This is a genomic window from Enterobacter cloacae complex sp. IR5402, assembly GCF_049238125.1.
GTDB lineage: Bacteria > Pseudomonadota > Gammaproteobacteria > Enterobacterales > Enterobacteriaceae > Enterobacter > Enterobacter hormaechei_C.
Genome location: NZ_JBMKHO010000019.1, coordinates 1 through 55,554 on the forward strand (window position 1 = coordinate 1; position 55,554 = coordinate 55,554).

53 protein-coding genes, 2 tRNA genes, 1 pseudogene and 1 riboswitch (1 of these 57 only partly in view) are annotated in these 55,554 nt (G+C 54.2%); of the genes and pseudogenes, 26 read left to right on the forward strand and 30 right to left on the reverse strand.

All coding sequences use genetic code 11. The features are described 5' to 3' along the window. Window positions 1–89: 89 nt before the first annotated feature. The 4 genes from ACOTXL_RS21345 (at window position 90) to ACOTXL_RS21360 (ending at window position 4,486) form a co-directional block, all read left to right on the forward strand. On the forward strand, window positions 90–638 hold the full coding sequence (locus tag ACOTXL_RS21345; RefSeq protein WP_045350188.1) for a recombinase family protein: 549 nt from the start codon (window positions 90–92) through the stop codon (window positions 636–638). Window positions 639–753: 115 nt separating this feature from the next. Then, window positions 754–1,176: a hypothetical protein gene (locus tag ACOTXL_RS21350; protein WP_032665393.1), complete on the forward strand. Its 423-nt coding sequence runs from the start codon at window positions 754–756 to the stop codon at window positions 1,174–1,176. Window positions 1,177–1,944: 768 nt separating this feature from the next. Then, window positions 1,945–3,411 (forward strand): flagellin, encoded by a 1,467-nt coding sequence (locus tag ACOTXL_RS21355; RefSeq protein WP_032665395.1) that lies wholly within the window; start codon window positions 1,945–1,947, stop codon window positions 3,409–3,411. Window positions 3,412–3,559: 148 nt separating this feature from the next. Then, window positions 3,560–4,486: an RNA-guided endonuclease InsQ/TnpB family protein gene (locus ACOTXL_RS21360; protein ID WP_039271176.1), complete on the forward strand. Its 927-nt coding sequence runs from the start codon at window positions 3,560–3,562 to the stop codon at window positions 4,484–4,486. 258 nt (window positions 4,487–4,744) lie between these two features. Here ACOTXL_RS21360 and ACOTXL_RS21365 read toward each other — a convergent pair. Continuing rightward, a pseudogene (locus tag ACOTXL_RS21365) lies at window positions 4,745–4,989 on the reverse strand (DinI-like family protein). Between the two features lie 415 nt (window positions 4,990–5,404). Between ACOTXL_RS21365 and pepN the strand changes: the two are divergent. Further along, window positions 5,405–8,017, forward strand: a complete 2,613-nt coding sequence (gene pepN, locus ACOTXL_RS21370; protein ID WP_022650731.1) for an aminopeptidase N — start codon at window positions 5,405–5,407, stop codon at window positions 8,015–8,017. Between the two features lie 103 nt (window positions 8,018–8,120). On the opposite strand, the gene ssuB is transcribed toward pepN, so the two are convergent. From ssuB to ssuE, 5 genes are read right to left on the reverse strand one after another with little or no spacing between them, the layout of a single operon-like run. Further along, entirely contained in the window at window positions 8,121–8,891 is a 771-nt protein-coding gene (gene ssuB, locus ACOTXL_RS21375) for an aliphatic sulfonates ABC transporter ATP-binding protein (RefSeq protein ID WP_003858186.1), read from the reverse strand. Next, window positions 8,888–9,679, reverse strand: coding sequence for an aliphatic sulfonate ABC transporter permease SsuC (gene ssuC / locus ACOTXL_RS21380; protein WP_003858185.1), 792 nt, complete (start codon window positions 9,677–9,679; stop codon window positions 8,888–8,890). Before ssuC ends, ssuB begins: the two co-directional genes overlap by 4 nt. Window positions 9,680–9,688: 9 nt before the next feature. Next, window positions 9,689–10,834 (reverse strand): FMNH2-dependent alkanesulfonate monooxygenase, encoded by a 1,146-nt coding sequence (gene ssuD / locus ACOTXL_RS21385; RefSeq protein WP_017384817.1) that lies wholly within the window; start codon window positions 10,832–10,834, stop codon window positions 9,689–9,691. Further along, window positions 10,831–11,793 carry a sulfonate ABC transporter substrate-binding protein gene (locus ACOTXL_RS21390; RefSeq protein WP_032657957.1) on the reverse strand — a complete coding sequence of 321 codons (963 nt, stop codon included), beginning with the start codon at window positions 11,791–11,793 and terminating at the stop codon, window positions 10,831–10,833. The genes ssuD and ACOTXL_RS21390 overlap by 4 nt, the downstream gene beginning before the upstream one ends. Further along, window positions 11,786–12,361: an NADPH-dependent FMN reductase gene (ssuE, locus tag ACOTXL_RS21395; RefSeq protein ID WP_003858180.1), complete on the reverse strand. Its 576-nt coding sequence runs from the start codon at window positions 12,359–12,361 to the stop codon at window positions 11,786–11,788. Before ssuE ends, ACOTXL_RS21390 begins: the two co-directional genes overlap by 8 nt. A gap of 248 nt (window positions 12,362–12,609) precedes the next feature. Here ssuE and pyrD point away from each other — a divergent pair, with 248 nt between their 5' ends. After that, window positions 12,610–13,620, forward strand: a complete 1,011-nt coding sequence (pyrD, locus tag ACOTXL_RS21400; RefSeq protein WP_015570907.1) for a quinone-dependent dihydroorotate dehydrogenase — start codon at window positions 12,610–12,612, stop codon at window positions 13,618–13,620. 166 nt (window positions 13,621–13,786) lie between these two features. After that, complete coding sequence (zapC, locus tag ACOTXL_RS21405) at window positions 13,787–14,329, forward strand: cell division protein ZapC (RefSeq protein WP_045350160.1); 543 nt, start codon at window positions 13,787–13,789, stop codon at window positions 14,327–14,329. Here zapC and ACOTXL_RS21410 read toward each other — a convergent pair. After that, window positions 14,326–15,435: a YcbX family protein gene (locus tag ACOTXL_RS21410; RefSeq protein ID WP_003858174.1), complete on the reverse strand. Its 1,110-nt coding sequence runs from the start codon at window positions 15,433–15,435 to the stop codon at window positions 14,326–14,328. The genes zapC and ACOTXL_RS21410 overlap by 4 nt on opposite strands. Before the next feature lie 98 nt (window positions 15,436–15,533). Here ACOTXL_RS21410 and rlmKL point away from each other — a divergent pair, with 98 nt between their 5' ends. The 6 genes from rlmKL (at window position 15,534) to rmf (ending at window position 23,459) form a co-directional block, all read left to right on the forward strand. Then, window positions 15,534–17,642, forward strand: coding sequence for a bifunctional 23S rRNA (guanine(2069)-N(7))-methyltransferase RlmK/23S rRNA (guanine(2445)-N(2))-methyltransferase RlmL (rlmKL, locus tag ACOTXL_RS21415; protein ID WP_003858171.1), 2,109 nt, complete (start codon window positions 15,534–15,536; stop codon window positions 17,640–17,642). A 12-nt stretch (window positions 17,643–17,654) separates the two neighbouring features. Further along, on the forward strand, window positions 17,655–19,562 hold the full coding sequence (locus ACOTXL_RS21420; RefSeq protein WP_045350158.1) for an ABC transporter ATP-binding protein: 1,908 nt from the start codon (window positions 17,655–17,657) through the stop codon (window positions 19,560–19,562). A 13-nt stretch (window positions 19,563–19,575) separates the two neighbouring features. Continuing rightward, entirely contained in the window at window positions 19,576–20,829 is a 1,254-nt protein-coding gene (pqiA, locus tag ACOTXL_RS21425; RefSeq protein ID WP_022650739.1) for a membrane integrity-associated transporter subunit PqiA, read from the forward strand. Between the two features lie 4 nt (window positions 20,830–20,833). Continuing rightward, complete coding sequence (gene pqiB / locus ACOTXL_RS21430) at window positions 20,834–22,474, forward strand: intermembrane transport protein PqiB (RefSeq protein WP_045345687.1); 1,641 nt, start codon at window positions 20,834–20,836, stop codon at window positions 22,472–22,474. Beyond that, window positions 22,471–23,037, forward strand: coding sequence for a membrane integrity-associated transporter subunit PqiC (gene pqiC, locus ACOTXL_RS21435; RefSeq protein WP_017384809.1), 567 nt, complete (start codon window positions 22,471–22,473; stop codon window positions 23,035–23,037). The genes pqiB and pqiC overlap by 4 nt, the downstream gene beginning before the upstream one ends. A gap of 254 nt (window positions 23,038–23,291) precedes the next feature. Continuing rightward, entirely contained in the window at window positions 23,292–23,459 is a 168-nt protein-coding gene (rmf, locus tag ACOTXL_RS21440) for a ribosome modulation factor (protein WP_003858162.1), read from the forward strand. Window positions 23,460–23,530: 71 nt separating this feature from the next. Here rmf and fabA read toward each other — a convergent pair whose 3' ends face one another. Together fabA and ACOTXL_RS21450 are read right to left on the reverse strand one after the other, a co-directional pair. Continuing rightward, a complete protein-coding gene (gene fabA / locus ACOTXL_RS21445; RefSeq protein ID WP_000227926.1) occupies window positions 23,531–24,049 on the reverse strand; it encodes a bifunctional 3-hydroxydecanoyl-ACP dehydratase/trans-2-decenoyl-ACP isomerase in 519 nt (172 codons plus the stop codon). A 68-nt stretch (window positions 24,050–24,117) separates the two neighbouring features. Beyond that, complete coding sequence (locus ACOTXL_RS21450) at window positions 24,118–25,878, reverse strand: AAA family ATPase (RefSeq protein WP_032608967.1); 1,761 nt, start codon at window positions 25,876–25,878, stop codon at window positions 24,118–24,120. Window positions 25,879–26,064: 186 nt separating this feature from the next. Here ACOTXL_RS21450 and matP point away from each other — a divergent pair, with 186 nt between their 5' ends. Beyond that, window positions 26,065–26,517 (forward strand): macrodomain Ter protein MatP, encoded by a 453-nt coding sequence (gene matP, locus ACOTXL_RS21455; protein ID WP_003858158.1) that lies wholly within the window; start codon window positions 26,065–26,067, stop codon window positions 26,515–26,517. A 65-nt stretch (window positions 26,518–26,582) separates the two neighbouring features. Here matP and ompA read toward each other — a convergent pair whose 3' ends face one another. After that, complete coding sequence (ompA, locus tag ACOTXL_RS21460) at window positions 26,583–27,635, reverse strand: porin OmpA (protein WP_017694761.1); 1,053 nt, start codon at window positions 27,633–27,635, stop codon at window positions 26,583–26,585. A 356-nt stretch (window positions 27,636–27,991) separates the two neighbouring features. Then, window positions 27,992–28,501 (reverse strand): SOS-induced cell division inhibitor SulA, encoded by a 510-nt coding sequence (gene sulA, locus ACOTXL_RS21465; RefSeq protein WP_032610196.1) that lies wholly within the window; start codon window positions 28,499–28,501, stop codon window positions 27,992–27,994. Between the two features lie 217 nt (window positions 28,502–28,718). Here sulA and ACOTXL_RS21470 point away from each other — a divergent pair, with 217 nt between their 5' ends. Then, window positions 28,719–29,345 carry a TfoX/Sxy family DNA transformation protein gene (locus ACOTXL_RS21470; protein WP_045350157.1) on the forward strand — a complete coding sequence of 209 codons (627 nt, stop codon included), beginning with the start codon at window positions 28,719–28,721 and terminating at the stop codon, window positions 29,343–29,345. On the opposite strand, the gene yccS is transcribed toward ACOTXL_RS21470, so the two are convergent. Together yccS and ACOTXL_RS21480 are read right to left on the reverse strand one after the other, a co-directional pair. After that, window positions 29,302–31,464, reverse strand: coding sequence for a YccS family putative transporter (gene yccS / locus ACOTXL_RS21475; RefSeq protein ID WP_045345689.1), 2,163 nt, complete (start codon window positions 31,462–31,464; stop codon window positions 29,302–29,304). The genes ACOTXL_RS21470 and yccS overlap by 44 nt on opposite strands. An 18-nt stretch (window positions 31,465–31,482) precedes the next feature. Then, entirely contained in the window at window positions 31,483–31,929 is a 447-nt protein-coding gene (locus ACOTXL_RS21480) for a YccF domain-containing protein (RefSeq protein WP_003858149.1), read from the reverse strand. A gap of 122 nt (window positions 31,930–32,051) precedes the next feature. Here ACOTXL_RS21480 and helD point away from each other — a divergent pair, with 122 nt between their 5' ends. Then, entirely contained in the window at window positions 32,052–34,106 is a 2,055-nt protein-coding gene (gene helD / locus ACOTXL_RS21485; protein ID WP_045345690.1) for a DNA helicase IV, read from the forward strand. Window positions 34,107–34,159: 53 nt separating this feature from the next. Here the strand turns inward: helD and mgsA are convergent, their stop codons facing one another. Beyond that, window positions 34,160–34,618, reverse strand: coding sequence for a methylglyoxal synthase (mgsA, locus tag ACOTXL_RS21490; RefSeq protein WP_003858146.1), 459 nt, complete (start codon window positions 34,616–34,618; stop codon window positions 34,160–34,162). An 80-nt stretch (window positions 34,619–34,698) separates the two neighbouring features. After that, a complete protein-coding gene (gene csgI, locus ACOTXL_RS21495) occupies window positions 34,699–35,361 on the reverse strand; it encodes a curli synthesis inhibitor (RefSeq protein WP_032608970.1) in 663 nt (220 codons plus the stop codon). Between the two features lie 171 nt (window positions 35,362–35,532). On the opposite strand from csgI, the gene ACOTXL_RS21500 reads away from it, so the two are divergent. Then, the gene (locus ACOTXL_RS21500) at window positions 35,533–35,946 is read left to right on the forward strand and encodes a CoA-binding protein (protein WP_003858138.1); all 414 of its coding nucleotides are present in this window, start codon (window positions 35,533–35,535) and stop codon (window positions 35,944–35,946) included. Between the two features lie 32 nt (window positions 35,947–35,978). On the opposite strand, the gene hspQ is transcribed toward ACOTXL_RS21500, so the two are convergent. Next, the gene (gene hspQ / locus ACOTXL_RS21505) at window positions 35,979–36,296 is read right to left on the reverse strand and encodes a heat shock protein HspQ (RefSeq protein ID WP_003858136.1); all 318 of its coding nucleotides are present in this window, start codon (window positions 36,294–36,296) and stop codon (window positions 35,979–35,981) included. Window positions 36,297–36,356: 60 nt separating this feature from the next. Beyond that, window positions 36,357–37,547, reverse strand: coding sequence for a 23S rRNA (cytosine(1962)-C(5))-methyltransferase RlmI (rlmI, locus tag ACOTXL_RS21510; RefSeq protein WP_045350155.1), 1,191 nt, complete (start codon window positions 37,545–37,547; stop codon window positions 36,357–36,359). Window positions 37,548–37,640: 93 nt separating this feature from the next. On the opposite strand from rlmI, the gene yccX reads away from it, so the two are divergent. Beyond that, the gene (yccX, locus tag ACOTXL_RS21515) at window positions 37,641–37,922 is read left to right on the forward strand and encodes an acylphosphatase (protein ID WP_003858131.1); all 282 of its coding nucleotides are present in this window, start codon (window positions 37,641–37,643) and stop codon (window positions 37,920–37,922) included. On the opposite strand, the gene tusE is transcribed toward yccX, so the two are convergent. Together tusE and yccA are read right to left on the reverse strand one after the other, a co-directional pair. Beyond that, entirely contained in the window at window positions 37,919–38,248 is a 330-nt protein-coding gene (gene tusE, locus ACOTXL_RS21520) for a sulfurtransferase TusE (RefSeq protein WP_003858129.1), read from the reverse strand. The two genes, yccX and tusE, sit on opposite strands and share 4 nt — an antisense overlap. An 88-nt stretch (window positions 38,249–38,336) precedes the next feature. Further along, window positions 38,337–38,996: an FtsH protease modulator YccA gene (gene yccA, locus ACOTXL_RS21525; protein WP_003858127.1), complete on the reverse strand. Its 660-nt coding sequence runs from the start codon at window positions 38,994–38,996 to the stop codon at window positions 38,337–38,339. A gap of 270 nt (window positions 38,997–39,266) precedes the next feature. On the opposite strand from yccA, the gene ACOTXL_RS21530 reads away from it, so the two are divergent. Together ACOTXL_RS21530 and ACOTXL_RS21535 are read left to right on the forward strand one after the other, a co-directional pair. After that, a complete protein-coding gene (locus ACOTXL_RS21530; protein ID WP_023324418.1) occupies window positions 39,267–40,895 on the forward strand; it encodes an ABC transporter substrate-binding protein in 1,629 nt (542 codons plus the stop codon). Between the two features lie 144 nt (window positions 40,896–41,039). Then, window positions 41,040–41,127, forward strand: a tRNA-Ser gene (locus ACOTXL_RS21535). Between the two features lie 60 nt (window positions 41,128–41,187). On the opposite strand, the gene ACOTXL_RS21540 is transcribed toward ACOTXL_RS21535, so the two are convergent. Genes ACOTXL_RS21540 through ACOTXL_RS21550 form a run of 3 tightly spaced genes read right to left on the reverse strand, consistent with a single transcriptional unit; the run spans window position 41,188 to window position 43,981 of the window. Then, window positions 41,188–41,949 (reverse strand): ABC transporter ATP-binding protein, encoded by a 762-nt coding sequence (locus ACOTXL_RS21540; RefSeq protein WP_045324465.1) that lies wholly within the window; start codon window positions 41,947–41,949, stop codon window positions 41,188–41,190. Beyond that, complete coding sequence (locus tag ACOTXL_RS21545; protein WP_032608974.1) at window positions 41,946–42,977, reverse strand: FecCD family ABC transporter permease; 1,032 nt, start codon at window positions 42,975–42,977, stop codon at window positions 41,946–41,948. Before ACOTXL_RS21545 ends, ACOTXL_RS21540 begins: the two co-directional genes overlap by 4 nt. After that, window positions 42,974–43,981, reverse strand: a complete 1,008-nt coding sequence (locus ACOTXL_RS21550) for an ABC transporter substrate-binding protein (protein WP_022650752.1) — start codon at window positions 43,979–43,981, stop codon at window positions 42,974–42,976. The genes ACOTXL_RS21545 and ACOTXL_RS21550 overlap by 4 nt, the downstream gene beginning before the upstream one ends. A gap of 173 nt (window positions 43,982–44,154) precedes the next feature. Here ACOTXL_RS21550 and ACOTXL_RS21555 point away from each other — a divergent pair, with 173 nt between their 5' ends. Beyond that, the gene (locus ACOTXL_RS21555; RefSeq protein WP_032608975.1) at window positions 44,155–45,768 is read left to right on the forward strand and encodes a mechanosensitive ion channel family protein; all 1,614 of its coding nucleotides are present in this window, start codon (window positions 44,155–44,157) and stop codon (window positions 45,766–45,768) included. Between the two features lie 40 nt (window positions 45,769–45,808). On the opposite strand, the gene ACOTXL_RS21560 is transcribed toward ACOTXL_RS21555, so the two are convergent. After that, complete coding sequence (locus ACOTXL_RS21560; protein ID WP_032657976.1) at window positions 45,809–46,327, reverse strand: LuxR C-terminal-related transcriptional regulator; 519 nt, start codon at window positions 46,325–46,327, stop codon at window positions 45,809–45,811. 254 nt (window positions 46,328–46,581) lie between these two features. Here ACOTXL_RS21560 and ACOTXL_RS21565 point away from each other — a divergent pair. Further along, window positions 46,582–46,669, forward strand: a tRNA-Ser gene (locus tag ACOTXL_RS21565). A gap of 42 nt (window positions 46,670–46,711) precedes the next feature. Here ACOTXL_RS21565 and ACOTXL_RS21570 read toward each other — a convergent pair. Next, on the reverse strand, window positions 46,712–47,713 hold the full coding sequence (locus ACOTXL_RS21570; protein ID WP_003858115.1) for a magnesium transporter: 1,002 nt from the start codon (window positions 47,711–47,713) through the stop codon (window positions 46,712–46,714). A gap of 60 nt (window positions 47,714–47,773) precedes the next feature. Beyond that, window positions 47,774–47,943, reverse strand: a riboswitch (M-box (ykoK) riboswitch). 158 nt (window positions 47,944–48,101) lie between these two features. Between ACOTXL_RS21570 and ACOTXL_RS21575 the strand changes: the two genes are divergently transcribed. Continuing rightward, window positions 48,102–48,602 carry a DedA family protein gene (locus tag ACOTXL_RS21575; protein WP_023315778.1) on the forward strand — a complete coding sequence of 167 codons (501 nt, stop codon included), beginning with the start codon at window positions 48,102–48,104 and terminating at the stop codon, window positions 48,600–48,602. Between the two features lie 92 nt (window positions 48,603–48,694). Next, window positions 48,695–49,936 carry a bifunctional glucose-1-phosphatase/inositol phosphatase gene (agp, locus tag ACOTXL_RS21580; RefSeq protein ID WP_023324425.1) on the forward strand — a complete coding sequence of 414 codons (1,242 nt, stop codon included), beginning with the start codon at window positions 48,695–48,697 and terminating at the stop codon, window positions 49,934–49,936. A 32-nt stretch (window positions 49,937–49,968) separates the two neighbouring features. Here the strand turns inward: agp and ACOTXL_RS21585 are convergent, their stop codons facing one another. Continuing rightward, window positions 49,969–50,196 carry a YccJ family protein gene (locus ACOTXL_RS21585; protein ID WP_003858110.1) on the reverse strand — a complete coding sequence of 76 codons (228 nt, stop codon included), beginning with the start codon at window positions 50,194–50,196 and terminating at the stop codon, window positions 49,969–49,971. Window positions 50,197–50,214: 18 nt separating this feature from the next. Beyond that, window positions 50,215–50,811: an NAD(P)H:quinone oxidoreductase gene (wrbA, locus tag ACOTXL_RS21590; RefSeq protein ID WP_006809323.1), complete on the reverse strand. Its 597-nt coding sequence runs from the start codon at window positions 50,809–50,811 to the stop codon at window positions 50,215–50,217. A 391-nt stretch (window positions 50,812–51,202) separates the two neighbouring features. Between wrbA and ACOTXL_RS21595 the strand changes: the two genes are divergently transcribed. Both ACOTXL_RS21595 and ACOTXL_RS21600 read left to right on the forward strand, forming a co-directional pair. Then, window positions 51,203–51,373: a general stress protein gene (locus ACOTXL_RS21595; protein WP_001273664.1), complete on the forward strand. Its 171-nt coding sequence runs from the start codon at window positions 51,203–51,205 to the stop codon at window positions 51,371–51,373. Window positions 51,374–51,489: 116 nt separating this feature from the next. Next, window positions 51,490–52,410: a DMT family transporter gene (locus tag ACOTXL_RS21600; RefSeq protein WP_003858106.1), complete on the forward strand. Its 921-nt coding sequence runs from the start codon at window positions 51,490–51,492 to the stop codon at window positions 52,408–52,410. A 110-nt stretch (window positions 52,411–52,520) separates the two neighbouring features. Here ACOTXL_RS21600 and rutG read toward each other — a convergent pair whose 3' ends face one another. The 4 genes in view from rutG to rutD are tightly spaced (at most 21 nt apart) and all read right to left on the reverse strand, a layout consistent with a single transcriptional unit that may run on beyond the window. Further along, complete coding sequence (rutG, locus tag ACOTXL_RS21605) at window positions 52,521–53,843, reverse strand: pyrimidine utilization transport protein G (RefSeq protein WP_039268798.1); 1,323 nt, start codon at window positions 53,841–53,843, stop codon at window positions 52,521–52,523. Window positions 53,844–53,864: 21 nt separating this feature from the next. Beyond that, window positions 53,865–54,359, reverse strand: a complete 495-nt coding sequence (gene rutF, locus ACOTXL_RS21610) for an NADH-dependent FMN reductase RutF (RefSeq protein ID WP_045350151.1) — start codon at window positions 54,357–54,359, stop codon at window positions 53,865–53,867. 13 nt (window positions 54,360–54,372) lie between these two features. After that, window positions 54,373–54,963 (reverse strand): malonic semialdehyde reductase, encoded by a 591-nt coding sequence (locus ACOTXL_RS21615; protein ID WP_045350148.1) that lies wholly within the window; start codon window positions 54,961–54,963, stop codon window positions 54,373–54,375. 9 nt (window positions 54,964–54,972) lie between these two features. Beyond that, window positions 54,973–55,554, reverse strand: the 3' portion of a protein-coding gene (gene rutD, locus ACOTXL_RS21620) for a pyrimidine utilization protein D (protein ID WP_045350145.1). Its footprint extends 219 nt past the window's final position; the window shows 582 of its 801 coding nt (coding positions 220–801); its start codon lies off the right edge, out of view; the stop codon is at window positions 54,973–54,975.

Here is a 55,554-nt window from a genome sequence, read left to right on the forward strand (position 1 = left end):
TTCCCAAACCGACGTTTTATAGATTGCCCTGCGGCAGCCATGCCGATAACTTCACCTGATTTTTTTGCAGAAAATATTGGGTGAAAAATATGCAAATTGGCTACGTAAGGGTGTCAACAAATGACCAAAACACAGATCTTCAGCGACAAGCTCTCGAACGCGCAGGATGTGAACAGGTTTTTGAGGAAAAAATGAGCGGGACGGTAGCGAACCGGCCAGCGCTTAAAAAGCTTCTGCGAACGCTGAATGAGGGCGATACGCTGGTGGTGTGGAAACTGGATCGCCTCGGGCGAAGCATGCGGAATCTGGTACTGCTGGTGGACGAACTCCGGCAGCGCGGCATCCACTTCAAAAGCCTTACGGACAGCATCGACACTTCCAGCCCAATGGGGCGTTTCATATTCCACATCATGTCAGCCCTTGCCGAGATGGAGAGGGAGTTAATCGTGGAACGCACCCGGGCAGGACTGGCGGCTGCCCGGGAGAAAGGGCGGATAGGTGGCAGACGGCCGAAGTTAACCCCTGAGCAATGGACGCAGGCTGGCAGGCTGATCGCAAACGGAGTGGACAGAAAGCAGGTGGCGATTATTTACGACGTTGCGGTGTGCACCTTGTATAAGAAATTTCCGGCGCGGTAGTGGCAGAGGAAAAAATTTTAAACATTTAATCCAATTTTCGTAATAAAGTATTGAAGGAATGTAATAAAGTTGTTGAAATGTTGGTAAGTGGTTAGGTTGAGCATTGGCGGTCTTCATGGCAAAAACAGATTCTATAACACCTGAAGAGTTCAGGGCTATTCACTTTGGGTTGTCTAAGATCTCATCAACATGGGCAGACTTATGGTTAACATTATTTTCTCTCCGTGCTGAAGGTAGCAGGGTTATTACTATTAGATATTCCGATATCGAAGATGACATGCTGCACTTGGCTGGAACTCCAAAATTTGAGCCACGAACAATTAGATTAAATTTAATGCTTTCTAAGTTGATTGCGTACAGAAAGGATTGCAATCCTTCTGATATTTATGTTTTCCAGAGTAGATCAAATCGAGTTAAAGGGCTGGCTAGACCTGTGACTGTAATAGCAATGAATAATGCCTTAAAACAAGCATCCAAATATGTAACAAGGAAAAACATCACCATGAAAAGTGCTTTAAGGGTAATCGGAAGGAACTAGTTGGACGGGGGTTCATACACTACATACCCACCTGTGTATGGAAGGTTAGGGCGATGGTCTATGAGCACGTCCTTTATCAAGTCATTATTCTCCCTGATGATTGTCGATTGACTACTCGATCGGATTTAAGAAATGTACTTGCATGAATCTTAGGAGGGATTTCAAGTAAGTAAAATGAGATCCTGATCAGAATAAATCAAACCGGGCATTGAGCAGAGTGAATAATAAAGCAGCGCATGCAAGGTTTAAGACTATAACAAAATGGGCAGAAACATTCATTGAACAAATCTCCGGTTCATGTATTAGACAGAGAATAACTGTAATGTAAAACCATCTTTCAAACACCTACTAAAAAAGACAGATAAACCAAGGTGGCGTCCGATGAGGTAGCTAAGCATTTTTGCCTTGTATAGGTCTTATCATCGGAGCATGGGGTTATGTTGGCTTGTTGAGTGCTGAGAAATGAAGAGATTAGAGGTTTAGAAGAGGGAGCTGGCCTGTCAAACGAGATAGTTTACTTACGACGCTCAACATATTGAATTATGTGGCTTTATCGTGGTGGGTTGAGGGGGGGGGAACGAACTTATCACAATGCATCACAAGCATACAGTCCTCTTTCGCTTGGTGTCTGAAAGTAGATGGGGACGATTTTTCACTTTTTCTTCTAAAGGTCCAGAGTACTTTGCCGATAGTGAACATAGCGGCGCAGGAGCCTAATGGTGGAAGCCGTATACTTAAATTAAGTTCAGTCAAACAGGAATTACTATCATGGCACAAGTCATTAATACCAACAGCCTCTCGCTGATCACTCAGAACAACATCAATAAAAACCAGTCGGCAATGTCTACAGCCATCGAACGTCTGTCTTCAGGCCTGCGTATCAACAGCGCTAAAGACGACGCAGCGGGCCAGGCGATTGCTAACCGCTTCACCTCTAACATCAAAGGCTTGACTCAGGCTGCACGTAACGCAAACGACGGTATCTCTCTGGCGCAGACAACCGAAGGCGCACTGTCCGAAATCAACAACAACTTACAGCGTGTTCGTGAACTGACTGTTCAGGCGCAGAACGGTACCAACTCCGATTCAGATTTGACTTCCATCCAGGATGAAATCAAATCCCGCTTAAGTGAAATTGACCGAGTATCTGGTCAGACTCAGTTTAACGGCGTGAACGTACTGGCCAAAAACGGGACAATGTCTATCCAGGTTGGTGCTAATGATGGGCAGACTATTGATATTGATTTACAAAAGATCGATTCTTCAACATTAGGTTTATCAGGATTTAATGTTCAGAATTCCTCAACATTAACAACTACTGCTGTCAAAAGTAGTTTCGCCGATTCTGGTACCGCTATTGGCGCAATCAACGTTGCTACTTTAGGTGCAGGTGCAACTGCATCTGCCGTATCCTTCGATGACATAACTGGTAAGTACTATACAACAATCTCGGGTTCGGCGAATTCATCGGAGGATGGTGTCTATGAAGTAACAGCGGCAGCAGGTAGTTCAACATTAGGGACCTCTGTAGGTAGTATTCCTGTAGGTTCCCGTACTGTAACTGAAATTCAAACTGGTACGGCAATTAATACTACAGCTGCAGCCGCGACTCTCGTTGGTGCTAACGTTACAGGTGCGACGAGTGCGAATACTTCTTTAGTTAAAGTTTCAGCTACCGATTCTCAAGGTAATGTCACTGACGCTGGATATGCAATTTCTTACAATGGTAAATTGTATAAGACTGACTACAACGGTGCTGATAATACCACCATTGATGTTAACACTGTTAAATACACCGATTCCACTGGTGCAACTGCTACTGGTGCTGTTGAATTAGGTGGAGTTGATAAACAAACTGCCGTTGTTAATGTGGGCGGTAAAAATTATGCAGCAGATCAAGTCAGCGGTCACGATTTCAAAAATGGTGCAGCATTAACCGCAGTGGCTTCCACAGCAACCACGAATCCGTTGGAAAAACTCGATCAGGCTATTTCTCAGATTGACAAATTCCGTTCTTCTCTGGGTGCTGTACAGAACCGTTTGAATTCTGCGGTAACCAACCTGAACAATACCACTACTAACCTGTCTGAAGCGCAGTCCCGTATTCAGGACGCTGATTATGCGACCGAAGTGTCCAACATGTCTAAAGCTCAGATTGTTCAGCAGGCAGGTAACTCTGTTCTGGCTAAAGCTAACCAAGTTCCTCAGCAGGTTCTGTCTCTGCTGCAAGGCTAATCCAATACCTATATACGAAACCCTGCCAGTGCAGGGTTTTTTTTATTGAATAAATAAAGATGTATTTTGTGGCTAAATCCACTGATAGTAATTATCACTTTTAGCTTAGGATGCTTTCAGTGATTTTGTTGTTCTTATAGGATTTATTATGATCAAAAAAAAGGCATTTAAATTTCTGCTTGAACCAAGTAAAAGTCAGATTTCTGACGTTTTGGTTTTTGCTGGTGCCTGCCGTTTTGTCTATAATAAAGGCCTTGCTCTCCTAAGCGAAAACTATAATAACGGCAAGCCGTTCCTGAACTATAATAAACTTGCACCTTTATTAGTCGAGTGGAAAAATGATAATAAGTTGGAGTGGCTTAAATTTTGTCCATCTCAATGCTTACAGCAATCATTACGTGATCTCGATAGGGCTTTTCAGAATTTCTTTTCAGGAAGATCACAGTATCCTCGATTCAAAAAGAAAGGCCGCAGTGATTCCTTTAGAGTCCCATGCCAAAGAGTTAGATTAGACCAAGAAAAAGGTTTGGTATCATTGCCTAAATTAGGATGGGTTAAGTACCGTAAAAGTCGTGCAATCACTGGAGATTTGAAAAATGTTACAGTGTCAAGAAAGTTTGATAAGTGGTACATAAGTTTTAATACTGAGGAGGTTGTTTCTAATCCGGTTCATCCATCAGTTGATAAGACAAGAATTTTACTCAATGATGGATATGTTACCCTGTGCACGGGGGGCGATCTTTCAGTCAAAAAATTTACTAGTCTAGTTGATGAAAAAAAAATAAAACGTCTTAATAAAGAGTTAAGTAGGAAAGTTAAAAACAGTAACAATTGGCTGAAAAATAAAAAGAAAATTGACAAAATAAGATTAAAGTCAGGTAGTTTCAGACTGGATGCCATACATAAGATAACTACGACAATATGCAAAAAACACGCAGTTGTGGAAGTGGTTAACGTAAAGAATTTTGTATCGGATAAAAATAACATTGCAACAAGTATGAGATACGAACTTGTTAGGCAATTATTGTATAAACAGGAATGGTTAGGTGGGAAAATAATTCATCTGGATGCTTAGTATTTATTAAATATCCTTTGAGAGATTTTTCACTCGTTTTTTAATATAAATCAAAGTGATTATTGGCGGCAGGGCATGTCGTTTCAGTTTGTGGAGGAAGGTTTTTTTAACTTCTGTTGAAGCAAAAATCTCGGATGTCATTGAGAATGTCAACGTCTGGTCCAATACTAATTGGTGATTTTTGTATATAATTCATAAAGTAAAAATTCGTCGGTTGTTGATGTAAGAGCAACCGACGAAGATTCTAAGGAATTTCAATCATCCTGTAAACCAGTCATCTGCGCTTTCCAACGCTTCTTGTGACACTTCCTGTACATATGTCTTATTCCCTTTTTTCTAAGCCACACAATGGACAAGCCATCATTGCTTGCCGTCTTGACGATCATCTCTATGTATTCATAATGCGTACTCAGACGCTTTGTCAGCTCCTGAGTCAGCGCGTTAATGGAGTCTTTCGGCAAAGCCCTCGCTTTATTTTTGGCAATACAGATCTCGACACGCATGATAGTCACTGCCAATCACTGGTTAAATACACAGTCCCTAAAGCCCAGAACTAAAGACTGTCAAGTCAATTGGCGGATTATCAGTTCAGCTTTGAAAGTTTTTTGATGTTAAGAATGGTCTACAAGCCTTATGGTGTCTGCTCTCTGGTGAAATTAGTCGTGGGGCATGGGTGGGGCAAAAAATCCTTGTTAAGTTCGTTAAACTTCGCAAATCTCGCTTTGCATCGTTCTCGCTCAGCCCTTGTTTAATGCGCTCCTGGACGATTTTTATCGATTTTAAAAATTATGCGTTCATATTATAAAAATGTAGCTAAAAAGGGCGTTGTGCCTGAAAAGATGAACATTCTGCATAGCGCGTTTTACACAACAGGAATATATTGAATCGTTACTCGACAAACGATGCATAAGGTTTTCTATGACACAACAGCCACAAGCTAAATACCGCCACGACTACCGTGCGCCGGAATACCTGATAAGCGATATCGATCTGACTTTCGACCTGGATGCCACAAAAACCGTCGTGACGGCGGTAAGCCAGGTGACGCGCCAGAGCGCGACAGCCGTGCCGCTGCGTCTGGATGGTGAAGACCTGACGCTGGTTTCCCTGCATATTAACGATGAAGCCTGGTCAGACTATAAAGAAGAAGGCAACCAGCTGGTCATCGACAACCTGCCGGAACGCTTTACCCTGCGCATCGTGAATGAAATTAGCCCTGCCGCCAATACCGCGCTGGAAGGGCTTTACCAGTCAGGCGTAGCCCTGTGTACCCAGTGTGAAGCCGAAGGTTTCCGCCACATTACCTGGTATCTTGATCGCCCGGACGTCCTGGCGCGCTTTACCACCAAAATTATTGCCGACAAAACGCTGTACCCGTACCTGCTCTCCAACGGCAACCGGATTGGCGAGGGGGAAATGGAGAATGGCCGTCACTGGGTACAGTGGCAGGATCCGTTCCCGAAACCCTGCTATCTGTTTGCGCTGGTGGCGGGAGATTTCGATGTTCTCCGCGACACCTTTAAAACGCGCTCTGGCCGTGAAGTCGCGCTGGAGCTGTTCGTGGATCGTGGCAACCTTGACCGCGCACCGTGGGCAATGACCTCTCTCATCAACTCCATGAAGTGGGATGAAACGCGCTTTGGTCTCGAATATGACCTCGACATCTATATGATTGTTGCTGTCGATTTCTTCAACATGGGCGCGATGGAGAATAAAGGTCTTAACATCTTTAACTCCAAATACGTGCTGGCGCGTACCGATACCGCCACGGATAAAGATTACCTCGATATCGAACGCGTTATCGGCCACGAATATTTTCACAACTGGACCGGGAACCGCGTCACCTGTCGCGACTGGTTCCAGCTGAGCCTGAAAGAGGGCTTAACCGTCTTCCGCGATCAGGAGTTCAGCTCCGATCTGGGATCGCGGGCGGTGAACCGCATCAACAACGTGCGCACTATGCGTGGTCTGCAATTTGCAGAAGATGCCAGCCCAATGGCCCACCCGATCCGCCCGGATAAAGTCATTGAGATGAATAACTTCTACACCCTGACGGTGTATGAAAAAGGCGCTGAAATTATCCGCATGATCCACACCCTGCTGGGCGAAGAGAATTTCCAGAAAGGGATGCAGCTTTACTTCGAGCGTCACGACGGCAGTGCGGCCACCTGCGACGATTTTGTTCAGGCGATGGAAGACGCCTCTAACGTGGATCTGTCTCATTTCCGCCGCTGGTACAGCCAGGCCGGTACGCCGATTGTGACGGTCAAAGACGACTACAACCCGGAAACCGAGCAGTACACGCTGACCATCAGCCAGCGCACACCGCCAACGGCGGAGCAGGAAGAGAAACATCCGCTGCACATTCCGTTCAGCGTTGAGCTGTACGACAACGAAGGCAATGTGATCCCGTTACAGAAGGGCGGTCACCCGGTGCATAACGTGCTGAACGTGACCCAGGCAGAGCAGACCTTTATCTTCGATAACGTCTATTTCCAGCCCGTTCCTGCCCTGCTGTGCGAATTCTCTGCGCCGGTGAAACTCGAATATAAGTGGAGCGATCAGCAGCTGACGTTCCTGATGCGTCACGCGCGCAACGATTTCTCGCGCTGGGATGCGGCACAAAGCCTGCTGGCGACCTACATCAAGCTGAACGTCAACCGTTACCAGCAGGGCCAGCCGTTGACGCTGCCGGTTCATGTGGCAGACGCGTTCCGTGCCATCCTGCTGGATGAGAACATTGACCCGGCGCTGGCGGCTGAAATTTTAACGCTGCCGTCTGCGACTGAAATCGCCGAGCTGTTTGACATCATTGATCCGATTGCCATCGTCGCCGTGCGTGAAGCGCTGACCCGCACGCTGGCGACCGAACTGGCAGATGAGTTCCTCGCCATTTACAACGCCAACAAGCTGGACGCGTATCGGGTGGAACACGCGGATATCGGTAAACGTTCCCTGCGCAATACCTGCCTGCGCTATCTGGCGTTTGGTGAGGCAGAGCTGGCGAACACGCTGGTCAGCAAGCAGTACCACGAAGCCGATAACATGACGGATGCGCTGGCCGCGCTGGCTGCAAGCGTTGCCGCCGAGCTGCCGTGCCGCGATGCGCTGATGCAGGAGTACGACGACAAGTGGTATCAGGATGGTCTGGTGATGGACAAGTGGTTCATCCTTCAGGCCACCAGTCCGGCAGCCGATGTACTCAGCAAAGTACGTAGCCTGCTGAAGCACCGTTCGTTCACCATGAGCAACCCGAACCGCGTCCGCTCTCTGATTGGTGCCTTCGCCAGCAGCAACCCAGCCGCGTTCCATGCCGAAGACGGCAGCGGTTATCAGTTCATGGTTGAAATGCTGACCGAGCTGAACAGCCGTAACCCGCAGGTGGCGTCTCGTCTGATTGAGCCGCTGATCCGCCTGAAACGTTACGATGCGCAGCGTCAGGCGAAAATGCGCGCCGCGCTTGAGCAGCTGAAAGGGCTGGAAAATCTGTCTGGCGATCTGTACGAGAAGATTGCTAAGGCCTTAGCGTAATAAAAAATTGCCCGGTGGGCAGGTAAAAGCAAAACGGCAACCTCGGTTGCCGTTTTTTAGTTTTTTCTCCCTCTCCCTGTGGGAGAGGGCCGGGGTGCGGGCATCAGGCATTAGCTTTAATCAACACCCGTTCACTTACCCCACGCTTCATCACCCGATCCAGCACTTCGGCTTCCAGCTCCCCCAGTCGGGCCGATCCCACGCGGCGAGGACGCGGAATATCTACCGTCAGATCCAGACCAATTTTACCTTCTTCTATTAACAGCACCCTGTCTGCCATTGCCACGGCTTCACTGACATCATGCGTCACCAGCAGCACCGTAAAGCCGTGCGTCTGCCATAGGGTTTCAATCAGATCCTGCATTTCGATCCGCGTCAGGGCATCAAGCGCGCCGAGCGGTTCATCAAGCAGCAGCAGGCCGGGACGATGAATCAGCGCGCGTGCCAGCGCTACGCGCTGCTTTTGTCCACCCGACAGGGCCGCAGGCCACTCTCCCGCGCGATTCTCCAGCCCTACCGCAGCGAGTGCCTGCCGGGCGTCCTCCCGCCAGATGCCCTTCAGGCCCAGCCCGACGTTATCCATCACCGTTTTCCACGGCAGCAGACGCGCATCCTGAAACATCATGCGCGTATCATCCTGAATCGTGGCCAGCGGCGTAGTGCCTGCCAGAATGTCACCGCTGTTTGGCGCTTCCAGCCCGGCTAAAAGACGCAGCAGGGTACTCTTGCCGCCACCGCTGCGGCCGACAACGGCAACAAACTGTCCGGCAGGAATATGCAGATCCAGTGCATTCAGAATGGTGTTGTCGCCGTAGCGTTTGGTCACGCCGTTCAGCAGTAACGGTGTTCCCTGGTTCAGTCGTGCAGTATTCATGCTTTCGCCTCCTGAGCGGTGTAGGCCGGGTTCCAGCGCAGCCAGCTACGTTCCAGCCACTGGGCGCTGACGTCCGCAAGTTTGCCGAGCAGGGCATAAAGGATAATGGCAACCACCACCACGTCCGTTTGCAGGAACTCGCGGGCGTTCATCGCCAGATAACCAATGCCGGAGTTAGCCGAAATGGTTTCCGCCACGATCAGGGTTAGCCACATCAGGCCGAGCGCAAAACGCACCCCAACCATAATGGAGGGCAGGGCGCCCGGCAGGATCACATGGGTAAACAGGGCAAAACCTGACAGGCCATAGCTGCGGGCCATCTCAACCAGACCGCGATCGATATTGCGGATCCCATGCCAGGTATTGATATAAATCGGGAATAACGTTCCCAGCGCCACGAGGAAAATTTTGGCGCTCTCATCAATGCCAAACCACAAAATAACCAGTGGGATAAGCGCCAGATGCGGCACGTTACGCAGCATCTGAACGGAGGTATCCAGCAGCCGCTCACCCCAGCGGGACAGGCCGCTGATCAGCCCCAGCGTCAGGCCGATGCTTCCGCCAATCGAAAAGCCGATTACCGCGCGCCAGGAGCTGATGGCAAGATGTTGCCACAGCTCACCGCTGGCGCTGAGCGACCAGAACGCTTCCACAACGCCCTCCGGAGAGGGCAAAATGCGGCTCGACAGCCAGCCAGTTGAAGACGCCAGTTGCCAGACGAGGACAATGCCGACGGGCAGAAACCACGGCGCGGCGCGCAGTAGCCATTTTTGTGCGGTTGCAGACATGGTGGCTCCTTAGCTTTGCGCGACTTTTCTCGGGATAAACGCGTTCGCCACGGCTTCGCCCTGTAACTGAAGCTGGCGTGGCTGCGGAATTTCCGGGATAGCGACATCCAGGTGCGGAAACAGCAGTTCACCCACCTTGTACGCCTCCTCCAGATGCGGGTAGCCAGACAGGATAAAGCTGTCGATCCCCAGCGCCGCGTATTCATTAATGCGTGCCGCTACGGTTGGACCGTCGCCGACCAGCGCCGTGCCGGCGCCGCCGCGCACCAGACCCACCCCGGCCCACAGGTTCGGGCTGATCTCAAGATTTTCACGCTTGCCGTTGTGCAGGGAGGCCATCCGGTGCTGGCCCACGGAGTCGGTTTTGGCAAACGCCGCCTGTGCTTTGGCGATAGTGTCGTCGTCCAGATGAGCGATCAGACGGTCGGCGGCTTGCCAGGCCTCGTCGTTGGTTTCGCGGACGATCACGTGCAGGCGAATACCAAAGCGTACCGTACGGCCATGTTCTGCGGCTTTAGCGCGTACCTGAGCAATTTTCTCTTTCACCAGCTCCGGTGGTTCGCCCCAGGTCAGATAGAGATCGACCTGCTCGGCCGCCAGCTCCTGCGCCACGTCCGACGATCCGCCAAAATAGAGGGGAGGGCGCGGCTGCTGTACCGGCGGGAAGTAGAGCTGCGCATCGCGAACGTGGATATGTTTCCCTTCGAAGGTGACGGTTTCCCCTTCCAGCAGACGTCGCCAGACGCGGGTGAACTCTGCGGAGGCTTCATAGCGTTCGGTATGATCGAGGAAAACGCCATCCCCCGCCAGCTCCTGCGGATCGCTGCCCGTCACAAGGTTGAACAGCGCACGGCCGTTGGAAAGCCTGTCCAGCGTTGCCGCCTGACGCGCCGCGACGGTGGGCGACACCACGCTCGGGCGCAAGGCTACCAGGAATTTCAGGCGCTGGGTGACGGGGATCATTGACGCGGCAACCAGCCACGCATCCTCACATGAACGGCCCGTCGGGATCAGCACCCCGGTAAAACCGATGCGGTCTGCCGCCTGGGCGATCTGCTGTAGGTAGCCGTGATCGACCGGGCGGGCGCCTTCTTCTGTGCCAAGATAGTGTCCATCACCGTGGGTGGGTAAAAACCAGAAAAGATTCAGACTCATGATTTTTTTCCTTCAATGCCAGCGGGTTGCCAGATGCGTTCGCGAATATTCACCTGCTTTGGAACCAGGCGGTTTTGATAAAAGAGGTCTGCCGTTTGCTGCTGGAGAGCGGCAACGTGGGCGTCAACCGGCGCTATGGTGGTGGGAGGACGGTGGTCAAGATAGGTGGCGATCACCGGTTCAGGCAGGCCCATGGTTTTTGCCAGCAGCGTGATGCTCTGCTGACGCTGGCTTTGGGTCAGCGCATCGGCCTGAGAGAAGGTATCCAGCACCTGCTGAATAAAGGCGCCATTTTTCTCAGCGTAAGGACGTGCCGCCAGGTAGAACGAACCGGTCTGCTTCAGGGTGGTGCCGTCTTTCAGCACCCGCACACCGCCCTGCAACAGTGCGGCGGAGTAGTACGGATCCCAGATAGCCCAGGCATCAACATTTTTTTGCTGAAACGCCGCGCGCGCATCGGCAGGCGTCAGGTAAACGGGCTGGATATCGGTGAATTTTAGGCCGGCCTCCTGCAACGCGCGCAGCAGCAGGTTGTGCGAGCTTGAACCTTTCTGGAAAGCAACCTTATGGCCTTTGAGGTCGGCGACGCTTTTGATCTCGCTGTTTTCGGGCACCAAAATAACCTCTGCCTTCGGCTTGGCGGGCTCAACGCCAACGTAAACCAGATCCGCCCCGGCAGCCTGCGCAAAGATCGGCGGGATATCGCCGGTGCTGCCTAAATCAATACTCCCGACGTTCAGCGCCTCCAGCATCTGTGGTCCGGCAGGGAACTCGACCCATGAGAATTTGGTCTCCGGGAAACGCTTCTCCAGCAACGCATGGCTTTTCGCCAGCACCATGCTGACGCTGCCTTTCTGATAACCGATACGCAGGCTCTCCGGCGCTTTTTCCGTCGCCTGAGCCAGCGACGCCACTGCCAGCAGACCTGCCAGCCCGATACGGGTAACTGTTTTAAACATGCGCCACTCCTTGTGATTGATGAAATGCCGCCGCGTGGCGATCCCGACGATTCAGGGCGTGCCAGAAGGTTTCAAGCGCGCTGTCGAGGCGGGTTTGCAGATTCGGCGTGAAATGCGGTTTATGCTGGTAGTCGATTACCTGTGAGTCGTCAGCGAAGACGCCATGCAGGATCTCCTGTGCTTTCAGCGCGTTCAGAACCGGCTTGAGGGCATAATCCACCGCCAGTAAATGGGCTACCGTACCGCCTGTGGCCAGCGGCAGGACGACCTTACCGTCCAGCGCACGTTCGGGCAGCAGATCGAGGAGCGTTTTCAGTGCGCCGGAAAAAGAAGCTTTATAAATCGGTGTCGCGACGACCAGCCCGTCAGCACTCTTAAGTTGTTCGATCAGGGTTTTCAGCGCCGGGCTGTCGAAACGGGCGTAGAGCAGATCTTCAGGCGCGAAATTGTGCAAATTCCAGTGACACACTTCGACATCCAGAGCATTAAGCTTTTCGCGAGCGTATTCCAGCAGTGCGCTGGAGCGAGAGGGGAAGCGGGGGCTTCCGGCCAGGGTAATGACGCGCATGGTTGCTCCTTATAACTAATTGTTTGCTTTTATCTAACATTCATAACAATTTTCAGGAGTGTGACATTGCGTGGTTATTCCACTAAATGATTTATCCTCAGGATGAATGCAGAAAAATGCATAAGAAGCGAACCGATAAGTAAACGATTGCGTTTTACGTGGCTTTTTTGCCACAGGTCAATTCCCTTTCCGGGCGGGATCGCACATAATCCCCTCCCGGTTTGCACACCGGGAATCCAGGAGAGTTCATGTACTACCCCTTCGTTCGTAAAGCCCTTTTCCAGCTCGATCCTGAGCGCGCTCATGAATTTACATTTCAGCAGTTACGCCGTATTACAGGAACGCCTCTGGCCGCGCTGGTGCGTCAAAACGTGCCGGAAAAACCAGTTCAGTGCATGGGCCTGACTTTCAAAAATCCACTGGGCCTGGCGGCCGGTCTGGACAAAAATGGCGAATGCATTGATGCACTCGGTGCGATGGGCTTTGGCTCGATCGAAATCGGGACGGTAACGCCGCGTCCGCAGCCGGGAAATGACAAGCCACGTCTGTTTCGCCTGGTTGAAGCCGAAGGGCTGATCAACCGCATGGGCTTTAATAACCTTGGCGTCGATCATCTGGTTGAGAACGTTAAGAAAGCCCATTTTGATGGCGTGCTGGGTATAAATATTGGCAAAAATAAAGACACGCCGGTCGAGCAGGGTAAAGATGACTATCTGATTTGTATGGAAAAAGTCTATGCCTATGCCGGTTATATTGCGGTGAATATTTCCTCGCCTAACACCCCAGGGCTGCGTTCATTACAATATGGCGAAGCGCTCGACGATCTTCTTAGCGCCATTAAAAATAAACAAACGGCGCTACAGGCGATCCACCATAAATATGTTCCGGTCGCGGTTAAGATCGCCCCGGATCTTTCGGCAGAAGAATTGATCCAGGTTGCCGACAGTTTAGTTCGCCATAATATTGATGGTGTGATTGCGACCAATACGACACTCGATCGCTCTCTCGTTCAGGGAATGAAAAACTGTGACGAAGCGGGTGGATTAAGTGGCCGTCCGGTACAATTAAAAAGCACCGAAATTATTCGCGCACTCTCCGCGGAATTAAAAGGCCAGCTGCCGATTATTGGCGTGGGTGGCATTGACTCCGTCATCGCTGCACGTGAGAAGATGGCGGCAGGCGCATCGCTGGTGCAAATTTATTCCGGCTTTATTTTTAAAGGGCCGCCGCTGATTAAAGAAATCGTCACGCATATCTAATCTTTTCTCTTAATCAGACAACCAGGGCTTTATTTCCAGCCCTGGTTGTTTTATATTCCGTCATTGTTGCTTATTTAGACATTATAGTCTTTTATTACTAGTGTTATAAGCGAAGCGGCAAACAGGACATTTTTACTACAGGACGTTTAGGGGACGGGAGAGAAACATGCGAATTAAACCTGACGATAACTGGCGCTGGTATTTTTGTGAAGAGCATGACCGTATGATGCTCGACTTAGCCAATGGCATGTTGTTTCGCTCTCGTTTTGCGCGCCGAATGTTAACGCCAGACGCGTTTGCTCCCTCAGGCTTTTGCATTGACGATGCTGCACTCTATTTCTCTTTCGAAGAAAAATGCCGCGAGTTCGATCTCTCCAAAGAACAGCGCGCTGAACTAGTATTAAATGCACTGGTGGCGATCCGTTTCCTGAAACCGCAAATGCCGAAAAGCTGGCATTTCCTTGCGCACGGCATGAGCTGGACCCCGGCTATCGGCGATGCGGCGAGCGTCAATCTGAGCGATACCGAAGAGGAGGTGAATTTGCTGGTGGTTGAACCCGGTGAAAACGCTGCGCTCTGTTTGCTGGCCCAACCCGGCGTGACCATTGCCGGGCGAGTTATGCAGTTAGGTGATGCCATCAAAGTGATGAACGACAGGCTGAAGCCACAGCTGCGCGTTGATTCCTTCAGCCTCGAACAGGCGGTTTAAGCTTCCAGCTGTACGGATGTTTTCGGGACACAGCTACAGCACAGGATCGTGCCGTCACCGCCAATCGCAGATTTCTTCAGGGCACTCACTTCACCATCGACCAGTTTAATGCGACAGCATCCGCAAATCCCCGCGCGACAGGAATACGGTACGCGGATACCCGCCTGTTCCAGTTGTTCCAGTAGCACCTGCTGATTGTTACCACGGATAACTTTGCCTTCCCAGTGAATATCCACCGCGGAAGCGACGTTGGTTACCACGTCAACCATCTCTTCTTCCTGACCTGCGCCGTACACCCTGGCAGGCCCGCGGGTAAGGATCTCGATCTCGTCGCCCACGCGGATCACACCGCTGGAGCGGGGGATCAGGTTCTGGCCGAAGTCGACATCACCTTTATCCTGCGCGGTGCGAAATGACTGCAAGGTTTTTAGCGGTTCACCGGAAGGATGCTTCTGGCCTTTCTCCGGGCTAATGGTGGTGAGAATACAGCGGCTGCACGGTTTCACCACGTCAAAAATAACGCTGCCGATGCGGATGACTTTCCAGGTATCTTCATCCCAGGCCTCCGCTCCGGTCACCACCAGATTCGGGCGAAACTGCTCCATCTGCACGCTGGCTTTGCAACGTTTTTGTAAATCTCGCAGCGAGGCCTCGCTGGTCAGCAGAAAGGGAAAACCATCCGCGAAGGAGAGGGGAACCGCATCGTGGCGCTTCACGCGACGGGTCAGCGCAGGCCCAACCCAGCGCAGCTGAACGTCACGGGAGAAAAAGCCGCTGAGCCACTGGTTAATGTTATCCGGCGCGATACGCGCGGTAAAATGATTGCCCCACACTTCCGTTGGCGCATCAAGCGGCGCAAAATCAGCAAAGCGGATCACGACGCTTGAACCGTCTGGCGCGGTCAAATGCAGCCCGTCATGAAGCGGGGAAGGCGTAAAGCGAACCATCTGCGGGAACTGACGTGCGGTGATAAACGTACCGTCAGGCTCGGTGACCATAAAAATACGATCGAAGGCGAATCCGCTCATATCGGCCAGCGCGTGAGTCACGCCGATACCGCGCATCGATTTCACCGGATGAATAAAAAGCCTGGATAACGTCGCCACTACACACTCCCGCTAAAGAAAATAAGCCTTCAACTTTATGACATACACGCCATATTAGCTATAATGCGCGACAATTTTCTATGAGTAAAAGTGACGATATGAATTCTCTGTTTGCCAGTACGGCCCGTGGGCTGGAAGAGCTGTTAAAAACTGAACTGGAAGCCCTGGGCGCGAAAGAGTGCCGGGTGGTTCAGGGTGGTGTCCATTTTGAGGGCGACACGCGGCTTATTTACCAGAGCCTGATGTGGAGCCGTCTGGCGTCGCGCATCATGCTGCCGATGAAAGAGTGCAAGGTCTACAGCGATCTTGATCTCTACACCGGCGTACAGATGATCGACTGGACAGAGATCTTCACCCCGGACGCCACCTTTGCGGTGCATTTCAACGGCGTCAACGATGAGATCCGCAACAGCCAGTACGGTGCCCTGCGCGTTAAGGATGCCATTGTGGACTGCTTCACGCGTCGTAATAAAGAACGTCCGAACGTTGACCGTGAAAACCCGGATCTGCGTATCAACGTCTGGCTGAACGGCGATACGGCCAGTATTTCCCTTGATCTGAGCGGCGCAGGCCTGCATCTACGCGGTTATCGCGATCGCACCGGGATGGCGCCGATCAAAGAAACGCTGGCTGCCGCTATCGTGATGCGCTCCGGATGGCAGCCAGGTACGCCGCTGCTCGATCCGATGTGCGGTTCCGGTACGCTGCTGATTGAAGCCGCGATGCTGGCCACCGACCGTGCGCCAGGGCTGCACCGCGGCCACTGGGGCTTCAAAGGCTGGGCACAGCACGATGAGGCCATCTGGAAAGAGGTCAAAGACGATGCGCAGACCCGCGCCCGTAAAGGGCTGGCGGAATACACCTCTCACTTTTACGGTTCGGACAGCGATGCACGGGTGATTGAACGTGCGCGCAGCAACGCCCGTCGTGCCGGTATCGGCGAGCTGGTCACCTTCGAGGTGAAAGACGTGGCGAACTTGACCAACCCGTTGCCAAAAGGCCCGTACGGTACGGTGATCAGCAACCCGCCGTATGGTGAGCGTCTGGACAGCGAGCCGGCGCTGATTGCACTGCACAGCCTGCTGGGCCGCAACATGAAAGCGCATTTCGGCGGCTGGAACCTCTCCCTGTTTAGCGCCTCGCCGGAGCTGCTGAGCTGCCTGCAATTGCGTGCCGATCGCCAGTTCAAGGCGAAAAACGGCCCGCTGGACTGCGTGCAGAAAAACTACCATCTGGCAGAGATAGCGGCGGATAGCAAACCGTCAGGCGTGGCGGAAGATTACGCCAACCGCCTGCGCAAAAACCTGAAGAAATTTGAGAAGTGGGCAAAGCAGGAAGGCATCGAATGTTATCGCCTGTACGACGCTGACCTGCCGGAATACAACGTGGCGGTTGACCGCTATGCGGACTGGGTAGTGGTTCAGGAATACGCCCCGCCGAAAACTATCGATGCGCAAAAAGCGCGTCAGCGTATGCTGGATGTGATTGCGGCCACCATCGCCGTACTCGGCATTTCGCCAAACAAGCTGGTGCTGAAAACCCGTGAGCGTCAGAAAGGCAAAAACCAGTATCAGAAGATGGGCGAGAAGGGTGACTTCATCGAAGTGGGCGAATATAACGCGCGCCTGTGGGTTAACCTGACCGACTACCTTGATACCGGTCTGTTCCTCGACCACCGTATCGCCCGCCGCATGCTGGGCCAGATGAGCAAGGGCAAAGACTTCCTGAACCTGTTCTCCTATACCGGCAGCGCCAGCGTTCATGCGGGGCTTGGCGGCGCGCGTAGCACCACCACGGTAGATATGTCACGAACTTATCTGGAGTGGGCAGAGCGCAACCTGCGTCTTAACGGCTTAACCGGTCGTCAGCATCGCCTGTTACAGGCCGACGTGCTGGGCTGGCTGCGCGATACCGACGAGCAGTTTGACCTGATCTTTATCGATCCGCCGACCTTCTCTAACTCCAAGCGTATGGAGGATAGCTTTGACGTTCAACGCGATCACCTGCGCCTGATGACCGACCTGAAACGCCTGCTGCGTAAAGGCGGCACCATTATGTTCTCGAACAACAAGCGCGGATTCCGCATGGATCACGACGGCCTGGCCGAACTGGGACTGAAAGCACAAGAAATCAGCCAAAAAACGCTGTCTCAGGACTTTGCCCGTAACCGTCAAATCCACAACTGCTGGCTGATTTCCGCGGTCTGAAAGGAAAAATAAATGTCTTTAATTAGTATGCACGGTGCGTGGCTCTCTTTCAGCGACTCACCGCTTCTCGATAATGCAGAGCTGCATATCGAAGATAACGAGCGCGTCTGTCTGGTGGGCCGTAACGGCGCAGGTAAATCGACGCTGATGAAAATCCTCAACCGTGAGCAGGGGCTGGATGACGGCCGTATTGTTTACGAGCAGGATCTGATCGTCTCTCGTCTGCAACAGGATCCGCCGCGTAACGTCACCGGCAGCGTTTACGATTTTGTGGCCGAAGGGATTTCAGAGCAGGCGGAATACCTCAAGCGTTACCACGAGATTTCGCATCTGGTGATGACGGACCCGAGCGACAAGAATCTCAACGAGCTGGCAAAAGTGCAGGAGATGCTCGATCACCACGGTCTGTGGCAGCTGGAAAACCGCATTAATGAAGTGCTGGCCCAGCTTGGCCTGGAAGCGGATATGGAGCTGTCGGCGCTCTCCGGCGGCTGGCTGCGTAAAGCGGCGCTGGGCCGTGCCCTGGTGAGCGGGCCTAAGGTGCTGCTGCTGGACGAACCGACGAACCACCTGGATATCGAAGCGATTGACTGGCTGGAAGGGTTCCTGAAAACCTTTAACGGCACCATTATCTTCATCTCCCACGACCGTTCGTTCATCCGCAATATGGCCACGCGCATTGTCGACCTCGACCGCGGCAAGCTGGTGACTTATCCGGGCGATTACGATACCTATCTACTGGAGAAAGAAGAGAACCTGCGCGTCGAAGAGCTGCAAAACGCCGAGTTCGACCGCAAGCTGGCACAGGAAGAGGTCTGGATCCGTCAGGGCATCAAAGCCCGTCGTACCCGTAACGAAGGCCGCGTTCGCGCCCTGAAGGCGATGCGCCGCGAACGTAGCGAACGCCGTGAAGTCATGGGGAGCGCCAAAATGCAGGTTGAAGAGGCGTCCCGCTCGGGCAAGATTGTCTTCGAAATGGAGAACGTGAATTATTCGGTTGACGGCAAAGTGCTGGTGAACGATTTCTCCGCTCAGGTTCAGCGCGGCGACAAAATTGCGCTGATCGGCCCGAACGGGTGCGGTAAAACCACGCTGCTGAAACTGATGCTCGGTCAGCTCCAGGCCGACAGCGGTCGTATCCACTGCGGTACCAAACTGGAAGTGGCGTACTTCGACCAGCACCGCGCAGAGCTGGATCCAGACCGTACGGTGATGGATAACCTCGCTGAGGGCAAACAGGAGGTCATGGTTAACGGCAAGCCGCGTCACGTGCTGGGCTACCTTCAGGACTTCCTGTTCCACCCGAAACGCGCCATGACGCCGGTGCGCGCGCTGTCCGGCGGTGAGCGTAACCGTCTTTTGCTGGCGCGTTTGTTCCTGAAACCCAGTAACTTATTGATTCTCGATGAACCGACTAACGATCTGGATGTCGAAACGCTGGAACTGCTGGAAGAGTTGATTGATGGTTATCAGGGAACCGTGATGCTGGTCAGCCACGATCGTCAGTTTGTCGATAACACCGTGACCGAGTGCTGGATCTTCGAAGGCGAAGGAGGCATCGGGCAATATGTAGGCGGCTATCATGACGCGCGTGGACAGCAATCGCAGTCGCTGGCGCAAAAACAGGCGAAGACCAAAAATGTCGCTGAACCTGTTGTTGCGAAAGCAGAAACTGTCAAAAAGTCTCCTGCTAAAATGAGTTATAACTTGCAGCGCGAGCTGGAGGGGCTGCCGCAGCGTCTGGAAGAGCTGGAAGCGGCACTGGAAGCACTGCAAATCCAGGTCGCTGATGCGTCATTCTTTACGCAGCCTCACGACTATACTCAGAAAGTATTGGCTGAACTCTCCCAGGCTGAACAGGCGCTGGAAGAGGCATTTGAGCGCTGGGAGTACCTTGAGTCTCTGAAAAACGGCGCATAAACAGGGATAATCTATGTGTGACCAGCACCATGCCGATCGGCATATATTATGCTCGCAATGCGATATGCTCGTGGCGTTGCCAGAGCTTGGTCACGGACATAAGGCTGCCTGCCCGCGCTGCGGCGCTACGCTGACGACCGAGTGGGACGCGCCAAGGCAGCGTCCTACGGCTTACGCGCTGGCAGCCCTGTTCATGTTACTGCTCTCCAATCTCTTCCCTTTTATCTCTATGAAAGTGGGTGGGATGGTAAGCCAGGTAGATTTACTGGAAATTCCTGGCGTGATGTTCTCGGAAGATTACGCCAGCCTTGGCACCTTCTTTCTTCTGTTCGTGCAGATCGTCCCGGCTTTTTGCCTGGTCGTCATTCTGCTATTGGTCAATCGCGTCAGGATGCCCACCGCCCTTAAAATCAAACTCGCGCGGATCCTGTTCCAGCTGAAAAGCTGGGGGATGGCGGAAATTTTTCTCGCGGGTATCCTGGTCAGCTTCGTGAAGCTGATGGCCTACGGCGATGTGGGGATTGGCAGCAGCTTTATTCCGTGGTGTCTGTACTGCGTGCTGCAACTGCGCGCGTTCCAGTGCGTGGACCGACGCTGGGCCTGGGACGATATTGCCCCGGCGCCGACGCTCTCGCAGACGGTAAAGGTGGGCGTACCGGGTATCCGTCAGGGGCTTCGCTCCTGCTCGTGCTGCACCGCCGTGCTGCCCGCGGATGTCGAGGTGTGTCCGCGCTGTGAAACAAAAGGTCACGTCCGGCGCAAAAATAGCCTGCAATGGACCATGGCGCTGCTGGTGACCTCTGTCATGCTCTATCTGCCCGCCAATATCTTGCCGATCATGATCACCGATTTGCTCGGCGACAGAATGCCCTCGACCATACTGGCTGGGGTGATTTTGCTGTGGAGCGAGGGATCTTACCCTGTAGCAGGCGTCATATTCCTCGCCAGTATTATGGTTCCGACCTTAAAGATGATTGCCATTGCCTGGCTTTGCTGGGATGCAAAAGGGCACGGTAAGCGAGACAGCGAGCGCATGCATCTGATTTATGAGGTCGTGGAATTTGTTGGCCGCTGGTCGATGATTGACGTGTTCGTGATTGCGGTTCTCTCAGCGCTGGTGCGTATGGGTGGGCTGATGAGTATTTATCCCGCTATGGGAGCGCTGATGTTTGCGTTGGTCGTCATTATGACCATGTTTGCGGCCATGACCTTCGACCCTCGTTTATCGTGGGATCGTGAGCCCGATTCAAGCCATGAGGAAGAGTAAGAGCATGGAAAATAAGAGTGGAGAGGCTAAAGTGCAGAAGGTCAGAAACTGGTCGCCGGTGTGGATTTTCCCCATCGTGACCGCGCTGATCGGTGCATGGATCCTGTTTTATCATTACAGCCATCAGGGACCGGAAGTCACGCTAATTACCACCAATGCAGAGGGGATTGAGGGCGGAAAAACCACCATCAAGAGCCGCAGCGTGGATGTGGGTGTCGTGGAAAGCGCGACCCTGACGGATGATTTAACCCATGTTGAAATCAAGGCCCGCCTGAATGCTGGCATGGAAAAACTGCTCCATGAAGATTCTGTTTTTTGGGTAGTGAAACCGCAGGTTGGGAGAGAAGGGATCAGCGGCTTAGGGACGCTATTGTCCGGGGCTTATATTGAACTCCAGCCCGGCAACAAAGGCGCCCAGCCAGTAAACTATCAGCTGCTGGATTCACCGCCGCTTGCGCCACCGGATGCAAAAGGGATCCGCGTTATTCTGGACAGTAAAAAAGCGGGCCAGCTCTCGCCGGGCGATCCGGTGCTGTTCCGTGGGTATCGCGTCGGTTCGGTTGAAACAAGCACCTTCGATCCGCAAAAACGGACCATCAGCTATCAGCTATTTATCAACGCGCCTAATGACCGCCTGGTGACCAGCAACGTTCGCTTCTGGAAAGACAGCGGGATCGCGGTAGATCTCACCTCTGCGGGGATGCGCGTTGAGATGGGTTCACTCACCACGCTGTTTGGTGGGGGCGTCAGTTTTGACGTGCCGGAAGGTATAGATCTGGGACAACCGGTGGCGGAGAAAACCGCCTTCAGACTGTTTGACGATCAAAAAAGCATTCAGGATGCGCTCTATACCGATCACATCGACTACCTGATGTTCTTTAAGGACTCTGTACGCGGCTTGCAGCCAGGAGCGCCAGTTGAGTTCCGCGGTATTCGTCTGGGAACAGTGGGACAAGTGCCTTACTTTGTTCCGGGACTGAAGCAGATGCTTGATGATGATTATCGTATTCCGGTGCTGATCCGCATTGAGCCTGAGCGTTTGATTAATCAGATAGGCGAGGACCAGGATATTGGGGAGCATATCAGCGACCTGCTGAATCGCGGGCTGCGCGGCTCGCTGAAAACCGGCAACCTGGTCACAGGGGCGTTGTATGTCGATATGGACTTCTATCCAAAAGCGCCACCAATGACGGGTATCCGTGAATTTGGTGGCTACAAAATCATTCCTACGGTCAGCAGTGGCCTGGCGCAGATCCAACAGCGTCTGATGGAAACGCTGGATAAGATCAACAATCTGCCGCTGAATCCAATGCTTGAGGCTGCGACGGGATCACTGCATCAGAGCCAGGCAACGATGCAACGTCTGCAAACCACCCTGGATAATATCAACAAGATCACGGCCAACCAGTCCATGCAGCAGCTGCCGCAGGATATGCAGAAAACGTTGCGTGAACTGAATCGCAGTATGCAGGGCTTCCAGCCGGGCTCAGCGGCCTACAACAAGATGGTGGCGGATATGCAACGTCTTGATCAGGTTTTACGCGAGCTACAGCCCGTTCTGAAAACGCTCAATGAAAAGAGCAACGCACTGGTGTTTGAAGCGAAAGACAAAAAGGATCCTGAGCCTAAGAGGGCGAAACAATGAAAAAATGGCTAATCATCGCAGGCGCACTGGTATTAACGGCCTGTAGCTCTGGAAGCGATAACAAAAGCTACTACCAGCTGCCGTTAAGCGCCCAGTCCGGTGCGCAGAGCAGCACCTCGCAGGGCAGCCGTCTGCTGTGGGTTGAACAGGTTGCCGTGCCAGATTACCTGGCGGGCAACGGGGTGGTCTACCAGACCAGCGATGTGCAGTACGTAATCGCCAACAATAACCTGTGGGCCAGCCCGCTGGATCAGCAGCTACGCAATACGCTGGTGGCGAATCTGAGCAGCCAGCTCCCCGGTTGGGTCGTTGCCTCGCAGCCTCTGGGAAGCGATCAGGACACTCTGAATGTTAACGTGACGGGATTCCATGGCCGCTATGATGGTGCTGTTGTTATCAGCGGGGAGTGGCTGCTGAATCACCAGGGTCAGCTGATTAAGCGTCCTTTCCATCTTGAACTCAAGCAGCAGAAAGATGGCTATGACGAAATGGTGAAAGTACTTGCGCAGGGATGGGCACAGGAGTCGGCTGCTATCGCAAGAGAGATTTCCCGCCTGCCATAAGTAAAATTCATCGACGAAAGCCGCACTCAGCTTCTTGCTGATTGCGGCTTTTTTTTCGTTTTGCGTTCAGGTTGTTACTTGTCCCGCGTCACATTTTTTGTACAAACGATCTTCCATGTAGCTCACAAATATGACACCCGTATGAATTTTGAACGTTGACGCTGACGTCGATTCGGGGTATTCGTTAACTGTGCTTGCACATATTGCAACCACTGTTTTCTTTCCACCAGACAAAAGAATGAGGGAAACGAGGCATGAAGAGACAGAAACGAGATCGCCTGGAAAGGGCTCATCAACGTGGTTATCAGGCTGGCATCGCCGGACGTTCAAAAGAAATGTGTCCCTATCAGGCCCTGAATCAAAGGTCCCAATGGCTAGGGGGCTGGCGAGAAGCCATCGGAGACAGGGCAGTACTTGCTTGATACCGTCTCTTTAAAAAGAAACCTCCGCAATGCGGAGGTTTCGCCTTTCTGGATGGGGCTATAAGCCGTTATCAGAAAGCGGAGGTATCCTGGAACAGACCCACTTTCAGGTCGTTCGCGGTATAGATCAGGCGACCATCTACCAGCACTTCACCGTCCGCCAGGCCCATAATCAGGCGGCGGTTAACGATGCGTTTGAAATGGATACGGTAGGTGACTTTCTTCGCGGTAGGCAGAACCTGACCGGTGAATTTCACTTCGCCTACGCCCAGCGCACGGCCTTTGCCTTCACCGCCAAGCCAGCCCAGATAGAAGCCAACCAGCTGCCACATGGCATCGAGGCCCAGGCAGCCAGGCATTACCGGATCGCCAATAAAGTGGCAACCGAAGAACCACAGGTCCGGGTTGATATCAAGTTCTGCTTCTACGTAACCCTTATCAAAGTTGCCGCCGGTTTCGGTCATTTTCACGACACGGTCCATCATCAGCATATTTGGGGCTGGTAACTGCGGGCCTTTCGCGCCAAACAGTTCACCGCGACCAGAGGCAAGAAGGTCTTCTTTAGTATAGGATTCGCGTTTATCTACCATGTTCTCAGTAAGCCTTATTTTAGTGAAGGACGCAGGATAGCTAACACGTGTACGCTGAACAAGTCCGATCAGTTCGCACTAAACCAACTTAACCAGCGTAACGGCCACGGATAACGATGACGAGCATCCTGCTGTGTCGCCTGAGCTATACGTTCCTGAATGGTCTGCATCAGGGTTGTCTGGCCTTCGCCGTCCCAGACCAGGTTTGTCAGTAAGGGTAGTGCATCCTCAACCCCTTCGATGGCCCAGACGGTGAATTGTTCCTGCTCTACCGCATCCAGAATCGCCTGGCTCAGGCTCAAATGGCGAGCGTTAGGTGCCGGAATAATCACGCCCTGTTTGCCGTTTAAACCGCGCTGCTGGCAGATTGCGAAGAAGCCTTCGATTTTCTCATTCAGTCCGCCCACCGGTTGGGCACGGCCAAACTGATCCACGGACCCGGTAATCGCAATATTCTGGTTAATCGGCACGTCTGCAAGCGCGCTGATCACGGCACACAGCTCCGCCATTGAGGCGCTGTCGCCGTCGACTTCACTGTAGGACTGCTCAAAGGTCAACGAGGCAGAGAAGGGGATCTGCTGCTCGAGCTGAAGTTCAGACATCAGGAACGCCTGCATGATCATCATGCCTTTGGCATGAATGTTTCCGCCCAGTTCGGCCTTGCGTTCGATATCGGTAAATTCGCCGTCACCAATGTGTACGACACAGCTGATACGGGAAGGCTCACCAAAGGCGCGCGGGTGTCCGGGGAACTCGATGACGGACAAGGCGTTGATTTGCCCGATACGTTCGCCTTCGGTCTCCACCAGAATCTGTTCCAGCAGAATTTCATCCTGCATACGGTCAGCAAGATAACCTTCACGCCATTCACGCTGGGCCAGCATCTGGCTAAGCTGCTCACCGGTAAACGGACCGTTACCGCTGATAACCCCCACTTCACGCAGCTGTTTACCGATCCAGAGCGGGCAGAGCGGCAGGGTTTCCTGATCGCCAGTGTAGCGTACGGCCTCGCGGATTAAGCCCGGCCACGCATCCTCGGCAGGCGAGGGCAGTGCGAAACGTTCCGCCACGGCCATAACCCACTGACACCACTGCGCCATGTCATCGGCATCGGCGATCTGAATATTATCTTCAAATTCGCTATAGACAGCCTGCTCCGCGAGTTCTGGCTCCATTTCCTGGAAATCAGCCAGAGATTCACGGTCGCCCGTCAGCACGACGGTCAGCGACAGCGGCATAGACGGAATGGATACAGGCAGCGGACGCGAATCGTCGTAGCCTACCCAGTCAAAACGTTGCTGCGTCACCACCGTTTTCAGGCGCATCCACAGCAGAGGCTGAGCAAGCAGGGTGCGAAGGGAAATGAGCAACACGCCGCCATTCGCGCGGTGTACCAGCCCCGGTTGCAGTGACACATCGCCATTGAACTGACGAAGGCAGCCGAACAGCTGTTCTGCTTCCACCCAGTTGGCGGTGATCACCTCGCCTTTTGCAGCGAACTGTCCGTCTGCCTGCGTGGCAGGTTCGTACGTCACGTCACGTCCGGCAATATGATACTGGCCACCAAAAACGGCATTCGTTTTTGGCTGCAACTGGCGCATGGCATCACCGAGAAGCGTCAGATACTCGGCTTCTTCCGGGGCTTTGAGCAGCATGAAAGGAGATGTAGCCCATGGGGATGACATCTGCTCCAGCGCGTAATGCAAACGCGGTTGTGTATCGCTAAGTATGAATTCGTGTTCTTTTGTGAGGTCTGGCTGTGCAAACAGCTCCTGATAGCTCTCGGTATCCGGAACCAGGTCACGCCATGCAAGTTTCGTAATGGTCAAAGTTGATGTTTTTTAGTCAGAAGTAAAACCGTGGAGTATACCGTAAGCGGCGCACTCTGCCCAATCAGGATTCGGGTTTTCGTCATGCGGATCGCCTGCGGCGTTTCACAGGATATGATTTCTTTTCAGCAGATTGCCAAAAAACTGATATTCTGAACAGAGTTACACGGTAACACTGAGATCGCAATGAAATATCAACAACTGGAAAACCTCGAAAGCGGCTGGAAATGGAAGTACCTGGTCAAAAAGCACCGTGAAGGGGAGCTGATCACCTGCTACATCGAAGCCAGCGCGGCGCAAGAAGCTGTGGATATGTTGCTGACCCTCGAAAACGAACCGGTACTGGTCAACGGCTGGATTGAGAAACACATTAATCCGGCCCTGTTAAACCGGATGAAGCAAACTATCCGTGCTCGTCGTAAACGGCATTTCAATGCCGAGCATCAGCACACCCGTAAGAAATCCATCGACCTGGAGTTTATGGTCTGGCAGCGTCTGGCCGGGCTTGCGCAACGGCGCGGGAAAACCCTGTCGGAAACGGTGGTGCAGCTGATTGAAGATGCCGAGCACAAAGAGAAGTATGCCAGCCAGATGTCGACGCTGAAGAACGATCTACAGGCACTGTTAGGTAAAAAATAAGCGTTTTGCTTTTCTTCAGATAATAAAAAACCCCGCATGGCGGGGTTTTTTTATAAGACGATAACTTATGCCGCAGGCTGAGTTACAACGTCTTTGATACCTTTAACTTCGATCTCTACGCGACGATCTGGTGCCAGGCAGTCGATCAGTGCAGCGCGTGGTTTCACGTTGTCACAGGTAGAACCGGTAACTGGGTTAGATTCGCCCATACCACGTGGGGAGATCTTGTTAGCTGGGATACCTTTAGATACCAGGTAATCAACTACAGACTGAGCACGTTTCTCAGACAGACCCTGGTTGTAAGCGTCAGAACCGATACGGTCGGTGAAGCCCAGAACCACTACAGAACCGTCTTTAGGATCCAGGTTGCTCAGCTGGGTGTACAGCTGATCCAGTGCCTGCTGACCTTCTGGTTTCAGGGTAGCTTTGTTGAAGTTGAACAGAACGTCAGACTTCAGAGTGAAGTGCTTGGTCTGTACTTCTGGCGCTGGAGCCGGAGCTGGAGCTACGACTGGCGCATCTTCCTGCTGACCGAAACGGTAAGAAACACCAACGCTCAGCATGCCGTTGTCTGGACGAACGCCAACGGTAGCACCGTCACCGATGTTGTTAACCCACTGGTATTCCAGACGGGTAGCGATGTCACGGGTCATTGCCCACTCAACGCCACCAGCGAATACTGGGGAAACACCCGTGTCGTGGTCGTCACCAGCGATGCTGTTGCTGGAGTCTGCACGCCATACCATGCCGCCCAGACGGGTGTACACGTCCAGATCGTCAGTTACTGGGTAACCCAGTTTAGCGGTCAGCTGTACGCCTTGAGCTTTGAAAGCGCCATTTACGTTGTCGCCTTTGTAAGGCATACGACCTAACCAGTCGTAACCCATTTCAAAGCCAACATACGGGTTAACCTGATAGCCACCGAACGCACCTGCACCCAGCTGGCTCTCGTGAGTAGGGCCATCGTTGTTCAGGCTGCTGTTGTACCAACCGGTGTCATGGAACTGAGACCAGCCCAGTTTACCACCTGCATACCAGGTATTATCTTTCGGAGCGGCCTGCGCTACGGTAGCGAAGCCAGCCAGTGCCACTGCAATCGCGATAGCTGTCTTTTTCATTTTTTGCGCCTCGTTATCATCCAAAATTTGCCATGAATATCTCCATCGGAGGAATCACGGTTAAATCCTTCACCGGGGGGCGTGGTCAAATATAAACCTACCGATATCTTCGGCTTAGGCCGAGCACCCCTGGCGATGTAAAGTCTACAACGTAGCTGAAAACTTACAAGTGTGAAGTCCGTCAGGCATATGAAAAAAAAAGTTCCGTATACCTAATATTTAACAATTTTTGAACGAATTTTGTGCAGTAAAATTAACGAGAACCGCGTCAGACAAGCCTTGCCGCAGTTTTGGCGCGTTGAACTTTTTTTGCATACTGCGGTCGAAAAAAATTCCAGGAAAACTCTTAAAATCACTCAATGGTACACATTTGAGTGAATTTTTAGCCCGGGATGTTGTCCTCTGCGATAGGAATCTCCACGAACTGGCCGCATGATGAAACCCATCGCGTTACCTTCTTCAGCCGCTTCAGTCAGACGCAAATGTTCCTCTTGCGACAGATCCTCAGGCAACCACCCAATCACGACGCTATAGTTCCCGGTACGCAATGCCCGGACCATCGACTCGACCGTATCGCAAGGGGAGAGTTGATTAATCTGCATCACCTTCGCTAACGGCAGCCCAGCCGACTGAACCCATTCGCGACTTAATTTTTGCTGTGGCGTCAGCCAGAGCTGCCAGCGAGACTGTTGCCCGAGCTGCTGCAAAAGCGGCAGGAGTAAGAGTTGTGTCAACAGCGGCTGGTCTTCACGGTAAACCACTTCACTGATAAGCCCTGTCGATTCACGCCCGATAGAATTCTGCGCAGCATTGCCTGCGGCAGAAGTAGAAGGTGTTAAGTGATTTGCATAGCCTGAAGTGTACATAATCATTCCAGCCCTGTAGTTACTGTATGGATATACAGTAACCCCTGTATGCATAAAGATCAACCTCATTTTCGGAAAGCGACTCGCAAATTTCATCCATTCCTGGTGAACATGAAAAAATCATCTTGCCCAACGGCAATAAGTTGCCTATTTTCCTGCTAACGGATCCGTTAGTAAGAAATATCGTGGTTACTGTATGATTTTTAATGGAATTATCATGAAAAAGATATCTTATGAGCGGATTTATCAATCTCAAGAATACCTCTCTCCGCTGGGCGAAATTCATCATCGCGCCCTGTTTGGCGGTTATATCCTGGCCGTGGATGAAGCGGTGTTCGCGATGGTGTCTGACGGCGAGCTGTACCTTCGCGCCTGTGAGCAAAGTGCAAAATACTGTGTAAAAAACGCTTCCTCTTTTCTGACCCTGATGAAACGAGGACGCCCAGTGCTGCTTAATTACTACCGTGTGGACGAAGGTCTGTGGCAAAACAGGGAAAAACTGCTTCAGCTCTCCTCGTTTGCGCTCGATGCCGCCAGGAAAGAGCGCTACCAGCGCCATCAGCGTAACCGGCTTAAAGATCTGCCGAACCTGACCTTTCAGATTGAGGTCCTGCTTATGGAGGCGGGCATTACCAATGAAGAGACGCTACGACAGTTGGGGGCGAAGACGAGCTGGCTGAAAATGCGCTCGAAGAATAAAGCGCTGAGTATCCGGGTATTGTTCGCGCTTGAAGGCGCGATTGAAGGGTTACATGAAGCGGCACTCCCGGCGGATATTCGCCGGGAGCTTACGGAGTGGTTTAATGCGCTGCCTGAGTCGCAGGGCCATCATTCCGCCAGGTAGCGATCTGCTGTCGCAGCCGACAAATTTCCGGCAGCAAAGCGATAAGCAGGCCAATTTGCTGAAGGACCAGTGGAGCTTTGTTGTCGGTGCCTGGATCAAGGTGTGCGATACGTTGCACCAGTTCATCCAGTGCCTGGTGAACCCGTGGCTCATCCGCAGGTTGATGATGAAGCGCATCATCAACGTAGCAAACGGCGTCGTCCAGCAGCGCCAGGATGCCCGGATTCGTCAGTTTCTCTCGGTGGGCGCCAAGGGTAGAGATATAGCTGGTGAACGTGTGGTTCAGACACAGCAGGCGGAAAGCTGTCTCCCGGATTTCTGCCGTAGCGCGCGGCTCAGTTGACATATTCGAGACAACGGAAGCCAGCTCTGCGTCAGTGTTATGCGCATCGCGACGGGCAATCCGATAGGCCAGACGGTTATCGCGACCCTGATGGTATTGCTCAAGAATAGCATCCAGGTAGCGGCAGTTGGCGTTCATTGCTCTGTCGGACACCCGCGGTAAATTTCGGAAACGCCAGTCAGGCCAGATAAAACTCACCGCCGCCCAGGCGATGGCGCAGCCGATTAGCGTGTCGATTACGCGCGGGAGGGCCACCTCAAAGCCTTCACCCAGCAGATTGAAGCAGAGCAGCACCAGCAGCGTGATGAACATCGTGGCGTGGGCGTACTGCACATTGCGGAAGGCGAAAAACAGTACACCGGTAATCACAATCAGGATCAGTTGCCCTTCTACGGATGGCACAAAGTAGAGCACCGGCAGCCCGATGGCGACCCCGACTAATGTCCCGACAATACGCAGCGCGAGCCGATGGCGGGTAGCGTTATAGTTCGGCTGGCAGACAAACAGGCTGGTCAGCAGGATCCAGTAACCGTGGTGCAATCCTGTTATCTGGATAAACGCGTAGCCGACGCACAGTACCAGCGACATCCTTACCGCATGGCGAAAGAGGGCGGATTCCGGCGTAAAATGACGACTCAGGCGCAGCCACATATCGCTGAAACCGTTGAGACTGTCGTCGGCAAGCTGGTTGTCAGCGTCATTGCCCGGCATCGCCATCGCCTGTTCAGACTCAATGGTGGCGAGCTGAGCATCAATGGCTCTCAGGTTGTTGAGCAGGAATCCCAGGGCTTTGAACTGTTCCGGTGATGTCCCACTGGCCTGAACGCGATCGAGCGCCGCATCCAGGTGGCTGAATGCGCGTTCAAAGCGCGGATCGTGCTGATAGGGCGTGCGCAGCAGTATTGAGCGCGCAAGTTGCTGGCAGGCCTGAGACTGCATCGACAGCAGGCGCTGGAAACGGAACATCACGTCGCTATAGCGGAATTTCTCGCGCAGGTCAGCGTACTGCACATGCGAGGAGCTGGCGCGCTCGTGAATATCCTGGGCGACAAAATAGTAGTGCAGTGTGCGCCGGGTACCGCGCTGACCGCGATCGCCGCGCAGACGGGTGAGCAGAGACGCTTTGGTCTGATTCAGCTTGGCGACCAGCTGGCCATTTGCCAGCGCCAGATCGTACAGGGGCGCCTGACTGTCCTCTTCAATATCCGGATCAAACAGCCGGGATTTCAGCTCCAGATAGTGGGCCAGCTGTTCGTAACTGCGGGCAATATTGTCCTGTAAGGCACGAACCGGAAAAATAAGATGCCCGGTTAAGGTCAGCAGGTTATACCAGATAGCACCCAACAGCAGCAGGACCGGTTGCTGATACCACTGCTCGTAAAGAGAGACGCCCAGCATGGTGTAAATGGCAATCAGCAGGGCGCCAAACGCGATAGTGGCGTAGCGCTGCCCGAGGCCGCCGAGCAAAATGAAGCCGCTGGTTGATACCGTCAGCCCTAAGGCAAACAGCCAGGGACACGGGAAAAGCAGCTCAACGGAGGCGGAAGCAATAAAGAAGCAGACCAGCGTGATGACCAGATTACGCAAACGACCGGCCAGGCGGTCGTCGAGATCCGCCAGCGCACCGGCCACCACCCCAAGCGTGAGGGGGATGGTGAGCTTCACATCATTCAGCCACCACGGCAGAGCGACGGTGCCGCAGAGGGCGATAAAAATCCTGACGTTATACAGCCAGTTACTGTTCCATGTATAGCGACGAAGCAGGGGGCTTAGCATGAGAGCGGCCAGTCCTTATTACTGAAAACGACGACGGGCATTGGCTTCACGCGCGGCTTGCGCGACTTCGACCGGGACAACTCGGCGTCCTACCGGCCACAGGGCGATGGTGGCAATTTTGAAATTAGCGATGCCAACCGGAATGCCAATAATCGTAATGCACTGGGCGATGCCGGCGAAAATATGCATCAGACACAGCCACCAGCCAAAGAAGATCAGCCATAAAATATTCAGCAGCGTGCCGCCGGTATTCATCAGGGCATTTTTTCTTTCCGGCTCCAGCTCATCCACGTGCACGGCTTCATTTCCATAAGGAACGAGGGACAGTTTGGTGATTTCCCAGCAGGAGCGCGTCAGCGGAAGGGTGAAGATGAGCACAATGCTCACCAGGGTGGCAAAAAGCCAGGAAAGGGTGGTGGCAAAACCGCCAAGGACAAAATTCAACACATTCAGAACGGTACGCATAAACCCTCATTTCCTTCGATATGATTAACGCCCGGTGATTGTAACGTTTTTTTGGGCTGGAGCACCTTAAAACTGGCAGTTAAACTGTCTGACAAATTATGACCTCGTGGATCCGGCAGGATATGGAACTGAAAGCAACTTCAATGGGCAAACGCCTGGCGCAGCACCCTTACGACAAGGTTGTCCTTCTCAATGCGGGAGTGAAAGTCTCCGGGGAACGCCACGAATATCTTATTCCGTTTAATCAGCTACTGGCCATTCATTGTAAACGAGGGCTGGTATGGGGGGAGCTGGAGTTCGTCTTGCCGGCAGACAAAGTGGTGCGACTCCACGGGACCGAGTGGGCGGAAACCCAACGCTTCCACTACCATCTGAATACGCGCTGGCAACAGTGGAGCCAGGAAATGAGCATGATAGCCGCACAGGTGCTGCAACAGGTGCTGGACGATATCGCGCTAAGCAATACGCAGCAGAAGTGGCTGACGCGCCAGCAAACCGCCGGGCTTCAGCAAAAAATTGCCCAGGCGCTGACGGCATTGCCTTTACCGGTGGCGCGGCTTGAGGAATTTGATAACTGCCGCGACGCGTGGCGGAAGTGTCAGGCCTGGCTGAACGATATCGAGAAAAGCCGTCTGGCGCATAACCAGGCCTGGACTGAGGCGATGCTTACGCAATATGCCGATTTTTTCAGTACGGTGGAATCATCGCCCCTCAATCCTGCCCAGGCGCGCGCCGTGGTGAATGGCGAGCAGTCTCTTTTAGTGCTGGCAGGCGCCGGGAGCGGCAAAACGTCGGTGCTGGTGGCACGCGCGGGCTGGCTTCTGACAACGGGCGAGGCGGTTGCCGACCAGATTTTGCTGCTGGCCTTTGGTCGCAAGGCGGCGCAGGAGATGGATGAGCGCATTCAGGCGCGTTTGCATACCCAGGATATCTCGGCGCGCACGTTCCACTCCCTCGCTTTACACATCATTCAACAGGGCAGCAAAAAAGTCCCTGTTGTCAGCAAGCTGGAGAACGACGCTCAGGCTCGCCAGACGCTGTTTATCAAGGCATGGCGTCAGCAGTGCAGTGAAAAAAAGGCGCAGGCGAAAGGCTGGCGTCAGTGGCTTGAAGAGGAACTCAACTGGGAGGTGCCGGAGGGCAGCTTCTGGCAGGATGAAAAGCTGGCGCGCCGGCTGGCCTCTCGTCTCGACCGGTGGGTAAGCCTGATGCGCATGCACGGCGGCTCTCAGACGGAGATGATAGAAAGCGCACCGGAAGCGATCCGCGCTGTGTTTTCTAAGCGGGTTAAGCTGATGGCGCCGATGCTGAAAGCGTGGAAAACCGCGCTGAAAGACGAAAACGCGGTCGATTTTTCGGGGCTGATCCATCAGGCCATTATCATTCTGGAGAAAGGGCGCTTCGTCAGCCCGTGGAAACACATTCTGGTGGATGAGTTTCAGGATATCTCGCCGCAGCGCGCTGCGCTGCTTTCGGCGCTGCGGGCGCAGAATAAACACACGTCGCTGTTTGCCGTGGGCGATGACTGGCAGGCTATCTACCGTTTCAGCGGGGCGCAACTATCCCTCACGACAGCCTTCCACCACTATTTTGGGGAAGGCGATCGCAGCGATCTGGACACCACCTACCGCTTCAACGCGCGGATTGGCGAAATAGCCAACCGTTTTATTCAGCAGAACCCGCATCAGCTGTCGAAACCGCTTAACAGCCTGAGGTCTGGGGATAAAAAGGCCGTCACGCTGCTGGCGGACGATCAGCTGGAACCGCTGCTGGATAAACTGAGCGGCTATGCGAAACCGGATGAACGAATTCTGGTGCTGGCGCGTTACCACCACCTCAAGCCGACGGCGCTGGAAAAAGCGGCGACGCGCTGGCCAAAACTACAGCTCGATTTCATGACCATTCATGCCAGTAAAGGGCAGCAGGCCGACTACGTGATTGTGGTGGGGCTAAAAGAGGGGAGCGACGGTTTCCCGGCGCCGGCGCGGGAATCCGTGATGGAAGAGGCGTTATTACCTGTTCCGGAAGATTTCCCGGATGCAGAGGAGCGGCGTTTACTGTACGTGGCGATAACCCGCGCGCGCCATCGCGTGTGGCTCTTGTTCAACAAAGAGGAGCCGTCGGTGTTTGTCGATATTTTGAAAAGTATTGACGTGCCGGTGGCGAGAAAGCCGTAACGCGCCGGGCAAATTCTGTAGGCCCGGTAAGCGCAGCGCCACCGGGCAAAAAACTACTTCAGTCTCTCCGCAAGATAACGCTGATAATCCGGGATCAAAATCTCCACCGGATCGTTAAACTGCGGCGATTCAATGATGAAATCTGCCGTTGAAAGATTGGTGGCTACCGGAATGTTCCATACCGTCGCCAGACGCAGCAGCGCTTTAACGTCCGGATCATGCGGAACCGCATTCAGCGGATCCCAGAAGAAAATCAGAACGTCAATTTTACCTTCTGAAATCTGAGCGCCTACCTGCTGGTCACCCCCCATCGGGCCGCTCAGCATGGCATTCACTTCCAGACCGGTTTCGCGGTGGATCAGGTTGCCGGTTGTTCCCGTAGCAGAAAGGGCATGATGCTGTAAAAGAGGCTGATGGCGACGAACCCAGTTAAGCAGCATTTGTTTACAGTGATCGTGCGCAACCAGAGCAATGTGCTTGCGCGCCGGAAGTGTGCGTGTTGTCAGTTCCATAATCTTATCCGTGAGGTTACCTCGCTACACGATGACGGGAACTGACTGATGCTGCAAGAGAAAGGACAAAAAAATGTGGCTTACGACGAAGGTTGTTGTTTTGCCCATTGCAGAAAACGGGCGCGCGTGTCCGGATCGGCATTCTGGAACCAGAACTTGAGACGTTGCTCAGTAAGGGTCTGCGACTGAGGGGGGAGTACATCCAGCTCCGATACGCCCGAAAGCAGGGTACTGTCATCCGCCATCATGGTGGCGAACTGGGGCAGCGAGGCGCGCCTGCTGGCCCTGTTGTAGGTCTCGGTGTCCGCTTCATAGTCAGTTCCCTTTGGCCTTTTTGTCAGCGCCAGAATATCCAGCTTTACCGGGATGGGCATGGAATCCCCGTCCACCAGTTCAATGCGCGGCGAGGCATCAAATGCCAGTGACTCCTTTTCTGTCTCAAGGCGCGGGAGACGAAAATTGACCTGGCTGATACGCTGGGTATTAAAGCTGACCACCAGCGGAGGCGAAATGTACACCTGCTGTTCGTTGTCGGCGAAGCGAATGGTCTTTTCCACCCGAAAAACCAGCTGATGCGGGCCGTTATCCAGCTCGATGCTGTCTGCGCCCCGTAGCAGGGAACTGGAGACTTTTTTCCCGTCCAGCACCAGCAGGTCAATGTCGGTTGTGAGTCTGAGAGTAGTTGCGAAAACACAAACCGGCATGATTAACGCAACCACAGCCCAGGCAATGCCGGTTTTCATAGCAGACTCCTGTAGACAAACTACCCGGTAAGAATGTATCAAAATTTTTCGATAAACACGTTTACTAACATATAGACATATTCTGCCGTTTTGCCCTCATACTTCTGTATGGGATGCGTGGTTGAGATGTTCGCTTTGACGTACACTTTGAAAAAAACCAGGAGGAACAGCATGAAAGAGAACGACATTGTCGAGATTCTGACGACCACGCGCACTATCGCGCTGGTCGGCGCGAGCGATAAACCGGATCGCCCAAGCTATCGGGTCATGAAATACCTTCTGGACCAGGGATATCACGTGATCCCGGTCTCGCCGAAGGTGGCGGGGAAAACGCTGCTGGGTCAGCAGGGCTATGCGACGCTCGCGGACGTGCCGGAAAAGGTGGATATGGTGGACGTTTTTCGTAATTCAGAAGCGGCCTGGGGCGTGGCGCAGGAAGCGATCGCCATTGGCGCGAAAACGCTGTGGATGCAACTGGGCGTGATTAATGAGCAGGCGGCCGTGCTGGCACGCGATGCCGGGCTGAAAGTGGTGATGGATCGCTGTCCGGCAATCGATATTCCCCGTCTGGGGCTGGCAAAATAAAAAAAGCCCGTTTGACGGGCTTTTTTACACCTTTAGTTACGCAGTCTTGGTGCCTGTAACTGTTTGCGGATGGTCTGAGCAAGCTCGTCCATAGTGGGTTGTTCCGGATGCTCATCCTGTAGTTCACCACTCAGCTGCGCTTCGGCAAGATAGGTATGGACAGGCTGACCATCGTCGCCCTCCATAACCACATGATACCAGGGCGCGGCGCGAAGCTCTGCGTCAACGGCCAGATCGTCTGCTGACGGTTCATCAAGGGAATACTCCGGGTCGATATCCACGACCACACCCAAATATCCAAGCAAGGTGTGGCGGACCTGCTGGCCGATACCGAATTTGCTGGCAATCATAGTCACCTCCCGGGAAACATTACATACACACTATGTGCGGGCAATATTTCTCTTTTCAAGTTACATGACGCGACAGGCAAACCCTTTCAGATACAGCCCTTCCGGGTAGGTAGCGATCACCGGGTGATCGGCGGCCTGACGGAACTGCTCTATAAATTGTACATCACGACCCGCATCTATTGCGGCATCGGCGATGATTTTTTGGAATAAATCTGTCGTCATCAGGCCAGAGCAGGAGAACGTCAGCAGTACGCCGCCCGGGTTCAGCAGCTGGATCGCCAGCATGTTAATGTCTTTATAGCCACGGCAGGCGCCCATCAGCTGGCTTTTATTTTCTACAAACTTCGGTGGGTCCATCACGATAACGTCAAATTTCTCGCCCTGCTCGCGGTATTTACGCAGCAGTTTGAACACGTCGTCGCGCACAAACTCCGCTTTGCTCAGATCCAGCTTGTTCAGCTCAACGTTCTGTTTCGCCACATCCAGCGCTTCCTGTGAGGTGTCGACGCTCACAACCTGGGCACAGCCGCCCATCAGGGCAGAGACCGCAAAGCCGCCGGTATAAGAGAAGCAGTTCAGCACGCGCCTATCGGCAACGTACTGGCGCGTTGCCAGACGGCTGTCACGCTGGTCGAGGTAATAACCGGTCTTATGGCCGCCCTGGATATCCACCAGCAGCTTCATGCCATGCTCTTCAATAGGCAGCAGAGCAGGCGGCAGTTCGCCGGTGACCGGGCCTTGCGTCAGCTCCATGCCCTCTTTTTTACGTACCGCCACGTCGCTGCGGTCGTAAATGGCACATTCCGGGAACAGGGTTTGCAGGGCGCTAATCAGCGCGGCACGCTGGTATTCCGCCCCGGCGCTCAGCAGCTGCAACACCAGGAAATTGCCGAAGCGGTCAATGGTCACGCCCGGCAGCCCGTCGGACTCTCCGGCAATCAGACGATAGCTGTCCAGCCCGTCACGCTTTGCCAGCCACTCACGCCACTGCTGCGCCTGTTGCAGACGACGGACAAAGAAGTCGATATCGATGGCTTCTTCTTTATTGAACGTCCAGACGCGCGCGCGGATCTGAGATGCAGGCGAGTATGCGCCGCGTGCTAACCATTTCCCCTGATGGTCAACAATATCGATGGTTTCACCGAGGCTGGCTTTACCTTCCATGCGGGCAACCGCGCCGGAAAAGACCCAGGGATGACGGCGCAGTAATGACTTCTCGCGCCCTTTGGCTAACACTAAACGTACACTCATAATTTGCTATTCTGTCGATTCCAATGAAATGGCCGCCATTTTCCCGACTTCAGTGAGGAAATGCAACGCGCCAGTCGGATAAGGAGAAGGATGATGTCAAATGTTTGCACCATTGCCTGGGTCCATGGCCTTGTACAGGGCGTCGGATTCCGCTACAGCACCCAGCGCGAAGCCCTTCAGCTCGGGCTGACGGGGTATGCGCGTAACATGGATGATGGCAGCGTGGAGGTTGTGGCCTGCGGTGAGGCGGATCGGGTAGAGAAGCTGGTGGCGTGGCTGAAAGCGGGCGGACCGCGCAGTGCGCGGGTTGATAAGGTGCTAACGGAACCGCATCAACCCGGCCGGGAATACGCTGACTTCAGTATTCGCTATTAAATGCATTTTACCGGCTTTGGCAGGCCGGCGATTTTTGTCGCCTGTTTAGCCGGGCCTTTCGGAAACAGGCGATACAGATAACGGCTGTTGCCTTTCTCTTCGCCAAATTTATTCGCCATGGCTTTGACCAGCATGCGGATAGCTGGCGACGTGTTGAATTCAAGGTAAAATTCTCGCACGAAGCGCACCACTTCCCAGTGTTCCGGGGAGAGGGTAATTCCTTCGTTTTCCGCAATTTTCTCCGCCAGCGCTTCGCTCCACTGGCTGCTCTCTTTCAGATAACCGTCGTTATCGGTTTCGATCTCTTTGCCTTCAAAACTCAACATATTCATTCACGCGTTAGTCAAAAACCGCCTCAGTCTACCAAAAAAACAAAGCCCCGCATAAGCGGGGCCCTGTTCACAGCACGGTGAGTTAATCGCGGCTGGCGAAGCCCAGGATGCTCAGCAGGCTGACAAAAATGTTGTACAGCGACACATACAGGCTCACGGTGGCGCGGATATAGTTCGTCTCACCGCCGTGAATGATGTTGCTGGTTTCATACAGGATTGCGCCGGATGAAATCAGGATAAACACCGCGCTGATTGCCAGATGCAGCGCAGGCAATTGCAGGAAGATGTTCGCCAGCATACCGACCAGTACAATCACGATACCCGCCATCAGCATACCGCCAAGGAAGGACATGTCTTTACGGGTGGTCAGCACGTAGGCCGAGCAGCAGAAGAACACCAGCGCGGTACCGCCCAGCGCCATACCAATCACGTCGCCCATTCCGGCAGACAGATAGGCATTCAGGATTGGCCCCAGAATGTAGCCCAGGAAGCCGGTAAAGGCGAACGCGGAGAGAATCCCCACCGGTTTATCCGCGGTTTTGTAGGTCAGGAACATCAGACCGTACATACCCACCAGCGTCAGGATCAGGCCTGGAGAAGGCAGCATCAGTACGGTGCTGGCCGTTGCGGTGATCGCCGAAAACGCCAGCGTCAGGCTGAGCATGAAATAGGTATTGCGCAGCACCTTATGGGTGCTGAGTAGCGATGTGCGGTCGCGTGAAGAAGTAATTATACGATCCATGAGTCACTCTCTTATGACAGATGTAATTAGCGCAAAGAATAGGAAACGGCGCGGCAGACGCAAAGTGGTTTTACCCATCTTTACTCAGCCCCTTAGGGATTATGCTGGTTTTTTATTCTGGCAAAGCCTTTGTACTCAGAATGAAGTGCGGTTTGTAGGGCGTATTCAGATCAACCTCTTATAGGTCACTGAAAAATATTGCGTTATTTCCCTAAGGCCGCTAAGAGTTATTTCCGGATCGTCATAAAAACAGACAATAAGGCGAAGGAAATGAAACCACAAACACGCACGCACTTTACACTCTCTTTGTTAACCGCAGGGATCCTGTGCGCCAGCACGGCAACCTGGGCGGCTAAGGTGCCGGCAGGAACCCAGCTGGCAGATAAGCAGGAACTGGTCAGGAACAACGGCAGTGAACCCGCCTCGCTCGACCCGCATAAAGTCGAAAGCGATGTCGAATTCAATATTATCAGCGATTTATTCGACGGGCTGGTCAGCGTCTCTCCGGCAGGTGAAATCCAGCCGCGCCTGGCGGAGAAATGGGAAAATAAAGACAACACCGTCTGGACGTTCCATCTGCGCCCGGGCATTACCTGGAGCGATGGAACCCCCATCACCGCGGAAGATATTGTCTGGAGCTGGCAGCGGCTGGTCGACCCGAAAACCGCCTCTCCGTATGCCAGCTATCCCGGCAGTATGCGTATCGTCAACGGCACTGATATCGCAGAAGGCAAAAAAGCGCCCGAGTCGCTGGGGGTGAAAGCCATCAATGACACCACGCTGGAAGTGACGCTCACGCAACCTAACGCCGCTTTCCTGGCGATGCTGGCTCACCCGTCTCTGGTGCCAATTGATAAAGTCCTGGTAGGCCGTTTCGGTGATAAGTGGACCAAACCGGAGCACTTCGTCAGCAGCGGGGCCTATAAACTGTCACAGTGGGTGGTTAACGAACGCATTGTGGCGGTGCGTAACCCGAAATATTGGGATAACGAACATACCGTCATTAACAAGGTGACCTATCTGCCCATTTCCTCTGAAGCTGCTGACGTTAACCGCTACAAAGCGGGCGAAATCGACATTGTCTACACGGTGCCGATCAACCAGTTTGCTCAGCTGAAGAAAACGCTGGGGAGCGAGCTGGATGTATCGCCGCAGCTTGCCACCTATTATTACGAATTCAACACCACCCGGCCGCCGTTCAACGACGCCCGCGTGCGCAAGGCGCTGAACCTGGCGCTGGATAAAGACATTATCGCCGATAAAGTATTAGGGCAGGGTCAGCGCCCGGCATGGCTCATCAGCCAGCCGGATATTGGCGGCGTCAAGCTCCAGAACCCGGATTACGCCAGCTGGCCGATGGATAAACGCATTGCCGAGGCGAAAAAGCTGCTGGCCGAAGCCGGATTTAACGACAGCCATCCGCTCAGTTTTAATCTCCTCTATAACACCTCGGAATCGCACCAGCGTATTGCCATTGCCGCCAGCTCAATGTGGAAGAAGAACCTCGGCGTGGAGGCGAAGCTGCAAAATCAGGAGTGGAAAACCATGCTTGATACCATGCACACCCATAATTTTGACGCGGTACGCTACGCCTGGATTGCCGATTACGACGATGCGGCAACCTTCCTGAACAACTTCCGTACCGGGGACAGCCAAAACACCACTCAGTACAGCAATCCGGACTACGATCGGGCACTGGTGAACGCGGCGAAATCGAAAACGGCGGAGGAGCGCGGTAAATTCTACCAGCAGGCAGAAGATCTGCTGGGACGCGATGTCCCGGCGATCCCTGTTTATCATTACGTGCGCACGCACCTGGTGAAACCGTGGGTAGGGGGCTTCACGCCAGACAAGCTCGGGTACTACTACACCAAAGATATGTACATCAAAAAGCACTAACGATCCGCGGTGGATATTATGCTGTCAAAACGGCCAATCTGTCGTCTATTCAACCGATTAAACGCATTTTGGCTATTTTTAAAGCGAACGAATGCGCGCACTCTTTACAGCGCGCGGTGAGGTGTTTATAGTTCGCCTCACTTAGGAAGCGTGGCCGAGCGGTTGAAGGCACCGGTCTTGAAAACCGGCGACCCGAAAGGGTTCTAGAGTTCGAATCTCTACGCTTCCGCCAAATTCGAAACCCCTGCGATAGCAATATCGCAGGGGTTTTTGCTTTTGCGCCAGTCTTCCGTCATGCCACCATGTTGTAGCTTATCGTGATCCCGGCGTCGGCCTTGCAGACCTGAGCTTTTACGCACCAGGTGTCCTCGATGTTTACCGGCGTCAGAACCGCTTCGGGCGCGCCCGTGGCGGCGATCTGCCCGGCCTTCAGGAGGATCAGACGCTGGCAATAATTGGCTGCAAGATTGAGATCGTGCAGTGCAACCACCACCGTAAGCGGCAGCTGTGAAACGAGCCGCATCAGCTCCAGCTGGTGCTGAATGTCCAGGTGGTTTGTCGGTTCATCGAGCAACAGCACCTGCGGCTGCTGGGCCAGCGCGCGGGCTATCTGGCTTCGCTGGCGCTCTCCGCCAGACAAAGAGTGCCATCGCCGCTGGCGTAAGCGGCATAACTGCATCAGGCCAATCGCCTGCTCAACCGCAGCCTCATCGTCGCGCGAGGTTCTCTGGAATGTTTTCCGGTAGGGCGTACGCCCCAGTCTGACAATGTCCTCAACGGTCAGTTCTCCGTCGACCTCAGCATGTTGCGGGACAAACGCCATGTGCTGCGCGCGTTTTTTCAGCGGCATCATGCCGAGCGTTGTGCCATTAAGCGCCACGCGTTCGCTGAGTCGTGGAAACAGCCCGGCGAGACAGCGCAGCAGCGTCGACTTGCCCGAGCCGTTTGGCCCTAACAGGCCGATAATCTGCCCGGATGGCAGGTCGAGATCGATATTCTTAAGCACCGTCTGCGCTTGTCGGGTTACGGTTAACCCGGCCACAGTAATATTCATGGATGCTCCTTTCGGTTTTGATAAAGCAACGCCACAAAGACGGGGGCGCCCACCAGCGCAGTCACCACCCCGATGGGCAGAACCTGGTGCACAATCAGCGTGCGTGAGACGATATCGGCGAGGATCATAAAGTGGGCGCCGATAAGAAACGTCAGCGGGATCGAGCGACGATGGCCCGGCCCGCATAGCATGCGCGTCACATGGGGAATGACCAGCCCGACAAACCCCACTGCGCCGGTGGCGCTCACCAGCGTTGCGGTAACAATGGCACAGGTCAGCAATAAGACAATACGCACGGCGGTAACCGGGATCCCCAGCGTGGTGGAGACCTCATCCCCGAAGGTGAAGGTGTCCAGCGCCCGTGAAAAGAGCAATACCACCAGTAAACCCGCCAGCGTAACGGCCAGCGCCAGCAGCGCGTCAGGCCAGCGCACGCCGCTCAGACTTCCCAGCAGCCAGAACATGACGCTACGGGACTGCTCGGCATTGGCGGACGTGCTGACGACGTACGCGGTCATGGCGTTGAAGAGCTGGGTGCCCGCAATGCCAGCCAGCAAAATGCGCGACGGGCTTTCACTCATCCCGTTTGTTATCACCATGATGAGCGCAAAGGCGGCGCATGAGCCGACAAACGCACCGCTGCTCACGCCAATCACGCTTCCCCCCATGCCGAGAAGCATCACGCAGACGGCCCCCAGCGAGGCGCCCGCGGAAATCCCCAGCAGATAAGGCTCAGCCAGAGGGTTACGCAGGATCGACTGTAACACCAGCCCGCACAACGCCAGGCCGCCGCCGTTGCACGCGGCCATTACTGCCCGGCTCATGCGATATTGCCAGACGATACCTTCCTCCGTTTGCGGCAACGCATAAGAGGTCAAACCCAGTCCGTTGAGGATCGCTTTCCCGGTACTGGCATACGACACCGGCATATCCCCGATACTGGCGGCAAAGACCAGCATCAGCGGCAGCGCCATGGCACCTGCTGCCAGTAAACCCTGCTGGCGGCGGTCAAAAGCGAAATGACTCATTGTTCATCCTGGAAAGAAGCCAGCCGATCGCTGATAAGCTCAACCGCATCGACGTTACGCAATGAAGGGTTTAACGACATCGCTGGCACCACGATGATGTGGTTGTTCCTGACCGCAGGCATGTTCTTTGTCACCGGGTCACTGCGCAAGAACGCTTTTTTTACCTCAACCTCATCGGCAGGATAGAGCCTGCGGGACATCCCGGCGATAACAATCACGTCCGGCTGCGATCGGGCAATATGTTCCCACGTTACAGCGGGCCATTCGTCGTGAGAGTCAATAATGTTCTTCAACCCCAGCGTGCGGCTAATCCAGCCAGGCGCGCCGTAATTCCCCGCCACCCAGGGATCGCCATTCAGACGGCTGCTGGAGAACCAGAATACGACGCTAAGTTGTTTCGCGGAGGCGCGCGCCTGGGCCTTTTTAATACGCTCCGCCAGCGCACGATTGAGCTGCTCACCTCGCGCGGAAACATCAAAAATCGTCGCCAGATCTGTCACTTCCCGCGTAATTTCCGCCAGTGAAAACGGCGCGCTACGTGCTCCGTCTGCGTTTGAGGTTTCCGTTACCGTTTTATCCGTGCAGTCGGCAGGGGAGATCCACGTATTAATCCCCAGCGACGCAAACTGTTCACGGGTTCCCACTTCTCCCTGCGGACCAATGTGCCAGTGATACTGCGCGAGAACGAGTTCAGGTTTCTGCCCTACCACGGCCTCAAAGGAGGGGGAATTATCCGCAAGCCGGGGGAGGTTTTTCCCGGCATCCTCCAGCGTGGGTGGCAGCGTGCCGAACCAGACTGACGTCGCGGCGATGGTTTTCTCCAGCCCCAGTGCGAGCAGTAATTCTGTTTCATGCTGACCCACGGTCACGACGCGCTGAGGAGCCTGCGTAAAGGTCTGCTTTACGCCGCAATTTTCAATCGTGAGAGGCCAGGTGGTTGCGGCGAAAGCGGCAGGTGCCATGGAGAGCAGTGAAGCCAGAAATAACCCTTTTTTAAGTAACATAGAACGCTATCCGAAATTGTTATGTTATAACATAATACATATATTGCGATTGAGAGCAACACGCTCACCGTCGCTTGTTGCAGAAACGAAAGGCTGGACTATTCTCAACATACCCACCTGGCATTCGCGGGTTGCCTGAAAAATAACAAGATTTCTGACCTGGGGGAGTGAGGATGAAAAAGATCCTGCTCGCGTTTGCGTTCTGTTTTGCCGCCCTGAGCGCCTTCTCATCGTATGCCGCAGAGCCCCGCCAGGCGCCTACGGAGCAGGAGCGCGCCCGAACGGTCTATATCTTCCATCAGCCCATCGTCATGCTACAGGCGAAATTTGGCCTGACCACGCCGGAAGAGCGCGTTTTACGCATCCGCAACACCCTGCGCAATTTTACCGAGGCGGATGTGCGTGAGCCGCTCAGCATCGTCCCCGTGACCCGCTATAACCAGCAGGGACGGCTGATAGTGATGAACGGTAAACCTGTGATGCTGCTGACGGAAGGGGATTTGGACGAAGGGGACGATCTTACCCTCGATCAGGCCGCACAGCGCGTGCTGGCGCGCATGGAAGCACAGAGAATGGCGCTGCGCGATCAATACGATTCCGGCTGGCTGGCGCTGTCGACGGTAAAAGCTGCCGCTGGCCTGCTGGCGCTGTTGCTGCTCTGCTACGGCGCGTGGCGATCCTGGCGCTGGTTCCGGCGCGTCTACCGTCGGCGTATTGTGGAGAATCGCAGCCGGGTGCCGCAAAGCTGGCGGCGGTACATTGGCGCCATTGAGATTCGGCTTTACGCCTTGCTGATGTTCCTGCTGGGGTTGATCGGCTTTTACGTCTGGCTGAGCTGGGCATTCAGTCTGTTTCCGTGGACGCGGGTGTGGGGCACGTCGCTGGGAGACTGGACGCTTCGCGTGGTGCAGCAAATCGCCCTGGCGATTGTCTCGGCCTTGCCGGGGCTGACGATTGTTCTGATCATTTTCCTCATTACCGCTTTTATTCTGAAGCTTCTTAAGATGGTGCTGAATCAGGTGGAGGCTGGTCGTCTGCAACTTCCCGGCGTACATCCGGAAACCGTGGGGGCTACCCGTAAGCTCATTTCCGTTGCCGTCTGGCTATTTGCTCTCTCCGCCGCCTGGCCGTTTCTTCCCGGTGCAAACTCGCTGGCGTTTAAAGGTATTAGCGTCTTCTTTGGACTGATGTTAACGCTGGGTTCGGCAGGGGTGATGAACCATGCCATGAGCGGTCTGGTCCTGATTTACTCCCGCGCACTGCGTAAAGGCGATGTCATTCGGGTGGCGGATAACGAAGGTAAGGTCAGTGAAATTGGCATGCTGGCGACCAAAATTATTACCCGGGAAAATTATGTCGTTACCGTGCCCAACGCGGTGGTGGTGAGCGGTAAGATCACCAACCTGAGCGCGCTACAGCCCGATGGCAGCCTCAATCTGACGGTCAGCGTCACTATCGGTTATGACACCCCATGGCGTCAGGTGCATGCCATGCTGGAGCTGGCCGCGAAACGGGCAAAAGGGATTGACCTTTCCGAGCCGCCGCTGGTGCGCCAGTTAGGGTTAATGGACTGGTATATCGCTTACGAATTGCAGGTCCGCCTGCTGCCCGATCAGTCCCTCGCGGTTGCCCGCAATGAACTGCATAGCCAGATACAGGATGTGTTTAACGAATTTAACGTGCAGATCATGTCCCCGAATTTTGTTATGCAGCCAGAGGGCAGCGTGATGGTTGCCAAAGAGAACTGGTATACCGCGCCAGCCAAACCCCCTCAGGGCGAAACGTGACGGTCCGGTTTTTCCGTGGCAAGGCAAAATGTCACAGCTTTTAATCGACGATCGCCGATTTTACACGGGTCATCGCCAGAATGTTTTTTGAGCGCATATTTAATTTCTCGATGATCCTCACGCGGTAGGTGCTGGTCGTTTTTTGTGACAGTTGCAGCTTTTTCGCGATCTCATGGTTTTCCAAATGAAACAGCTTCAGCACGTCATACTCGCGTCGCGTAAAGGAGTGTGTCCTGAGCGCCCGGTAAAAGCGCATCAGTTGCTGAAAAGGGTGAGCAGTAAAATGCATCGACGAATAGATAATATTATCTATTCTCACCGCGCGGTTGGCTTCTATCTCATGCATCAGGACAATGTAATCACGCTTAACTTTTTTGACCTGCCGAATGGTTTTATTGCGTAACTTATCCTGTTCAATCGCAATGATAAAATCCATCGCCTGATCGACCCCATCAAGATCGTGAATATCCGCGTCATCGCGAATCAAATGGGTTGATGTCAGGGAGCTTGATACACCATGGCAAAGGTAATAGTTATCACTGATAAATAAAAAATTCATAATCGTCGTTAAATAAAGTCATGGCTAATCTCTTATCGCAGTGATCCACGGTTAATGGGTGTTGTGCGAAAAAGAGTCTAAATGACCACCCGCGAATCTAATAAACGTTATGAATGTAAAAATAAATGTTTACATTTTAACCAGTCGATGACGAAGAAATCAGCGGGACGGAAGGGGACGACGAAAGACGTGTAACGTTATGCAATTTCGTGCTTTACATCATGCTCAGAGATGTTTATAGTGCGCCTCACTTTGGAAGCGTGGCCGAGCGGTTGAAGGCACCGGTCTTGAAAACCGGCGACCCGAAAGGGTTCTAGAGTTCGAATCTCTACGCTTCCGCCAAATTCGAAAACCCTGCGATAGCAATATCGCAGGGTTTTTTCGTTATTCCAGCCCCAGCGTATACTGCGCAATTTTGAAGTAGATAATCAGCCCGGTGCCGTCGATTAGCGTGGCGATAAACGGTGCGGAGACCACCGCTGGGTCGATTTTGCAGCGTTTCAGTACCATCGGGATCACCGACGAGACGATAGCGCTCCACAGCGTAATGCAGACCAGCGTCAGGCTGACGATGAGCGTGATTTCCATCCCAATGCCCATCATCCAGGCGCGAACGCAACCCGCCAGACCCAGCGTGGCGGCAATCATTAACGAGGTGCTCATCTCTTTGCGCAGCACGCGACCCACATCGCGAAGGTGGACTTCACCCAGCGCCATGGCGCGCACCAGCGTCGAGGTGATCTGCGTCCCGCTGTTTCCGCCGGTGCCAATCAGCAGCGGAATAAAGAACGCCAGCGCAATGGCGGATTCCAGCGCCTCTTCAAAATGCTGGATCACCGAGCTGGTATACGCTTCCGCGACAAACAGCAGCAGCAGCCAGACGGAGCGTTTCTTCCACAGGCTGAAGGCGCTGGTTTCCAGATAGGGCTTCTCCAGCGGCAGCGTCGCCCCCTGAAGCTGGGCATCTTCAGTAACGTCATCTTCCAGCAGATGGGCGATTTCACGCTCGGTAAGGCAGCCCACCAGCTTGCCGTGGGTCACCACCGGCACTACATCCGCACCCGCATGCGCCAGCAGCCCGGCGACATCCGCCCGCTCATCTTCCGGTTTGAGCTGAATAAAATCCGATATCATCAACCCCTTAACGGGCTGCACGGTGTCGGTGGCCTGCAACAATTTGCGTACGGCGATCAAACCCGCGAGGCGACCGTTATCTTCGATAAAAATATGCGACGGAATATCATCATCTTTTAATTTTTCAAAGAACTGCTCGCGTGCCAGAGCCACGCATAATGAAATATCAATAACGATAAAATCGGTATTCATATATTGCGCGATGGCGCTGTCATTGAAAGCCAGGTTTTGGTTGTGAATAGCGTAAGACATAGTAAATTCCCTTTGAATAATAAAATCTCTCAGGGGCGAGCAAGACAGGGCATGTCGGAAAGGAGATCCCCACGTCCTGGGTTCAGCACTGTACACCGTATCCCGCAAGGGAAGTTATACTGACAAAGCCTTGATTCGACAGTGCCTGTTTTACCCTGTGCCGGTTCTCTCGAACCCACCAGAGCGATAACGTTTATTTGTACAGGAGCCTCGCCATAACGAGATCGTTGTAAAACGAGAGGGATAATACGCTTATTTAAAACTGCTGCTGAGGAATTTTAATAATGTTGAAGAACGGTTTAAATGAATAGTATTAAACGCATGTTGAGGTTTTATTTAACTGCTTTCTTTTTAAATGGAGAATTCATTTGTTACCGGAGAGAGTAAAATGGCATGGCTGGACACGCTGCTGGATCATTTTGCGCATTATCCGACGCATCTGTTCGCGCTGCTCGTTGTTATGGCGTTGAGTAAATCGACGGTGCTGGTCTCCTCGGTGCTGCCGCCCGCATCGGTCATGCTGATGGCGGGGATCGCCGTCAGCCAGTCGAGTCTGCATCCCGGAATGACGTGGCTGGCGGTGGTGATGGGCGCTACGGCAGGTTCGGTGCTGAATTACCATATCGGCCAGCTGATGGGGCATACCCGGCTGGTGTCACGCCTCACCGCAAAACATGCCGATAAGTTTCTGCGGGTACAGCATCAGCTGCAAAAGCACGGCGTAGTCGCGCTGTTCACGTCGCGTTTCCTGGCGGTGCTGCGTTATATCGTGCCGCTGGCGGCCGGCATGCTCAGGATGAGCGCGATGAAGGTTTACGTCGTTAGCCTGCTGTCAGCCTGCGCATGGGCGGCGCTGTATGTCGGCATCGTCACCGGCATCAGCATCTGAACGTATTCATCAGTTTGAGAAATGCTTCCCGAAAAAACGGTCACCAGTCTGTCACACTCAGCGTAACGATAAAAACGCATGAGGAAAAAGGGATGAGAAAAGCACTACTCGCTGTCGCCGTGGCAGGAACGTTTTCAGTGACGTTTGGGGCGCAGGCACAGGACACGCCGGATGGCTATCAGCTGGAACAGGTGCTCATCATGAGCCGCCACAACCTGCGCGCGCCGCTTGCCAATAACGGCAGCGTGCTGGAGCAGTCCACGCCCAAGCAGTGGCCGGAGTGGGACGTCCCGGGTGGACAGCTCACCACCAAAGGCGGCGTACTGGAAGTGTATATGGGTCACTATATGCGCGAGTGGCTGGCAGAGCAGGGAATGGTGAAGACGGGTGAATGCCCGCCAGCGGATACCGTCTATGCCTACGCCAACAGCCTCCAGCGCACCGTGGCGACCGCGCAGTTCTTTATCACCGGCGCGTTCCCCGGGTGCGATGTTCCTGTGCATCATCAGGAAAAAATGGGCACCATGGACCCCACCTTCAATCCGGTCATTACCGATAACTCCCCTGAGTTTCGCGAGAAAGCGCTGAAAGCGATGGAGACGGAACGGCAGAAAATGCAGCTGGATGAAAGCTACAAACTGCTGGAACAGCTGACAAACTACAGCGACTCGCCGTCCTGCAAGGAGAAAAAAGTCTGCTCCCTGACGGAGGCGAAAGATACGTTCAGCGCCGATTATGAAAAAGAGCCGGGCGTCTCCGGGCCGCTGAAGGTGGGTAACTCGCTGGTAGATGCTTTCACGCTACAGTATTACGAAGGCTTCCCGACAGACCAGGTTGCCTGGGGGGAAATCAAAACCGATCAGCAGTGGCGCGTACTGTCGAAGCTGAAAAACGGCTATCAGGACTCGCTGTTTACGTCGACGGAGGTGGCGCAGAACGTGGCTAAACCGCTGGTGAAGTACATTGATAAAGCGCTGGTGACCGACCAGGCAAAAGCGCCAAAAATCACCCTGCTGGTAGGGCACGACTCTAACATCGCCTCGCTGCTGACCGCGCTGGACTTCAGGCCTTATCAGCTGCACGACCAGCAGGAAAGAACCCCGATTGGCGGTAAAATTGTCTTCCAGCGCTGGCATGATAAAAACACTAACCAGGAGCTGATGAAAATTGAGTATGTTTACCAGAGTTCAGATCAGCTGCGTAACGCCAGCGTACTGTCGCTGCAATCCCCTGCGCAGCGCGTGACGCTGGAGCTGAAGGGCTGTCCGGTGGATGGCAACGGCTTCTGTCCTGTCGATAAATTCAATGCGGTGATGGATAACGCGGCGAAATAGAAAATAACCCCCCGCGTGGGCGGGGGGAACGTTCAGACGTTTTTACGTTCGATGGTTTGCTCGCCCCAGAACAGCGAGTCTTTGTCGGTTTTTTTGAAGGCGCGAACCAGCACTTCATCGTTGCCTTCTTCCCAAATCTGTTCAGCCAGCTTTTCGTCATAATTGGCGACTTCAAAGATGGCTTCGGCAATCTCCGGAGAGGTATTGCGTAAACTTGCCCATTCGCCCACGTGGTGAGCTTTGGATTCTTGAGTTGGCATACTTGTCCTCCTGTTAGGTTAGCCGTTCAGTTTTTTGGCAAGACCCGCGACGTATTCACCCTGATAGCGGGCGATTGAAAGTTCTTCATTGCTTGGCTGACGTGAACCATCCCCACCGGCAATCGTTGTTGCGCCATAGGGCGTACCACCACGGACCTGGGAGACATCAAACAGTTCCTGCGCGCCGTAGCCAATCGGCACAATGACCATCCCATGATGCGCAAGCGTTGTCCAGGTGGAAGTGATCGTCTGCTCCTGGCCGCCGCCCGTGCCGGTAGAGCTGAACACGCTGGCCAGCTTGCCGTATAACGCGCCGGAGGCCCAGAGCCCGCCCGTCTGGTCGAGGAAGGTGCGCATCTGGCCGGACATATTGCCGAAGCGGGTCGGGGTGCCGAAGATAATGGCATCATAGTCCGCGAGCTCCTGCGGGGTGGCGACCGGGGCGTTTTGTGTTTTCCCCCCGGCTTTGGCGAAGGCTTCCGCCTGCATGGTTTCCGGTACGCGTTTAACCACGACCTCAACGCCGTCTACTCTGTTTGCGCCTTCTGCTACTGCGTGAGCCATGGTTTCAATGTGTCCATACATGGAATAATAGAGCACCAGAACTTTTGCCATTTTGCATCACTCCTCGTTGGTTTTTCTTACAGCGGATCGCTGCGTTCCTTTAAAGATATGACATCACAGCCAGACTGCAAAAATGAACGGCATTTCTTTGATATATAACAATATCTTTTAGTTACGCGCCTTGTAGCAAAATGAAACAACTTTCGCGGCGCGGATTTTTCAAAATATAAGAATGGCTTATGAATGACTTCCTCAATATTTCATACGAAAGGCTGAGATCATGTTGCAGAATATTACCTCTCGCTTGCCGGATAGCCGCATTACACTAAGCTTAGTTTCACGCGGCACAGATAAAGGCACTGTCCTTGAGCCGCGAGGTGAAAGAATCCTCTTTTACTGAATGCAATATGATGTCTAATGTTTCACACTCTGGAGGTTAGAGATGGCAAACCATCGTGGTGGTTCAGGTAATTTCGCTGAAGACCGTGAAAGAGCATCAGAAGCAGGTCGTAAAGGTGGCCAGTCTAGCGGGGGCAACTTTAAAAACGACCCTCAGCGCGCATCAGAGGCTGGTAAAAAAGGGGGTAAAAATAGCCACGGCAGCAACAAGTAGTACTCCGGGTTAACTCTCTGCCGCCGGGTTTCCCGGCGGTTTTTTTATGTCTGCTACATTGAACTGTCATCAAAGGCATCGCACACTACAGGATTAATTCTTCGTGCTGGTGTCCCATGTCCGTTTCCCGTTTTACCTTCTCCATTAAGCCTCAGGAAGCCATCCTGATTTTGATCACCATGTTCTGGGGCGGAACCTTTCTTGCCGTTCAGTACGCGGTCACAATGAGCGATCCGTTTTTCTTTGTAGGGCTGCGCTTTGCAACCGCGGCGGTTGCCGTGGCGCTTATTTCACTGAAAACCCTGCGCGGATTGACCCTGAGAGAGCTTAAAGCGGGTGTCGCCATTGGCGTGGCGATTGCCATGGGTTACAGCCTGCAAACGTGGGGGCTCCAGTCTATCTCCAGCAGTAAATCCGCCTTCATCACCGCCATGTACGTACCGCTGGTGCCGCTGTTGCAGTGGCTGTGCCTCGGCAGAATGCCGGGCCTGATGTCGTGCATTGGCATCGTGCTGGCGTTCATCGGCCTTATTTTATTAGCCGGGCCGGAAAATAATCTGCTGGCGCTGGGGCCGGGGGAGATCATCACTCTGGTGGGGGCCGTCGCCATTGCGGCAGAAATTATTCTGATTAGCGCCTGGGCAGGAAAAGTGGACGTCAAGCGGGTGACGGTGGTGCAGCTTGCCACCGCGTCGCTGGTGGCGTTCGCGACGATGGTGCCGGCAGGGGAGTCCGTCCCGCCGATGTCTACCGGGCTTATCGTCGTGGCGCTGGGGCTGGGTATTTTCAGCGCCATTATCCAGGTTACCATGAACTGGGCGCAGCGCAGCGTATCCCCGACACGGGCGACGGTCATTTACACCGGTGAACCGGTGTGGGCGGGTATTTTCGGGCGACTCGCCGGGGAGCGTCTGCCGCTGCTGGCGCTGGTGGGCGCGGCATTTATTATCGCCGGGGTGCTGGTGAGCGAGTTGAAGTTAAAAAAACGACGTAAGGCGACTGCCGGATTGAGCGCTGAACAAGGGGCAGATAGCTAACAACGCGCACCCTGTCCGTTTAGCCCGGCGGCGCTTCGCTTGCTCGGGCCTACTTGCCAATTGTAGGCCGGGTAAGCGTAGCGTCACCCGGCAAGAATGCGGCACGTATTTCAGGTGGAAGGGGTGATGGCTTTTCCTTGCGGTACATCCCTTTTCCGGCGGCTCAGCAGGGCGTTGAGCAGGATCGCGCCGAAGGTCGCCGTGCCAATCCCGCCTACCGTAAACCCGCCCAGCGTCAGGGCGAAATCACCCGCCCCCAGCACCAGTGTCACCGCCACCATGATCAGGTTACCATTCTGGCTCAGATCAACATGATTCTGCACCCAGATACGTGCCCCCGCGACGGCAATAAGACCAAATACCACAATCGAGGCGCCGCCAATCACGGGTGCCGGGATGGTGTGGATCAATGCGCCGAATTTTGGGGAAAAGCCGAGCAGCATCGCCATCACCGCCGCCGCCACGAAGACCAGCGTCGAGTAGACTTTGGTCACTGCCATCACGCCGATGTTTTCCGCGTAGGTCGTCACGCCGCTGCCGCCGACCGAGCCGGAGAGCATGGTCGCCAGACCGTCTCCCACAAACGCCCGTCCCATATACGGGTCCATATTGCGGCCGGTCATTCCCGCTACGGCTTTCAAATGGCCCAGGTTTTCAGCCACCAGAATCACCGCGACAGGCGCGATGAGCATCATCGCCTGAGCGTTAAAGGTGGGCGAGGTTATGTGCGGCATGCCGAACCAGGCGGCCTGATGAATCAGTGTGAAATCAACCGGTTTGCCGAGGCCGAACACGTTCGCCAGCAGCGCGTAGACCAGACAGGCCGCAATCAGCCCGACCAGGATCAGCAGCCGCTGGATCATGCCGCGCGTAAAGACCGCCACCACGCCGATGCACAGCACCGTAATCACCGCCATCCAGCTTTCAAACGGTGAGCCGGAAACGCTCTTCACCGCAATCGGCGCGAGGTTCAGGCCTATCGCCATCACCACCGCCCCGGTGACGACGGGGGGCATCATCCGCTCGATCCAGCGCGTGCCGACTTTCATCACCACCAGACCGGTCAGGGTATAGACCAGCCCACAGGCGATAATGCCGCCGAGGGCCACGCTCAGGTTGGGATTAATACCCTGACCGTTAAACCCGGTCGCTGCAATGACCACTCCAACGAAGGCGGCGCTGGAGCCCAGATAGCTGGGCACACGCCCGCCGGTGACAAAAAAGAACAGCAGGGTACCCATACCCGACATCAAAATGGCGAGGTTAGGATCCAGCCCCATCAGCATGGGCATCAGCACCGTCGCACCAAACATCGCGACCGCATGCTGCACGCCCATCACCATTGTCTGCCCGAGCGGGAGCCTTTCATCCGGCGCGACCACGCCTGCTTCTGTGGAGGTCGATTTCAACTGCCAGTGGGGAAGTCCGAACATGATCTGTCTCCTGAATGCGGATTAACAGGCGGGTCGCATAAGTGCGTGATAGCCGCGGTCGAACCACACCAGCCCTTGCGGCGCCGGGTGGCGTACGATGGATACGATGTCGCAAAACAGAATGTCGTGAGTGCCAACGCTCACCACCTGGCTGATGCGGCAGTCGAACGAGGCCAGCGCATTTTCCAGACGCGGGCAGCCCGTGTCGCCTGTCTGCCAGCGGGCAGCGGCAAAGCGGTCCGCCATCGGCGTTTTCCCGCCAAACAGGCTGGATAAAGGCTCCTGTCCGGCACTCAGCGTGTTAACGCACAGGGTGCGGTTCTCGCTGAAAATCGGCCAGACCGACGAGCCACGGTTGAGGCAAACCAGCAGAGTGGGCGGGGTATCGGTTACGCTGCATACCGCGCTTGCGGTAAAGCCCGCCATTCCCGCCGGGCCGTCGGTGGTGATGATATTGACCGCCGCACCGACGCAGGCCATGGCATCACGGAACGTTTGTTGATCAAGGGTCGTCATGATGGCTCCTTATTTACGCCAGCCCGCAGGCGTCTTCGAAGGTCAGACGCGGCAGGCGTCCGTACAGTTCGGTCGTATCGCCGTAGCCGATGTTGATCAGCAGATTGCTTTTAAGCAGCGTGCCCGTGAAAAAGGCCGCGTCCACTTTTTCCCGGTCAAAACCGGACATCGGCCCGGTGTCGAGCCCGAGCGCGCGGCAGGCGAAAATCAGGAACGCGGCCTGCATTGAGCTGTTGCGAAAGGCGGTTTCTTCCGCCAGCGCGGGGCTTGCGGTAAACCAGCTTCTGGCATCGCCGTGCGGGAACAGTTCAGGCAGGCGCTCATAAAACTCGCTGTCCCAGGCGACAATCGCCGTGACCGGGGCAGTGAGCGTTTTCTCAAGGTTGCCGCTGGAGAGCGCCGGGCGCAGCTTTTCTTTTCCTTCCGGGCTTCGCACAAACACAATGCGCGCCGGGGAGCAGTTGGCGGACGTCGGCCCCCATTTCATCAGGTCATAAATCTCGCGCAGCGTCTCGTCACTGACCGGTATATCCAGCCAGCCGTTATGGGTACGTGCGCCGGTAAACAGCGTTTCCAGCGCGGCGGGCGTGATGGCTTCGCTCATTCAAACTCCTTACAAAGCGGGTTCTGGGCTGTGCAGCAGGCTGGCAAGCCCGTTCAGCAGCAGAGTGTTAAAGATGTCCGGCGCGGTCACGTTGCAGGCATGCCCGCCCTGGCGCATGACCGTTTTGCGGGCGTGCGGGAGTGCGGCGTGCAGTTCATCAGAACAGACGGACGGCACCAGCAGATCGTCGGTGGAACAGATAATCTGCACGGGGCAGCGAACGCGTGCAGCGTGGCGGCTGAAATCGGCCTGCTTCAGCGCATGCAGCCTGCGCAGCAGATTGGCTTTGCCCTGAAAATGGGCCAGCGCCAGCGCGTCCTCGGCCTCCAGCCGCGGGGCGCGGGCGGCCATCCAGTCTGCCGGGTAGAGGAACAAGGGCTGTGCCTCTACCCACGCCTGCGCGCCGCCCGCATGCAGCAGACGTTCGCGAACGTCAAAACAGCGTCGGGTATGGGCATTGAGCGTCAGCCAGCCGTTGACGCAGACCAGCGCGGTAAGGGCGTCGGGCTTATCGATGGCCAGCCGCAGGCCCACCAGCGCCCCCAGCGCGTGGCCGACCACGCAGTAACGGGCGATCCCTGCCCCGGCTAA

Excerpts from the sequence above, each read along its gene's own strand:
- ACOTXL_RS21345 (WP_045350188.1), top strand. The coding sequence starts at position 90 with ATGCAAATTGGCTACGTAAGGGTGTCAACAAATGACCAAAACACAGAT.
- ACOTXL_RS21350 (WP_032665393.1), top strand. The coding sequence starts at position 754 with ATGGCAAAAACAGATTCTATAACACCTGAAGAGTTCAGGGCTATTCAC.
- ACOTXL_RS21355 (WP_032665395.1), top strand. The coding sequence starts at position 1,945 with ATGGCACAAGTCATTAATACCAACAGCCTCTCGCTGATCACTCAGAAC.
- ACOTXL_RS21360 (WP_039271176.1), top strand. The coding sequence starts at position 3,560 with ATGATCAAAAAAAAGGCATTTAAATTTCTGCTTGAACCAAGTAAAAGT.
- pepN (WP_022650731.1), top strand. The coding sequence starts at position 5,405 with ATGACACAACAGCCACAAGCTAAATACCGCCACGACTACCGTGCGCCG.
- ssuB (WP_003858186.1), bottom strand. The coding sequence starts at position 8,891 with ATGAATACTGCACGACTGAACCAGGGAACACCGTTACTGCTGAACGGC.
- ssuC (WP_003858185.1), bottom strand. The coding sequence starts at position 9,679 with ATGTCTGCAACCGCACAAAAATGGCTACTGCGCGCCGCGCCGTGGTTT.
- ssuD (WP_017384817.1), bottom strand. The coding sequence starts at position 10,834 with ATGAGTCTGAATCTTTTCTGGTTTTTACCCACCCACGGTGATGGACAC.
- ACOTXL_RS21390 (WP_032657957.1), bottom strand. The coding sequence starts at position 11,793 with ATGTTTAAAACAGTTACCCGTATCGGGCTGGCAGGTCTGCTGGCAGTG.
- ssuE (WP_003858180.1), bottom strand. The coding sequence starts at position 12,361 with ATGCGCGTCATTACCCTGGCCGGAAGCCCCCGCTTCCCCTCTCGCTCC.
- pyrD (WP_015570907.1), top strand. The coding sequence starts at position 12,610 with ATGTACTACCCCTTCGTTCGTAAAGCCCTTTTCCAGCTCGATCCTGAG.
- zapC (WP_045350160.1), top strand. The coding sequence starts at position 13,787 with ATGCGAATTAAACCTGACGATAACTGGCGCTGGTATTTTTGTGAAGAG.
- rlmKL (WP_003858171.1), top strand. The coding sequence starts at position 15,534 with ATGAATTCTCTGTTTGCCAGTACGGCCCGTGGGCTGGAAGAGCTGTTA.
- ACOTXL_RS21420 (WP_045350158.1), top strand. The coding sequence starts at position 17,655 with ATGTCTTTAATTAGTATGCACGGTGCGTGGCTCTCTTTCAGCGACTCA.
- pqiA (WP_022650739.1), top strand. The coding sequence starts at position 19,576 with ATGTGTGACCAGCACCATGCCGATCGGCATATATTATGCTCGCAATGC.
- pqiB (WP_045345687.1), top strand. The coding sequence starts at position 20,834 with ATGGAAAATAAGAGTGGAGAGGCTAAAGTGCAGAAGGTCAGAAACTGG.
- pqiC (WP_017384809.1), top strand. The coding sequence starts at position 22,471 with ATGAAAAAATGGCTAATCATCGCAGGCGCACTGGTATTAACGGCCTGT.
- rmf (WP_003858162.1), top strand. The coding sequence starts at position 23,292 with ATGAAGAGACAGAAACGAGATCGCCTGGAAAGGGCTCATCAACGTGGT.
- fabA (WP_000227926.1), bottom strand. The coding sequence starts at position 24,049 with ATGGTAGATAAACGCGAATCCTATACTAAAGAAGACCTTCTTGCCTCT.
- matP (WP_003858158.1), top strand. The coding sequence starts at position 26,065 with ATGAAATATCAACAACTGGAAAACCTCGAAAGCGGCTGGAAATGGAAG.
- ompA (WP_017694761.1), bottom strand. The coding sequence starts at position 27,635 with ATGAAAAAGACAGCTATCGCGATTGCAGTGGCACTGGCTGGCTTCGCT.
- sulA (WP_032610196.1), bottom strand. The coding sequence starts at position 28,501 with ATGTACACTTCAGGCTATGCAAATCACTTAACACCTTCTACTTCTGCC.
- ACOTXL_RS21470 (WP_045350157.1), top strand. The coding sequence starts at position 28,719 with ATGAAAAAGATATCTTATGAGCGGATTTATCAATCTCAAGAATACCTC.
- yccS (WP_045345689.1), bottom strand. The coding sequence starts at position 31,464 with ATGCTAAGCCCCCTGCTTCGTCGCTATACATGGAACAGTAACTGGCTG.
- ACOTXL_RS21480 (WP_003858149.1), bottom strand. The coding sequence starts at position 31,929 with ATGCGTACCGTTCTGAATGTGTTGAATTTTGTCCTTGGCGGTTTTGCC.
- helD (WP_045345690.1), top strand. The coding sequence starts at position 32,052 with ATGGAACTGAAAGCAACTTCAATGGGCAAACGCCTGGCGCAGCACCCT.
- mgsA (WP_003858146.1), bottom strand. The coding sequence starts at position 34,618 with ATGGAACTGACAACACGCACACTTCCGGCGCGCAAGCACATTGCTCTG.
- csgI (WP_032608970.1), bottom strand. The coding sequence starts at position 35,361 with ATGAAAACCGGCATTGCCTGGGCTGTGGTTGCGTTAATCATGCCGGTT.
- ACOTXL_RS21500 (WP_003858138.1), top strand. The coding sequence starts at position 35,533 with ATGAAAGAGAACGACATTGTCGAGATTCTGACGACCACGCGCACTATC.
- hspQ (WP_003858136.1), bottom strand. The coding sequence starts at position 36,296 with ATGATTGCCAGCAAATTCGGTATCGGCCAGCAGGTCCGCCACACCTTG.
- rlmI (WP_045350155.1), bottom strand. The coding sequence starts at position 37,547 with ATGAGTGTACGTTTAGTGTTAGCCAAAGGGCGCGAGAAGTCATTACTG.
- yccX (WP_003858131.1), top strand. The coding sequence starts at position 37,641 with ATGTCAAATGTTTGCACCATTGCCTGGGTCCATGGCCTTGTACAGGGC.
- tusE (WP_003858129.1), bottom strand. The coding sequence starts at position 38,248 with ATGTTGAGTTTTGAAGGCAAAGAGATCGAAACCGATAACGACGGTTAT.
- yccA (WP_003858127.1), bottom strand. The coding sequence starts at position 38,996 with ATGGATCGTATAATTACTTCTTCACGCGACCGCACATCGCTACTCAGC.
- ACOTXL_RS21530 (WP_023324418.1), top strand. The coding sequence starts at position 39,267 with ATGAAACCACAAACACGCACGCACTTTACACTCTCTTTGTTAACCGCA.
- ACOTXL_RS21540 (WP_045324465.1), bottom strand. The coding sequence starts at position 41,949 with ATGAATATTACTGTGGCCGGGTTAACCGTAACCCGACAAGCGCAGACG.
- ACOTXL_RS21545 (WP_032608974.1), bottom strand. The coding sequence starts at position 42,977 with ATGAGTCATTTCGCTTTTGACCGCCGCCAGCAGGGTTTACTGGCAGCA.
- ACOTXL_RS21550 (WP_022650752.1), bottom strand. The coding sequence starts at position 43,981 with ATGTTACTTAAAAAAGGGTTATTTCTGGCTTCACTGCTCTCCATGGCA.
- ACOTXL_RS21555 (WP_032608975.1), top strand. The coding sequence starts at position 44,155 with ATGAAAAAGATCCTGCTCGCGTTTGCGTTCTGTTTTGCCGCCCTGAGC.
- ACOTXL_RS21560 (WP_032657976.1), bottom strand. The coding sequence starts at position 46,327 with ATGAATTTTTTATTTATCAGTGATAACTATTACCTTTGCCATGGTGTA.
- ACOTXL_RS21570 (WP_003858115.1), bottom strand. The coding sequence starts at position 47,713 with ATGTCTTACGCTATTCACAACCAAAACCTGGCTTTCAATGACAGCGCC.
- ACOTXL_RS21575 (WP_023315778.1), top strand. The coding sequence starts at position 48,102 with ATGGCATGGCTGGACACGCTGCTGGATCATTTTGCGCATTATCCGACG.
- agp (WP_023324425.1), top strand. The coding sequence starts at position 48,695 with ATGAGAAAAGCACTACTCGCTGTCGCCGTGGCAGGAACGTTTTCAGTG.
- ACOTXL_RS21585 (WP_003858110.1), bottom strand. The coding sequence starts at position 50,196 with ATGCCAACTCAAGAATCCAAAGCTCACCACGTGGGCGAATGGGCAAGT.
- wrbA (WP_006809323.1), bottom strand. The coding sequence starts at position 50,811 with ATGGCAAAAGTTCTGGTGCTCTATTATTCCATGTATGGACACATTGAA.
- ACOTXL_RS21595 (WP_001273664.1), top strand. The coding sequence starts at position 51,203 with ATGGCAAACCATCGTGGTGGTTCAGGTAATTTCGCTGAAGACCGTGAA.
- ACOTXL_RS21600 (WP_003858106.1), top strand. The coding sequence starts at position 51,490 with ATGTCCGTTTCCCGTTTTACCTTCTCCATTAAGCCTCAGGAAGCCATC.
- rutG (WP_039268798.1), bottom strand. The coding sequence starts at position 53,843 with ATGTTCGGACTTCCCCACTGGCAGTTGAAATCGACCTCCACAGAAGCA.
- rutF (WP_045350151.1), bottom strand. The coding sequence starts at position 54,359 with ATGACGACCCTTGATCAACAAACGTTCCGTGATGCCATGGCCTGCGTC.
- ACOTXL_RS21615 (WP_045350148.1), bottom strand. The coding sequence starts at position 54,963 with ATGAGCGAAGCCATCACGCCCGCCGCGCTGGAAACGCTGTTTACCGGC.